38 protein-coding genes and 2 pseudogenes are annotated in these 45,025 nt (G+C 59.0%); 22 read left to right on the forward strand and 18 right to left on the reverse strand.

Annotation, left to right across the window (positions count from 1 at the left end; all coding sequences use genetic code 11):
• Positions 1 to 380: 380 nt before the first annotated feature.
• Positions 381 to 899, reverse strand: coding sequence for a MarR family winged helix-turn-helix transcriptional regulator (locus ACIQWP_RS30420; RefSeq protein ID WP_402795862.1), 519 nt, complete (start codon positions 897 to 899; stop codon positions 381 to 383).
• 177 nt (positions 900 to 1,076) lie between these two features.
• Between ACIQWP_RS30420 and ACIQWP_RS30425 the strand changes: the two genes are divergently transcribed.
• The gene (locus tag ACIQWP_RS30425) at positions 1,077 to 1,907 is read left to right on the forward strand and encodes a p-hydroxycinnamoyl CoA hydratase/lyase (protein ID WP_402795864.1); all 831 of its coding nucleotides are present in this window, start codon (positions 1,077 to 1,079) and stop codon (positions 1,905 to 1,907) included.
• A gap of 74 nt (positions 1,908 to 1,981) precedes the next feature.
• On the forward strand, positions 1,982 to 3,445 hold the full coding sequence (locus tag ACIQWP_RS30430; protein ID WP_402795866.1) for an AMP-binding protein: 1,464 nt from the start codon (positions 1,982 to 1,984) through the stop codon (positions 3,443 to 3,445).
• Between the two features lie 122 nt (positions 3,446 to 3,567).
• Here the strand turns inward: ACIQWP_RS30430 and fahA are convergent, their stop codons facing one another.
• From fahA to ACIQWP_RS30465, 7 genes are read right to left on the reverse strand one after another with little or no spacing between them, the layout of a single operon-like run.
• Positions 3,568 to 4,869: a fumarylacetoacetase gene (fahA, locus tag ACIQWP_RS30435; protein WP_402795868.1), complete on the reverse strand. Its 1,302-nt coding sequence runs from the start codon at positions 4,867 to 4,869 to the stop codon at positions 3,568 to 3,570.
• Positions 4,870 to 4,903: 34 nt separating this feature from the next.
• Entirely contained in the window at positions 4,904 to 5,707 is an 804-nt protein-coding gene (locus tag ACIQWP_RS30440) for a cyclase family protein (RefSeq protein ID WP_402795871.1), read from the reverse strand.
• 7 nt (positions 5,708 to 5,714) lie between these two features.
• On the reverse strand, positions 5,715 to 6,464 hold the full coding sequence (locus ACIQWP_RS30445) for an ABC transporter permease (protein ID WP_402795873.1): 750 nt from the start codon (positions 6,462 to 6,464) through the stop codon (positions 5,715 to 5,717).
• On the reverse strand, positions 6,461 to 7,207 hold the full coding sequence (locus ACIQWP_RS30450) for an ABC transporter permease (RefSeq protein WP_402795876.1): 747 nt from the start codon (positions 7,205 to 7,207) through the stop codon (positions 6,461 to 6,463). Before ACIQWP_RS30450 ends, ACIQWP_RS30445 begins: the two co-directional genes overlap by 4 nt.
• Complete coding sequence (locus tag ACIQWP_RS30455; RefSeq protein ID WP_402795879.1) at positions 7,204 to 8,016, reverse strand: ABC transporter ATP-binding protein; 813 nt, start codon at positions 8,014 to 8,016, stop codon at positions 7,204 to 7,206. Before ACIQWP_RS30455 ends, ACIQWP_RS30450 begins: the two co-directional genes overlap by 4 nt.
• 11 nt (positions 8,017 to 8,027) lie before the next feature.
• Positions 8,028 to 8,990: an ABC transporter substrate-binding protein gene (locus tag ACIQWP_RS30460; RefSeq protein ID WP_402795882.1), complete on the reverse strand. Its 963-nt coding sequence runs from the start codon at positions 8,988 to 8,990 to the stop codon at positions 8,028 to 8,030.
• Positions 8,991 to 9,021: 31 nt separating this feature from the next.
• Positions 9,022 to 9,726: a TetR/AcrR family transcriptional regulator gene (locus ACIQWP_RS30465; protein ID WP_402795885.1), complete on the reverse strand. Its 705-nt coding sequence runs from the start codon at positions 9,724 to 9,726 to the stop codon at positions 9,022 to 9,024.
• A gap of 152 nt (positions 9,727 to 9,878) precedes the next feature.
• Here ACIQWP_RS30465 and ACIQWP_RS30470 point away from each other — a divergent pair, with 152 nt between their 5' ends.
• The 8 genes from ACIQWP_RS30470 to ACIQWP_RS30505 all read left to right on the forward strand — a co-directional run bounded on the left by ACIQWP_RS30470 (position 9,879) and on the right by ACIQWP_RS30505 (position 21,538).
• Complete coding sequence (locus ACIQWP_RS30470) at positions 9,879 to 11,513, forward strand: thiamine pyrophosphate-dependent enzyme (protein ID WP_402795888.1); 1,635 nt, start codon at positions 9,879 to 9,881, stop codon at positions 11,511 to 11,513.
• Positions 11,514 to 11,584: 71 nt separating this feature from the next.
• On the forward strand, positions 11,585 to 11,989 hold the full coding sequence (locus ACIQWP_RS30475) for a 5-carboxymethyl-2-hydroxymuconate Delta-isomerase (RefSeq protein ID WP_402795891.1): 405 nt from the start codon (positions 11,585 to 11,587) through the stop codon (positions 11,987 to 11,989).
• A gap of 156 nt (positions 11,990 to 12,145) precedes the next feature.
• Positions 12,146 to 13,852: a dihydroxy-acid dehydratase gene (ilvD, locus tag ACIQWP_RS30480; RefSeq protein ID WP_402795894.1), complete on the forward strand. Its 1,707-nt coding sequence runs from the start codon at positions 12,146 to 12,148 to the stop codon at positions 13,850 to 13,852.
• Between the two features lie 698 nt (positions 13,853 to 14,550).
• Positions 14,551 to 15,072, forward strand: coding sequence for a hypothetical protein (locus ACIQWP_RS30485; RefSeq protein WP_402795897.1), 522 nt, complete (start codon positions 14,551 to 14,553; stop codon positions 15,070 to 15,072).
• Positions 14,979 to 16,484, forward strand: a complete 1,506-nt coding sequence (locus tag ACIQWP_RS30490; protein ID WP_402795900.1) for an MFS transporter — start codon at positions 14,979 to 14,981, stop codon at positions 16,482 to 16,484. The genes ACIQWP_RS30485 and ACIQWP_RS30490 overlap by 94 nt, the downstream gene beginning before the upstream one ends.
• An 11-nt stretch (positions 16,485 to 16,495) precedes the next feature.
• Entirely contained in the window at positions 16,496 to 17,071 is a 576-nt protein-coding gene (locus tag ACIQWP_RS30495; RefSeq protein ID WP_402795903.1) for an isochorismatase family protein, read from the forward strand.
• 133 nt (positions 17,072 to 17,204) lie between these two features.
• Positions 17,205 to 18,404, forward strand: a complete 1,200-nt coding sequence (locus ACIQWP_RS30500; protein WP_402795905.1) for an efflux RND transporter periplasmic adaptor subunit — start codon at positions 17,205 to 17,207, stop codon at positions 18,402 to 18,404.
• Positions 18,401 to 21,538, forward strand: coding sequence for an efflux RND transporter permease subunit (locus ACIQWP_RS30505; RefSeq protein ID WP_402795908.1), 3,138 nt, complete (start codon positions 18,401 to 18,403; stop codon positions 21,536 to 21,538). Before ACIQWP_RS30500 ends, ACIQWP_RS30505 begins: the two co-directional genes overlap by 4 nt.
• A 351-nt stretch (positions 21,539 to 21,889) precedes the next feature.
• On the opposite strand, the gene ACIQWP_RS30510 is transcribed toward ACIQWP_RS30505, so the two are convergent.
• The 6 genes from ACIQWP_RS30510 to ACIQWP_RS30535 all read right to left on the reverse strand — a co-directional run bounded on the left by ACIQWP_RS30510 (position 21,890) and on the right by ACIQWP_RS30535 (position 28,444).
• Complete coding sequence (locus tag ACIQWP_RS30510; RefSeq protein WP_402795910.1) at positions 21,890 to 22,891, reverse strand: ABC transporter ATP-binding protein; 1,002 nt, start codon at positions 22,889 to 22,891, stop codon at positions 21,890 to 21,892.
• Positions 22,892 to 22,908: 17 nt separating this feature from the next.
• The gene (locus ACIQWP_RS30515) at positions 22,909 to 23,739 is read right to left on the reverse strand and encodes a carbohydrate ABC transporter permease (protein ID WP_402795912.1); all 831 of its coding nucleotides are present in this window, start codon (positions 23,737 to 23,739) and stop codon (positions 22,909 to 22,911) included.
• 2 nt (positions 23,740 to 23,741) lie between these two features.
• Complete coding sequence (locus ACIQWP_RS30520) at positions 23,742 to 24,614, reverse strand: carbohydrate ABC transporter permease (protein WP_402795915.1); 873 nt, start codon at positions 24,612 to 24,614, stop codon at positions 23,742 to 23,744.
• 109 nt (positions 24,615 to 24,723) lie between these two features.
• Positions 24,724 to 26,028: an ABC transporter substrate-binding protein gene (locus tag ACIQWP_RS30525; protein WP_402795917.1), complete on the reverse strand. Its 1,305-nt coding sequence runs from the start codon at positions 26,026 to 26,028 to the stop codon at positions 24,724 to 24,726.
• Between the two features lie 81 nt (positions 26,029 to 26,109).
• Positions 26,110 to 26,868, reverse strand: coding sequence for an SDR family NAD(P)-dependent oxidoreductase (locus ACIQWP_RS30530; RefSeq protein ID WP_402795919.1), 759 nt, complete (start codon positions 26,866 to 26,868; stop codon positions 26,110 to 26,112).
• Positions 26,869 to 27,007: 139 nt separating this feature from the next.
• Positions 27,008 to 28,444 carry an ROK family protein gene (locus tag ACIQWP_RS30535; RefSeq protein WP_402795922.1) on the reverse strand — a complete coding sequence of 479 codons (1,437 nt, stop codon included), beginning with the start codon at positions 28,442 to 28,444 and terminating at the stop codon, positions 27,008 to 27,010.
• Positions 28,445 to 28,526: 82 nt separating this feature from the next.
• Between ACIQWP_RS30535 and ACIQWP_RS30540 the strand changes: the two genes are divergently transcribed.
• The 5 genes from ACIQWP_RS30540 to ACIQWP_RS30560 are packed head-to-tail and all read left to right on the forward strand — an operon-like array spanning position 28,527 to position 32,918.
• Positions 28,527 to 29,603: a Gfo/Idh/MocA family protein gene (locus ACIQWP_RS30540; RefSeq protein WP_402795925.1), complete on the forward strand. Its 1,077-nt coding sequence runs from the start codon at positions 28,527 to 28,529 to the stop codon at positions 29,601 to 29,603.
• Positions 29,603 to 30,439 carry a sugar phosphate isomerase/epimerase family protein gene (locus ACIQWP_RS30545; RefSeq protein WP_402795927.1) on the forward strand — a complete coding sequence of 279 codons (837 nt, stop codon included), beginning with the start codon at positions 29,603 to 29,605 and terminating at the stop codon, positions 30,437 to 30,439. The genes ACIQWP_RS30540 and ACIQWP_RS30545 overlap by 1 nt, the downstream gene beginning before the upstream one ends.
• Positions 30,436 to 31,260 (forward strand): alpha/beta fold hydrolase, encoded by an 825-nt coding sequence (locus tag ACIQWP_RS30550; RefSeq protein WP_402795929.1) that lies wholly within the window; start codon positions 30,436 to 30,438, stop codon positions 31,258 to 31,260. The genes ACIQWP_RS30545 and ACIQWP_RS30550 overlap by 4 nt, the downstream gene beginning before the upstream one ends.
• A complete protein-coding gene (locus ACIQWP_RS30555) occupies positions 31,253 to 31,954 on the forward strand; it encodes a ribulose-phosphate 3-epimerase (protein ID WP_402795932.1) in 702 nt (233 codons plus the stop codon). Before ACIQWP_RS30550 ends, ACIQWP_RS30555 begins: the two co-directional genes overlap by 8 nt.
• 13 nt (positions 31,955 to 31,967) lie before the next feature.
• Positions 31,968 to 32,918: an ROK family protein gene (locus ACIQWP_RS30560; RefSeq protein ID WP_402795933.1), complete on the forward strand. Its 951-nt coding sequence runs from the start codon at positions 31,968 to 31,970 to the stop codon at positions 32,916 to 32,918.
• A 142-nt stretch (positions 32,919 to 33,060) separates the two neighbouring features.
• On the opposite strand, the gene ACIQWP_RS30565 is transcribed toward ACIQWP_RS30560, so the two are convergent.
• Together ACIQWP_RS30565 and ACIQWP_RS30570 are read right to left on the reverse strand one after the other, a co-directional pair.
• Entirely contained in the window at positions 33,061 to 33,492 is a 432-nt protein-coding gene (locus ACIQWP_RS30565; RefSeq protein WP_402795955.1) for a MarR family winged helix-turn-helix transcriptional regulator, read from the reverse strand.
• Positions 33,493 to 33,695: 203 nt separating this feature from the next.
• The gene (locus ACIQWP_RS30570; protein ID WP_402795936.1) at positions 33,696 to 34,259 is read right to left on the reverse strand and encodes a glucose-6-phosphate isomerase family protein; all 564 of its coding nucleotides are present in this window, start codon (positions 34,257 to 34,259) and stop codon (positions 33,696 to 33,698) included.
• 373 nt (positions 34,260 to 34,632) lie between these two features.
• Between ACIQWP_RS30570 and ACIQWP_RS30575 the strand changes: the two genes are divergently transcribed.
• The 7 genes from ACIQWP_RS30575 (at position 34,633) to xylB (ending at position 44,046) form a co-directional block, all read left to right on the forward strand.
• Positions 34,633 to 35,703: a LacI family DNA-binding transcriptional regulator gene (locus tag ACIQWP_RS30575; RefSeq protein ID WP_402795938.1), complete on the forward strand. Its 1,071-nt coding sequence runs from the start codon at positions 34,633 to 34,635 to the stop codon at positions 35,701 to 35,703.
• A gap of 171 nt (positions 35,704 to 35,874) precedes the next feature.
• Entirely contained in the window at positions 35,875 to 36,843 is a 969-nt protein-coding gene (locus ACIQWP_RS30580; RefSeq protein ID WP_402795940.1) for an ABC transporter substrate-binding protein, read from the forward strand.
• Positions 36,819 to 38,393 carry a mannitol dehydrogenase family protein gene (locus tag ACIQWP_RS30585; RefSeq protein ID WP_402795943.1) on the forward strand — a complete coding sequence of 525 codons (1,575 nt, stop codon included), beginning with the start codon at positions 36,819 to 36,821 and terminating at the stop codon, positions 38,391 to 38,393. Before ACIQWP_RS30580 ends, ACIQWP_RS30585 begins: the two co-directional genes overlap by 25 nt.
• A 10-nt stretch (positions 38,394 to 38,403) precedes the next feature.
• The gene (locus ACIQWP_RS30590; protein ID WP_402795945.1) at positions 38,404 to 39,936 is read left to right on the forward strand and encodes a sugar ABC transporter ATP-binding protein; all 1,533 of its coding nucleotides are present in this window, start codon (positions 38,404 to 38,406) and stop codon (positions 39,934 to 39,936) included.
• Positions 39,937 to 39,986: 50 nt separating this feature from the next.
• Positions 39,987 to 41,012: a ribose ABC transporter permease gene (locus ACIQWP_RS30595; RefSeq protein WP_402795947.1), complete on the forward strand. Its 1,026-nt coding sequence runs from the start codon at positions 39,987 to 39,989 to the stop codon at positions 41,010 to 41,012.
• 64 nt (positions 41,013 to 41,076) lie between these two features.
• The gene (locus ACIQWP_RS30600; RefSeq protein WP_402795950.1) at positions 41,077 to 42,555 is read left to right on the forward strand and encodes a mannitol dehydrogenase family protein; all 1,479 of its coding nucleotides are present in this window, start codon (positions 41,077 to 41,079) and stop codon (positions 42,553 to 42,555) included.
• Positions 42,556 to 42,582: 27 nt separating this feature from the next.
• Positions 42,583 to 44,046: a xylulokinase gene (gene xylB, locus ACIQWP_RS30605; RefSeq protein WP_402795953.1), complete on the forward strand. Its 1,464-nt coding sequence runs from the start codon at positions 42,583 to 42,585 to the stop codon at positions 44,044 to 44,046.
• A 46-nt stretch (positions 44,047 to 44,092) separates the two neighbouring features.
• On the opposite strand, the pseudogene ACIQWP_RS30610 reads toward xylB, so the two are convergent.
• Positions 44,093 to 44,603 (reverse strand): annotated as a pseudogene (locus ACIQWP_RS30610) (IS6 family transposase).
• Positions 44,604 to 44,910: 307 nt separating this feature from the next.
• A pseudogene (locus ACIQWP_RS30615) lies at positions 44,911 to 45,025 on the reverse strand (IS6 family transposase); the annotation flags it as partial.

Below are 45,025 nucleotides of genomic sequence, written 5' to 3' on the forward strand. Positions count from 1 at the left end.
GCGCAATGGCGCATTGGAAAGTCGTGACCGGCGCAACTGCATAAATTCATCGGCAAACGCCTTATCGGGGATTAAGCGAACAACGTGACATCGCCGGATTGACGGTATCTTTGAATTTTCCGGAATATTGATATCGGAGCCGGGCGGGTTCTAATCCCATCAAGAGCAAGCTCAGCTCAACTTTTGTCTCAGAGCTCTAGTTCGAATGAGATCGATCAGGTCTATTTTGAACCAAAATTGTAGCGGGTGCCATGAACAGCGCGTAATCTCGGCGAGCAGCACTTTTGCCGGAATGCCGCTCTCAACGACATGTCCCCGAGCGGGCGCCTCCGTGACATCGCCTTCGCCATTGAGGGCACATTTTAGAAAATGAACGACGATTACCTGGAATTTCGGGGCGATGGGCGTTGCCAAACGAGCGAGAGCAGACGACGCAGCTCGGATCGCTCGCCAGCATCAAGCCGGCCCAACAATCGGTCCTCGTGTTCGGCAAGGAGGGCGAGACATCGCGCTGTCATTTCACCACCAAGATTGGTTGGATACAGCCTTTGAATCCGCTGGTCGCTCTCATCCGTTTCTCGCAGGAGAAGGGACTTTTCCTCAAGATCGGCGAGGACAGACACAATATTAGCGCGTTGCATCCCAAGGACGCGGCAGATGTCGGCCGCGGTGACGCCGGGCTTTTCGACGATATTGCACAAGACACTCAAGGATACAGGGCGCAGCCCTGCTCCCTCCAGCGCTGCGGTGGCGCCTTGCAGATCGACGACCGATGCCCGCCGCAGATGGTATCCGGCAAGATGTTCAAGCGAATGCGCTTGCATCGGATCTTTCGGAGCGTTGCGCTCACGTTTCATCGGCATTCGCGACCCCATGATGATTTCACTTGATTTCTTCATATTGCTATGTGAAATAGCAGTCAATTGCTATGTAGTATAGCGATATGAGGAGAGGTCGGCCAATATTTGGCAGCGCGACGCAAGCGAGGTCGAGAGGGGCGGTTCGCCGGCTCTTCTGCCGAGCCCGCCGCGCACAGCGAAAATTCAAAGTTCAAATTGGTAACGCAGGAGATCGAGATGGCCAACGATATCGATACCGTCGCCTACGAAGTGTCGGAAGGAATTGCCTGGTTGCGGTTCAACCGCCCTGAAAAGCGCAACGCCATGAGTCCAAGGCTCAATCGAGCAATGATGGCCGCGCTGGACGAACTTGAGTTTCGAGACGACGTTGGCGTTCTGGTTTTAGGCGGTGAAGGTGCCGCCTGGACCGCCGGCATGGACCTCAAGGAGTATTTCCGCGAAACCGAAGCCGATGGGATGAAGGGAATCCGCAAATCGCAACGAGAGAGCTATGGCTGGTGGCGCCGGCTGCGCTGGTATCAAAAGCCAACGATCGCGATGGTCAACGGTTGGTGCTTCGGCGGCGGATACGGACCTCTATTTGCCTGCGACCTCGCTTTCGCCGCCGACGAGGCGAAGTTCGGTCTTTCCGAAATCAACTGGGGTATCCTCCCAGGCGGTGGCGCGACCAAGGTTGCCGTCGAGTTGTTGCCGTTTCGCAAGGCCATGTACCACGCGATGCTTGGAGAGCCCGTCGACGGCAAGACAGCGGCGGAATGGGGGCTGGTCAATGAAAGCGTTCCGCTTGCGAAGCTAAAGGAACGTGTCACCGACGTCGCAAGGATCTTGCTTGCCAAGAATCCGGTGGCGCTGAAGGCCACCAAGGATGCCGTACGTCGCGTGGCCACGATGACCTACGACGAAGCGGAAGACTATCTCGTGCGGGCGCAGGAAGCGGCAAACTCGTTCGATAGCCAAGGCCGCAAGGAAGGCATTCGCCAGTTCATCGACGAGAAATCCTACAAGCCGGGCCTTGGGGCATATGACAAGGAAAGAGGCGCCAGCTGAGGACTTGTGGAGGAGGGGGAGGTTTCAAAATGCTGGATTTGATATCGGCTGATCCAATTTGGCTGCATGCGCGCATGCGGCCAACATCCATCGCCGCGGTCGACTTGGCTACGGGACGACGCTGGACCTACCGGGAATTTGACATCGATATCCAGCGAGCCGTCGCCTTTCTGGAGGCGGAGGGTGTCGATCGGGGCGCAAGGGTCGCCGTCCTTGCGCAAAACAGCGTGTACCAGATCGTCTTGCAGCAGGCGGCGATGAGATTGGGTGCGATTTTCGTTCCGATGAACTATCGGCTGGCACTAGCGGAGATTGCGCTGTTGCTGCAGGATTGTACCCCTATTCTGCTCGTCAGCGAGACTTTGGCGCCGGTACTTCCTTCCGGCTGCCGGAAAATCAGCATGGCAACCTTCGTCGACGCTCTCGCCGATGTCGAACCCAGCTCAATGCGTTCGACAGGGATCACCGATCGCGAGACCTGTATCATCCTCTATACGTCCGGTACGTCTGGCACGCCGAAGGGCGCGATGCTTGGCCCCCGATTTCTGCTGGCTACGGCCATAAATTTCAGCATTCTGGGTGAGGTGGACACCGATTGCGTATTTCTCTGCGACAGCCCCATGTTTCATGTGATTGGGATCGTCACTCAAATCTGGCCACCATTGCTGAGGGGAGGCACGATCATTGTTTCGCCTGGCTTCGATCCCGAGTTGACAAATGCGCGCCTTGGCGATGCCTCGATGGCGGTAACGCATTATTTCTGCGTCCCGCAGATGGCAGAGGCATTGCGGCATGCCGCAAACTTCGACCCCTCGCAGTGGACACGTCTCAAGGCCCTGTTCACAGGCGGCGCTCCGAACCCACCGGCCCGTATTCGCTGGTGGCTCGATCGGAACGTCCTCATGGTCGATGGCTACGGCATGACGGAAACGGGCACGACGCTCGGCATGCCTCTCAACAGGGAGATCCTGTACCGGAAAGCAGGAGCGGTCGGTCTCCCTGGACCGCTCACCGCAATCCGCCTGGTCGATGAAGCCGACGAGGACGTTGCGGCTGGAGTGCCGGGTGAGATCCTCGTATTCGGACCCAATGTCACCCACGGCTATTGGAACCGTCCCGAGGAGCGGGAGCGTACCTTTGCCGCAGATGGGTGGATTCGCACCGGTGACATCGGAAAGCGGGACGAGGATGGCTTCATTTCGATCGTCGACCGCCGCAAGGACATGTTCATCTCGGGTGGCGAAAATGTCTATCCGGTCGAGGTGGAGGCCGTACTGGTTGCGCATCCGCAGGTGCGCGAGGCATCGGTCATCGGCATTCCGGACGAACGATGGGGAGAGGTCGGAAGGGCCTACATTGTCGCGTTTTCGGGGCAAACGCTCGACGAAAGCGCCCTCGTCGATCACTGCCGGTCGTCGATTGCCCGCTACAAGGTTCCCAAGGAATTCTGCTTTGTGAAGGAACTGCCGCGAACCAGTTCGGGCAAGGTCATGAAACACATCCTTCGTTCCGGTGAGTGGCCGCCGCCTACGCGTTGATCCGTGTGAGAATCGAGATGCAACGCGACGGAGCCGACTAACAAAATGGACTGGTGAATGTGTCACCGCATTGGAAGCGCTGGTCGGAGCCACTGCCATTGGAGCGCTCCCGCTCATCCTGCCTATGCGCCGGCGGCCGGAAGAATCGTCCCGCTGCATTCGCCAAAGCCGATGCCGACGAACCCCTCGCGGATGCAGCGCCCCTTGAAGATGATCGTATCGCCGTCCTCCAGAAAGGTGCGTGTTTCCCCATCGGCAAGCATGAGCGGCCTTTTTGCGCCCTGGCTGATCTCAAGCATGGAGCCCCATTCGTCGCTGCCTTCACCGGATTGCGTTCCGGTGCCCAGAAGATCTCCTGGCCGAAGATTGCAGCCATTGGAGGTGTGATGTGTGACCAGATGCGCCGGCGCCCAATAGGCGGTGCCATAGTTGCAGTGGCTGATCCGCACCGGCCTTCCAACGCTCTTCTTCGTTTCGATCATTGCCTCAAGCGCGATATCGAGACCGCTGACGGGGAACCGGATACCGCGCAGATAGGAGAACGGCTCGGGGTCATCAGGTAATCGCGACAGGGGTGCGCGGAACGGCGCCAAAGCCTCCATGGTGACAATCCACGGCGACAGGGTGGTCAGAAAGCTCTTGGCGAGGAATGGTCCAAGCGGCATTGATTCCCATGCCTGGATGTCGCGAGCCGACCAATCGTTAAGCAGGCACAGCCCGAACAGGTGATCCTCGGCCTCGTCGATCGGAATGGGCTGGCCAAGATCGTTGCCGGGACCAACGAAAATGCCAAGTTCCAGCTCGTGATCAAGCCAGCGGGATGGACCGAATACGATCTCATTTTGACCGGGAATCCGTGTTTGGCCCGAGGGTCTGCGAAGCGGCGTGCCACTGATCACGACGGACGAAGAGCGGCTATGATAGCCCAGCGGCAGGGATTTGAAATTGGGCAGCGGCGGATTGCCGGGAGCAAAAACCTTCCCCCCATTGATCATATGGTCCCAGGAGGTGAAGAAATCAGTGAAGTCGCCAATCTCAGCCGGCACGGCGTGTTCCGCATCAGCCTGAGGTACGAGGAACCGGCGCATTTTATCAGCCTGCGGCGAGCCCCGCCGCAACATGCGGGACAGAGCCAGGCGCAACGCCGACCACGCTCCAGGGCCCGCAGCCATCAGCTCATTCAGCTTTTGCGCGCCGGCAAGTTCGGCTGCATGCTGAGCCGCGCCCGCGAAGAGCCCCGTCGTGCTCGCGGCCGCCATGTCGAGAATATGGTCTCCGATCGCGATCCCGCCTCGATAGGCCTCTCTGCTGCCGCGTCTGCGAAAGATTCCGTGGGGCAGGTTCTGGATCGGAAAGTCCCCATCCGGGGCATTTGCGGATTCGACCCAGCTTCTAAGCAGAGGATCATGAGTTTCGTTCAACATAGCCATGCTCACAGTCACTTGGAGAGGGTGGGGTTTAAGCCTTGCGGCTGGCGGCCAGGAGGCTGTCGTCGAAAATCGCGACGGCGCGCGTCCATGCAGCCGATGCGCTGCGGATCTTGACGGGGAAGCAACTGACGAAGAAGCCGGTCCCAGGCAACAGGTCCAGATTGTGCAGCTTCTCTATGTGGCAGTATCCGATCTCGCGGCCGACCTTGTGGCCTTCCCAGATGAGGGAGGGATCACCCGTCTCTGCGTAGCGGCGGGCCGTATGAATGAAGGGAGCGTCCCAGCTCCATCCATCGGTACCGGTAAGCCGCACCCCGCGATCAAGGAGGTACCTCGTGGCTGCGCGGCCCATGCCACAGCCCGCATGGATGTAGCCGGGTGTCCCGAATGCTTCGCCAGCGCGGGTATTGACGATGACAATCTCCAGCGGCTTCAATTTGTGGCCGATGCGTTCGAGTTCGGCCTCGATATCCTCCGGCTGGACCACATAGCCGTCCGGGAGGTTGCGAAAGTCGAGTTTGACGCCCGGTTGGAAACACCAATCGAGATCGACCTCGTCGATGGTGATCGCGCGCGCTCCACCGTTCATGGTCGAGGCAAAATGATATGGCGCATCGAGATGGGTTCCATTGTGCGTGTTCAATTGAACTTCCTCGACGGCCCAAGCTTCGCCGTCGGGCAAGTCTGCCCGCTGAATTCCGGGAAAGGACGCGGCCAGACCCGGAAAGCCCGCTTGGTGATCGATGTATTCGATCTTCGGCCCACGTCCCGGTGGGTCGGACGGCACATCATTTTCGAGCGGAACGGAGATATCGACCAAACGACGAGACATGGGGTCCTCAGCGGGTTTGCTGCCAGGCGAGCGCACGACGTTCGATGGCGGCCAGCAGCGCGTTGCAAGAAAATCCGATCAGGCCGAGCACCATCACCCCGGCGAAAAGATCGGCCGATTTGAACGAGCGTGCGGCAAAGAGAATGGCCCGCCCCAAGCCAGGCTGTGCCGTCAGCATCTCGCCGACAACGGCGAGGATCAGCGAAACGGTCAAGGCGAGACGCATGCCGGCCAGCGCATCGGGTAGCGCGCTCGGGAGGCCGATCTTGAAAATGAAGGCGGCGCGCGACAGTCCCAGCAGACGGCCGACTTCGACCAGGCGCGGCTCGATATTGGCAAAGCCATGCATCGTCGAGAGCAGCACCGGCCAGAGTGCTCCAAACGCGATGACTGCCAGGATCATATGCGGCGTGAAGCCGAGCAACCCGATGAAGACCGGCATCATCGCCGAGGCTGGAAGCGGTCTCAGCACTTCCAGCGTGGGATTGAGCCAGCCCCGGAGGGCCGGGGATATCCCGATGACGGCACCAAGAACCATGCCGATTGCGCAGGCGAGGACCCAGCCGTTGAACATTCGCCCGATGGTGCTGAGCGTCCACCCTGTCAGGGTTCCGTGCGAGAGCCCGGCGACCAGCGATTGCGCGGACGCGATCGGGGACGGAAGGAAGACGGGCGAAACCCATCGCATTTCGGCGGAGAGTTGCCAAAGGCCGAGCCAGATCGCGACAACCACCAGCGCCAGGAAACTCTGTTTCATCGGATAGCTCCATAATGGGCGAAGAGCCGTTTTTCCAAACTGTGCAAACCGGTGCTCAAGCCCCAGCCGAGCAGGCCCGTCCAGCCGAGCAATGCGAACATGTCGGCGGGACGAAACGTCTGCTGGGCCAGGATCATTCCGTAGCCGAGACCTTGCGGATTGGCGGCGACTTCAACCGTGACAGCGACGATAAGCGCGACGCCGACGCTCAGTCGAAAGGCGACGAAGAGCCGTGGCACCACGGCGGGAATGACCAGTTTCAGCACACGCCGGATCGGCGAAAGGCCTAGAACCTGACCGACTTCGATAAGCCGTGGCTCGACCTGCGAGACTGCGGCCTGCCCGTAAATCAGCATCGGCCATACGCAGCTAAAGGCGACCACCGAGACCTCCATGCGCCAGCCGAAGCCAAAGATCAGAAGAACAACGGGGATCAGCGCGACAGAGGGGATCGGTCGCAATAGCTCGACGCTGAGCGAGCCTGCAAAGGCCGCGCTGCGGACCAGGCCAAACCAGAGACCAAGTACCAGCCCCAATCCACCGCCGAGAATGACCCCGGAAAGTGCGGCTCCAAGTGTCTCCGCGGTCGGTCGCCAGAGTTGGCCATCCGACGCGAGCGTCACGAATGCCTTCAGTGCCTCGCTGGGAGATGCAAGCGCATAGCTTTGAACGCCATGCATTGCCATCTCAGCAGCGGCGAGTAGCGCAAGAGGCACTGCCCAGCCGCGCCACCATTTGCTCATGATCCGGCCCCCTCGATAAATTCGAACGCCGCGCGCCGAAGCTCCAGAAAATGCGGATCTTCCCGCGTTGCGAGCTGGCTGCGCGGCCGCGGCAGCTTGACGTCAAACATATGCGCTATGCTCGGCTGATCGGGGCCTGGAGATGCGCGCAGCGCGGTAATGCGATCGCCGAGGTATATCGCTTCTTCAAGGTCATGCGTTATGAAGAGGACGCTCGTGCCGGTCTCGGCGACGAGCCGCAGCATCTCGTCCTGCAAGCCCTGGCGCGTCATTGCGTCGAGTGCGCCAAAGGGCTCGTCCATCAACAGCAATGCTGGTTCCTGGGCAAATGCTCTGGCGATCTGGACGCGCTGCTGCATGCCGCCGGACAATTGTCCGGGGAATTTCTCTGCGTGTTCGGCAAGTCCGACTCTCTGTAAAAGAGCATCGATACGCGAACGGCTTTGCTTGCGAGGGATGCCTTGTGCTTCGAACGCAAGACCAACGTTCCCCGCGACTGTCCGCCAGGGCAGCAAAGCCTTGCCGTAGTCCTGAAAGACAAGCGCGACGTCACGGGACGCCCCGTCGACCGGCGCGCCTTTGCGTAGAACTTGCCCTTCGGAGGGAAGGATCAAGCCTGTGAGAAGTCGCAGCAATGTCGTCTTGCCGCAGCCCGACGGACCGATCACACAGACAAGTTCGCGTTGGCCGATTTCGAAGCTCAGGCGGTTCAGAATTCGTCGTGAACCAAAGTTGAGGCCAACGTCAGCGAAGCTCGCCAGCACGGGCGCGTGGTCGCTATTGGTGGCAATGTTGAGTGCGATTGACATGTGCACGACCCTCAGGCGATCAGCCTGCCCAAATCCGGGGTGTTCTTGAGATAGCCTTGCCGCACGAGTGCATCGGCCCAGAATTTAAGCTGCGCCGGCGTGAGGGTCGACTGAAGGTCGGGAAACGGCATGGAGTCGAGAATCTCTTTCGGAGCCTTGAAATAGACCCCGATCGCATCGCGCGCTGCGGCCTGGTTGCTCTTGGCAAATGCGACCGCATCCGCAAGGGCGGCCCTAAATGAATTGATCGCGTCCGGGTTGGCGTCCGCCCAGCTCCGATTGCAGGCATAGACGTCCGCTGCGATGCCGTCGGGGAAGCTTTCAGCGAAACCCGAAATGGCGATGCCAGTGCCGTCTGCCACCATCGACTTCACAAATGCGCGTATCGTGACGATGGCGTCGACGTCGCCCTTGGCAAGAACCGCTGGCAATTGAGGGAAGGGGACCTCCACGAAATCCACGCTGGATGCGTCGACCCCGTGCGCGTCGAGCCAGGCAACCACCATGATATGAAGCGCACCCGTCAAACCCGGGACCGCGAACTTCTTGCCGGCAAGGCCCTTGGCATCGTTGATTCCCGACTTTGCGCCAACGACGACGCCGATGGACTCGTCGGCGCCGCGATGTCCGGCCGTCGCCGCAATGCCGACAAGGTCGAGGCCGTTTTCGACGGCCGTCAGAAATACCGGCGGCGTCGTTCCGCCGATCTGCAGTGATTCCGACACAAGCGTCGCCGGCACATTGGACGTCAGCGCGATCGTCTGAAGGGAGACATCAAGGCCATGCTTTGCAAAGAAGCCCTTCTCCTTTGCAATGTAGGCGGCGCCGAATTCAGGGCCGGCGGTATAACCGATCTTAATCGGTGTCATGGCCTGTGCGCGAAAGGCGGGCATTATCGTCGCGCCCGCTATGATTCCGACATAGCCGAGAAATCGCCTGCGGCTGACGGCAGGACGGGTAGCATCACTTGTCATTTCTTTCTCCTCCCAAATCAGTCATATTTGTCTAGCTAAGGACACTCCGAAAGCCGGCCACGATAAAGCGCAGGAGCAGTCTCTCCGCCGCCGGATCTCCGACAGGGATCTCGCCTTTCGACAAGAGCTCGGCGCGGGGCCCCGAAAGAAGAAAGTGAAACATCGCGCCTACGGCAAACTGGTAGCACCAAGCGATTTGACCACGACTTGCGGCAGGATCGGTGGCAGCCAATGCGTCGATGAAGGCATGCGCCATCGGGTCGAAATGCTGTGCTTGCAGACTGTCTCGATCCGGCGCCGGCGAAGAGAGATCGCGTGCAGCCATCAGAGCGAAATACTGACCCTCGGGGCTGGCATGCATCAAGAGGACCGGGTTGACGAAGGCCTCGACAATCCGTTCGACCGCATCGGGTGCGCTGGGATCGGCGACGGCCGCGCGCAGCAATTTCAGGCGCTGATCGATCGATCCCTGCCAGGATTCGAAGATCGCGGCATAGAGCTCGCTCTTCGAGCCATAGTGATAGCCGATCAGGGCGAGGGGGACTTGTGCCTCGGCTGCGATGTCGCGGATCGAGACGGCGTGATACCCATTCATTGCGAAGAGCTTCTCCGCGGCAAGCAGGATGTTGGTGCGACGATCGAGCTGCGGCTTGCGCCGGGTCGATTTGCCTGCTGGGACCCGGCGAATGAGAGCCGCAGTTTGTTCCGTGTCAGCTTCGATGCTCGCGTTTTTCATAGCAGTCTCATCTTGGAATTTCAGGGCCGATCGCCAAAACTGTACGAACGATCAAGTTTTTTTTGACATACGTTCGATCATCTGTCAAGTTGCCGCCATCGGCAAAGAGTGAATGCGGTCTGACTGTGAAGCGTTTGGGAGGCGGAGAGGACATGGGCACGCGGGCGACAACCGGCCAATTGATTGCGCAATCCTTGATCGATCATGGTGTGGATACGGTGTTCGGCATTCCCGGTGCCCACACCTATGATTTTATCGACGCCCTTTATGAGCAACGGTCCAAGCTTCGGTTCATTCACCCGCGCCACGAGCAAGCCGCCGGCTACATGGCCTATGGCTACGCCAAGTCGTCCGGCAGGCCAGGCGTCTATACTGTCGTGCCAGGCCCTGGCGTGCTCAATTCCGGGGCCGCGCTTTCCGCTGCCTATGGCGCCAATACGCCGGTGTTTTGCGTCACCGCCAATATCATGTCCCATCTCATAGGTCGCGGCAGGGGGCAGTTGCATGAGCTGCCTGACCAGTTGGCGACACTCAGGGGCCTGACAAAGGCTGCAGCTCGCATCAACCATCCGGGCGAAACCATGTCTGTAATGGCGCATCTGTTTCAATCTATGTTGTCAGGACGGCAAGGACCTGTTGCGGTAGAAGCGCCCTGGGACGTGCTCGGACAGCTGGGGACCGCAGGCGAGTTGCCGCCGGGTGTCGCGGCCGCCCCACCAGAGCCAGACTTCGAGGCGATCGAGGCGGCGGCAAGCTTGATTGCCGCCGCGAAAAATCCCCTGATTATGGTCGGCGGCGGCGCGGTTGATGCGGGCGCTGAGATTGCGGAGCTCGCTGCCCGACTTCAAGTCCCTGTCACAGCTCACAGATCTGGCAAAGGCATCCTCCCCGACGACGATCCCTACGCTCTCGATTTCGTGGCAGCGCGCGAGCACTGGGGCAATTGTGATCTCCTGATCGGGATCGGCAGTCGCTTGGAGCTGCAGTACCTGCGTTGGCGCTGGTTCCCGCGCGGCGTCAGAGTCGTGCGTATCGATATCGATCCGACCGAAATGGTCCGCCTCAAACCCGACGTCGGGATCGTCGCCGACGCAAAGATAGGTACCCGCCGTCTTCTCGACATGCTTCCGCGTCTGCAGCGATCTTCCCGGCGAGATGAGTTCTCGACCCTGAAGGCAAAATCGCGCTTGGCCTTCTCCGCCGTGCAGCCGCAAATCGGCTATCTCGACGCCATACGGGCGGCATTGCCGCGCGACGGGTATTTTGTCGAAGAGATCAGCCAGATGGGTTTTACGGCGCGTTTCGCCTTTCCGGTCTATGAGCCGCGCCAGTATGTGACCTGCGGCTACCAGGACAATCTCGGCTTCGGTTACAATACCGCGCTCGGCGTGAAGGTCGCGCATCCCGACAAGGCGGTGGTGTCGATCTCCGGCGACGGCGGCTTCTTGTTTGGCGCGCAGGAGATGGCCACCGCCGTCCATCACAAGATCAACGTCGTTGCGATCGTTTTCAACAATTCGGCGTATGGCAATGTGCTTCGAGATCAACGGCAGACCTATCACGGCCACGAGATCGGCGCCGATCTGACGAACCCCAACTTCGTTCAGATGGCAGAAAGCTTCGGATTGCGAGGCTACCGGGCCACCACGCCCGAGGCGCTGAAGCGGACCCTTGACGCGGCACTTGCCCTTGGTGCGCCCGCTCTTATCGAGGTCCCGATCGTGAAGGGCTCGGAGGCAAGTCCGTGGCCATTCATTCATCCCCCGCCACCGGCGGTCGACTCCTAGCCGCTGGTTAAGATCGCTCGCGGAAGAAACGCCGCCGCGACCTTCACAAGATTCAGTCTCCCGGAGGTTCCATGCCGCATGTCGTGATAGAATACAGCGCCAATCTGGAATCTGAGGTCTCCCCAGTCAGGATGGTAGAGACCGTCCATCGGGCCATAGCCGAAAATCCCGTCTTCCAGATCGCTGCCATCCGAACACGCGCCGTGAAATACGATCACTTTCTCGTCGCCGACGGCAATCCCGAGAACGGCTTCATCGCGGTCACCATACGCATCGCGCCAGGACGCGATCCGGCGACCCGGAAAGCGACGTCGGATTCCGTCCTGTCAGCGCTGTCGCGTCTCGTCGGCGACACCTTTGACCGGCACGGCCTCGCTCTTTCGGTCGAGGTCACCGAGCTCGATGATGTCGGCATGAGCCGCGAGAACCGCTTCCACGCCCAGCAGTCGGCCGAGCCGACAAGCCCGGCGCCCTGACCCCGAGCAGAAAGAGTTTCGAATGACGCAACATACCAAAGTTGACGACAGGCTGACCGGAAATTGTCAACGGGCTGCGGGGTCTCTCTCGTGTAGCCAGGTTTATCGCATACGAGCTTGCCCGCTCTATGTGCAGCTTTCCTTGGAGGGATGTCGATGACCAGCAAACGCTTCCGCTCGGCAGTCATTCGTGAAGGCGTGGTGCGCACCACAAGCCGGAGCTTTCTTTACGCCCTTGGTCAGGATGATGATGATGTCGAACGGCCGCATGTGGCGATCATTCACACCGGCGGCGAAATGAGCCCTTGCAACACCACTCTGCGAGATCAAGCGCAGCACGCCAGGGCCGGTATCTATGCGCATGGCGGGACGCCTCACGAATGTCCGGTCGTTTCGGTCTCGGATGGGCTGTCGATGGCTCACTCGGGCATGCGCTTCTCCCTCATATCGCGGGAATTGATTGCGGACAGTGTCGAAGCGACCGTTCGAGGCCATCAATGGGATGGAATTTTCGGCATTGGCGGCTGCGACAAGAATATGCCCGGCCTGATGATGGGCATGGTTCGCTGCAACACGCCGTCCATCTTCTTGTACGGAGGCTCCGCTCTTCCGGGGCAGCTTCATGGCCGCGACGTCAACATCGTCGACACCTATGAAACCATCGGAAAGGTCCTTGCCGGCGACGCTTCCATCGAGGATCTGGAGGCGATCAGCCGATCTTGCCTGCCAACAGCAGGGGCCTGCGCAGGGCAATATACCGCCAACACCATGGGCATGGTTTCGGAAACGATCGGCCTTGCCTTGCTAGGCTCATCGATGGTTCCGGCCGTTTTCGCCGCCCGCGCGCCGCTTGCGCGCCGGGCTGGACGGGTGTTGATGGCTGCAGTCATGGGCGATGGACCGTTGCCGCGTGATATCGTCACCCGAAAGTCCCTGGAGAACGCCTGTGCGATCGTCGCGGCGACGGGCGGCTCGACGAATGCGCCGCTTCACATTCCAGCCATTGCTCACGAGGCGGGAATCCGCTTCGATCTCGACGATGTCGCGGCGGTTTTCGACCGCACGCCGCTCATCGCGGATCTGAAGCCGGGAGGCCGCTTCCTGGCGCGAGACGTCTTCTATATCGGCGGAGCGCCGATCATCCTCAAATCCTTGCTCGATGGCGGCTTCCTTCATGGCGATTGCCTGACGATAACCGGCCGCTCGCTGGCGGCTGAACTGGCGGAATTCGGCAGCCCGGATGGCGAGATCGTCAAAAGCACGGCAACGCCGCTGGCGACCAGCGGCGGCGTGGCGGTGTTGAAGGGCAACCTCGCACCCGACGGGGCACTCGTGAAGGTGGCCGGACTGAAGCGCCTGCAACACCGCGGACCTGCCCGCGTATTCAACTCCGAGGAAGAATGCCTCGAGGCAGTTCGGGCATTGGCCTACAGGCCCGGCGACGTCATCGTCATCCGCCACGAAGGGCCGCGTGGCGGTCCAGGCATGCGCGAGATGCTGGGCATCACGGCCCTTATCTACGGTCAAGGTCATGGTGAGAACGTTGCGCTTATCACCGACGGACGATTTTCCGGTGCGACACGCGGCTTCTGCATAGGATATGTCAGTCCGGAGGCGGCGTCCGGGGGGCCTATCGGTCTTGTTCGCGACGGAGATATTATCGAAATCGATGCGCGTCCGGATCGACGGTCGCTTGCCATTGATCTGGACGATGCCGAGCTTGCTGCCCGGCGTGCCGCAGTCGCGCCACAGGCGCTGAGACGACTTGGGGGCCTTCTTGAGAAATATGCCGCGACCGTCGGGTCCGCGCATCAGGGTGCGGTGACGCACAGCGGCGGTGTGATGTGGGAGCCCGACTTGTGAGTCTTGGCTCGGGTAGGAAGTTACTGTACGCGGCGTCCGTGGACGGATCAACACGCAGACATAATTAGACTTTTGACGACGTTGGGCATTGTTGCCGTCGGCGTAGCCCTATAGCGGACGGATTTGGGACCTACCTGCAGGCGAGCATTCGCTGAAGGTTGGCAAGGCCTATGGCAGCCTCTGCCGGTTGAGCGGGGAATGATTCGGGTCGCAAACGCCGCCCGGCGATACGCTACATCTACATATCCACGCTTCCTCGTTTCAACCAAAGCCCACTTGCCATAGACGATCGAGGCTCGCCGTTTCAGCAACTTCTCCCCTTGTCAAAAGCAGAACGCGGATGGCCGCGCGATGGATTGGCTTGACGAGCCGCTATGGGGTCGCCGTCACAAACCGATAGAGGTCGTCGGTCATCCTTGACCTTGGGCCCGCTCATCGATCGGGGAACTTGGAGGCCGGCGACGAACATCTGCAGCCTGTTGTCGTCGCCGGCAAATTGGGCGTTCGAACAATTGCTGCCGCCCTCTCTGCGTGCCGGAACCGGTCGGGCGAAGCTGGCTGTCTGCCAGTCAGCGCCAGCGACGCTCCGCTCGACGCGATATCCGACAGTAGGTGCCTTGGCGAAGCTTGCTAAAATTAGAAGATAAACTGTTAAATATAACTTGCAAGTCTTCCTTCTGAGTTATAGGCTTGCTACCATGATTGGAGCAAAAGACATCGAAGCAGCCATTGCGGATTTGTTGCCAGTGATGAGCCGGATGTTGCGCAATCTGCGGTCCATCACCGGCACTCGCGAGCTTACCTGGTCGCAGGTGGCGATCTTGAGCCGGTTGAGACGAGGCGAGGCTATGACGCTTGCCGCTCTTACAAGGGCGGAAGATGCGAAGCTCCAGCCGCTGGAAAGCGTGCTCGTCGAATTGGAGGAAAAGGGATTGGTCAGACGCCGATCCTTCTCCGCGTATAGGCGACAGGATTCCTTCGTGCTGACCGCCGAAGGATGCAGGACACGCTTTGAAGTCCGGCTCGCCAAGCACGGATCGATTATGGACGCTTGTGCCGAGCTCACGACCGCCGAGCTGGAAACCCTCATTTCAGCCACAACTCTGATCGGGCTTGCCAAGCACGAATGGTTGAGGGCCGCTCTCGCCAAGCTGACATCGGCCGAACAGGAGACGCTGATTTCGGCGGTCGATCTGATCCGGCACCTGGAGAACTCATGAGTGAAGAATTGACACTGCAGACACCCCCACGCATCGAGAAAGGGCAGTCACATTTCGGATTCCGTTTCGTGGCGCCGCTTGCGCTTGGTTCAACGCTCAATCCGGTGAACTCAACGATGATTTCGACGGCGCTGGTGCCGATCGCCGCGGACTTCAATGCGTCCGTAGCTGAGACGGGCTGGTTGATCGCCGGCCTCTATCTCGCGAGCGCGATCGCCCAACCGACAATGGGCCGGCTAGCCGACCTGTTCGGCCCTAGGCGGGTTTATATCGTTTCGCTGATCTTGATCGCGCTTGCCGGCGTGCTGGGCGACCTTGCGACATCATTGAGCGGATTGGTGGCGGTTCGCGTATTGCTCGGCGTTGGAACGTCCGGCGCCTATCCGTCGGCTATGCGCATCTTCCGCATCCGCGCGGACAAACTTGGTTGCGAGCCACCACGGACCGCCATGGGCGTGCTCTCTATGAGCAGCCTCTCGATGTCTGCGCTCGGCCCGTTTGTTGGTGGCGTCCTGACATCCGCCTTCGGGTGGCACTCCATCTTCACCGTCAATGTCCCACTGGCGCTCGGGACGATGATACTGGTCATCCTTTGGACTCCGAAGGACGAACGCCCAATAGAGAATCTCGGCCGTCTACTCGACGAGGTGGATCTGCTAGGCATCGGTCTGTTCATAGGTTTTCTGTTGAGCCTCATGATCTTCATGATGAACCTTGAACATCCCGTCTGGCTCGCCCTGCCGGTGTCGATCGTCTTCTGTGTTGGCCTCGTAATGCACTCGAAGAGACGTAAAAAGCCCTTCATCGATGTGCGGATGCTCGCGAGAAACCGGGCGCTGGCAATAACCTACCTTCGTGCCGGTCTAATGTTAATGATGGTCTATTGTGTCCTTTACGGCTTTGCGCAATGGCTGGAGAGCGGAGCCGGCTTCACCGAGAAGGAGGCTGGGCTAATTACAGTTCCAATGTCTATCGTTGCTGCCGTCACCTCATTGATCGGCACTCGCACCAAAGGCATACGAGCTCCCTTCCTCATCAGTTTCGGTTCCGCGCTTCTCGGATGCGTTTCCTTGTTGCTTCTGAGCAGCTCGACGCCCGCCTGGCTCATCGCGATCGCCGTCGTCTTTTTCGCCGCTCCGCAGGGCATGTTTTCGACTGCGACACAGGCGGCCGTCTACATGCAGGCGCCAGCAGAGGAGATCGGAACAGCGGCTGGTCTGCAAAGAACAGCGCAGTATATCGGCGCCATTGCCGCAACCAGTCTTCTTGCCTTCGTCTACGGCCAGCATGCCACCGACCACGGACTGCACAGCCTTGCAATTGTCATGGCCGTGCTCAGCGCCGTGCTTTTCGTTTGGACGATCTTTGATCGAACCATCTCGGGTCCGGCCAAGCCGGCACCTTCACACTGAAAGGAACAACAATGCCTCTTACAAAACTTGACGAAACCCCAGCGCTGCTGGTCATCGATATTCAAAAGGGTACTCTAGGTCTGCCAACAGTTCATCCCGCTGACGAGATCGCCGCTCGTAACGCACGGCTGGCGCGCGCCTTCCGCAGCCATGGCCTACCCGTTGTGTTGGTGAATGTTGGCGGTGTGGCCCCAGGCCGCATCGAGCGTAACCACAGTTTCGAGCTTCCGGCAGATTGGGCCGATCTGGCACCGGAGCTGGAAGAGCATCCTGACGATCACAAGGTGACAAAGCTGCAATGGGGCGCATTCCACGGTACATCCCTTGATCATCATCTGAGGCGCCGCGGTGTGACCCAGGTCGTCCTCAGTGGCATCTCCACGAGCATAGGCGTAGAATCGACCGCTCGCAATGCGCATGACCATGGCTATCACGTCGCGCTTGTCGTCGATGCCATGACCGATCTGGATCTAGCTGCCCATCACAACAGCGTAGAGCGGATCTTCCCTCGACTTGGCGAAACGACCACTACTGCAGAGGTGCTTGCGCTGCTGGAGCAGGGCGCCGCTCGGGGCAATGTGAGCTAATAAGGTCTGCAGGCTGAAAACAGATTGTGGCCTTCCGTCTCTGGATCAGCGCTCCTCGTGCCGGCGATAAAGGCACCCCATTGCGGCACTTCGAACCCCACGGCGCAAAAAATAGGCGTCGGGAAGTGCCGCAATGCATCTTGCTATTGCGTCGTATTTTCTCTCGGAGGCTCATTTGCGCTACTTCGGTTGTCTCACCGTCAGTTTCCTGGTGCTTTCTGGCGCCTCAGTCGTTGCACAGCAGGCACCGCCGCCAGCTGTCGGTATCGCGCCGGTGGAGATGCGGCCGATCACGGAGAGCACGGAGTATCTTGGGCGCGTGCAGGCAATGCAGCGCGTGGCAATCCAGCCGCGTGTGACTGCCTTCCTGACCGAGCGTCGGTTCAAGGAAGGCGCTGAAGTCAAGAAAGGCGACCTACTTTATCTCCTGGAACAAGATTCCTTCAAGGCGGATGTCCAAGCCAAGCAGGCCGCGGTCGATCAGGTGCAGGCCCAACTCAAGAACGCGAATCTTGCTCTCGATCGAGCCCAGCAACTTCTCAAATCGGCGGGAACTGAGGCTGCTTACGATGACGCAAAGGCCGCACAGGAGTCCCAGCAAGCGCAACTACTGTCTGCGATGGCGCAATTGCGTCAGTCCCAAATCGACCTAGCCTATACCGAAATCTATTCTCCCATTGACGGCAAGATCGGCCTGACAGCGGTCACCGAAGGGAATGTCGTCAGCCCCGCATCCGGATCGCTGACGACCGTCGTCAGCCAGGACCCCATGTATGTGACTTTCTCAGTGCCAGTTCGAAGCGCCCTGGAAATTCAGGAGAAGGTCGCACGGGCTGGTGGTTTTGATGCGTTGCGTGTGCTTATTCGACTGCCGAACGGCGAAATCTACGACCAGACCGGGAGACTGGACTTTCAGAACAACAGCGTGAGTTCCAGTACTGACACGCTCACTCTACGCGCCGTCATTCCAAATCCGGCCGATCTGGCCAGCCACACGGGCGAGGCTCCTTGGCGGGAACTGCTCGATTCGGAACTGGTAACGGTCTTGCTGCAAGGGTCCGAACCTGTGGAGAAGCTCACGGTACCGCGCACGGCAGTCCTGGCTGACCAGGGCGGCGATTACGTTTTCGTCGTCGATGAAAACAACAAAGCGCAGCGCCGGGACGTCAAGCTCGAGCAGGCGCCGTTCCCGACGCTTGCCGTCATTTCCTCCGGTCTCAAGGAGGGCGAACACGTCATTGCCGAAGGCGTTCAGCGCGTCCGAGCAGGTCAACCGGTGTCGCCGGCACCGCTCGTAACGGACACCACTCCAACCAGCGTGAAGAAATCATGATCTCCTCGGTTTTCGTCGATCGCCCGCGCCTGGCGATTGTGATCGCGCTCGTGATGACGATCGCCGGCGCACTGGCGTTACTGCGCATGCCGGTTGCGCAATTCCCCGATATCGTCCCGCCGCAGGTGCAGGTCACCGCCACCTATCCCGGTGCATCCGCGGATGTGGTGGAAAGTAGTGTCGCCCAGCCACTTGAAGCGCAGATTATCGGCGCCGACAAAATGCTCTACATGAAATCCACCAGCGCCAATGACGGGACGTATAATCTGACCATCAGCTTCGCGCTTGGTACAAATCCCGACATTGATACGGTCAACGTCAACAACCGTGTCCAGACGGCGCTGCCGCAGCTTCCCCAGGAAATCCAGCGCCAGGGCATCACGGTCAAGAAGCGCTCGAATGCCATTCTTCAATTTATCGCATTCTCGAGCAAAAAGCATGATACGCTTTTTATAGCGAACTATGTCACCCTCAACGTTCTTGACGAAATCTCCCGCATCCCCGGAGTCGGTGAAGCCAAGCTCTTTGCACGCCTGAAATATTCGATGCGCGTCTGGTTCGACGTTCAGCGGCTGATCAGCCTCAACCTGACGCCTTCCGATGTGGTCAAGGCCATTCAGGCACAGAACGTACAGGCGCCGACGGGTCGGATCGGCGCGCCACCTGTCGCGAACGATCAACAAATTCAGATGAACGTTCAGACCCAAGGACAGCTGACGACTCCCGAGCAATTCGGCGATATTGTTCTGCGTGCCAATCCCGATGGCTCGCTGCTGCATGTGCGCGACGTTGCTCGGGTTGAGATCGGCGCACAGAACGAAGACATCGACAGCCGCCTCAATGGCAACCCGACGGTTGCAGCGGCAATTTACCTTGCGCCCGATGCGAATGCGGTGAAAACGGCCGCACAAGTCAACGAGACTATCGCACGTCTGAGCAAGCGCTTCCCTGAGGGCATGACATCTCACGTGGTTCACGACTCCACGACCTTCGTCCAGGACACCATCAGCGAAGTGATTTCCACGCTGCTTGAGGCATTTGTGCTGGTGGTGATTGTCGTGTTCCTATTCTTGGGCAACCTCCGCGCAACCATCATTCCAGCGATTGCCGTTCCGGTCAGCCTGATATGTTCGTTTGTCATTCTGCTGGCGCTCGGATACTCCGCAAATACGGTCTCGATGCTGGCGATGGTCCTTGCTATCGGCATTGTGGTCGATGACGCCATTGTCGTCGTCGAGAATGTCGAACGGGTCATGGAAGAAGAGCCGGATCTGGGACCGGCGGAAGCGACGAAAAAGGCAATGAGGCAGATCACCGCGCCGATCATTGCGATTACGCTCGTGCTCTTGTCTGTCTTCGTTCCCATCGCTTTTGTCCCGGGCCTTTCTGGACAGTTGTTTCGGCAGTTTGCGGTCACAATTAGTGCCGCCATGCTGATCTCCGCGATCAACGCGCTCACTTTGTCTCCCGCCCTATGCGCGGTCTTCTTACGCCGCGGCGGACATAGACGCGGCGTCATGGCCCATGTACTGGGCGGGATTGAACGGGTCCAGAACCGGTATTCCGCGATAGTCCAGCGGCTTGTTCGTGTCTCGATCCTTTCAATTGTCTTGGTTATCGGATGTGGCATCGGCATTTTCGGCCTCGCCAAGATCACGCCGACCAGTTTCCTTCCTGAGGAGGATCAAGGCGCGTTCTTCATTTCGGTTCAACTCCCCGACGGTGCGTCGCTTCAACGGACTAGTGAAGCTGTCAGGGAGGTCGAGAAGCTCGTCGGCGGTATGCCACAGGTCAAGGACGTGTTTACCGTGCTTGGCTATTCACTTCTCGATTCTGCGGGCGAATCCAACTCTGCCTTCATGGTCGTCAAACTAAAGCCCTTTGAGGATCGTCCTCGCGTAGAGGACTCAGTGCAATCACTGATCCGCAAGGTCTTTGCAGAAGGCACCCAGATCCGTCAGGCCAATGTGCTCCCCTTCAATCTGCCAGCCATTATTGGTCTGTCTACAAGCGGCGGCTTTGAGTATGAGCTTGAAGCTCTTGAAGGACAGGACCCTGTTGCGATGGGCCGCACACTGCATGGCTTGATCGCAGCCGCGAACGGCGACACACGGATGGCGCGCGTCTTTTCGACTTACACGACAGAAAATCCATCCCTCTATCTGAATATCGACCGCAAAAAGGCACAGGCGCTCGGCCTCGATATGAACGACATCTTTACGGCACTGCAAGCGACGCTGGGCGGCCTTTACACCAACAACTTCAACAAGTTCGGTCGCACATGGCAGGTCAACATCGAGGGCGAAGCAAACGATCGTCGTGATGTCGAGGCACTATGGCAAATTCAGATCCGCAACAAGGACGGAGAAATGGTGCCGCTTCGTGCCATAGCTGAGGTCAGCACGGTGCTCGGCCCCCAGGTAATCTCCCGCTACAACAATTATCGTTCGGTTTCCCTAAATGGTAGCCCAGGCGGAGGCGCATCGTCCGGCACTGCCCTGAAGGCCATGGAAGAGGTATCTTCGACAACACTGCCGGCCTCTTATTCTTACGAATGGACCGGGTCGGCCTATCAGGAGCGCCAGGCGTCCGGTCAGACCGGTGTAATTCTTGCGATGGCGCTTCTCTTCGCCTTCCTTTTCCTCGTCGCCCTCTATGAAAGCTGGATCATCCCGGTTCCAGTTCTGTTGTCGGTGGCTGTCGCTGTGCTATCGGCTTTTTGGGGCATTCTTCTAGCGGGACTGACACTCGATCTCTACGCCCAGATTGGGCTAGTAGTCTTGATCGCACTGGCGGCGAAGAATGCGATTCTGATCATCGAGTTTGCCAAGGAGCAGCGCGAGGCCGGTATGGGGGTCGAGGACGCGGCTGTGCTGGGCGCGCGGATGCGTTTCCGCGCTGTCATGATGACCTCCATTGCCTTCATCCTTGGACTGGCCCCGCTGGTTGTCGCGCATGGCGCGGCACAGATCAGCCGGCGAGGTGTGGGAACGTCCGTATTCGCGGGAATGATCGGCGCGAGCTTGATCGGCATTTTCATAATTCCAATGCTGTATGTTGTCTTCCAGCGCTTGCGGGAAGGGCGTTTCGCACTCGGCCGATCTCCAACGGAAAGGCGCGAGAATCTGCAATAACAACTCAGCTTCCTCTCGCTCCCCACCGCGAGAGGCAGATGGCGATCGTCTACCAGCCGCAAGCGATCGCCGGGGACACGCCTCGCGTCAAGGCGTGTCCCATTTCTTGCCGAAAGCCCACGGACGCGGTCAAGTTCGCTGGAGAGGATCGGATTGACAGACGACAATCGGGTTCGGTGGTGTCTGATTTCTTCCGATGCACAAAAAAGCGATGGCCGAAATTGTCGAACAGGAGTATCCGTCGTCGTCCGGGCAGCGATAGTCGTTTCGTCAGAGACGACGAGAGCGGAATGGCAGTTTGGAGGAATTGAAGGACGCTGCGTGTACCACCGAGTACCGGCGATCGAGATCTCAGTCCACGGCATCGCCCATTTGATCGAATTTGTGAATTCGATCCTTTTGCGGCGTGAGATAGACGAAGTCCTCGGCCTTCACCGGCATGTTGCCATCACAGCGCGCGACAATCTGGCCGATCCCCTCAACGTTGACGTGAAGCATTGTATCGGCACCGAGGTGTTCCGCAACGGTGACTTGACCCCTCCAGTCGCCAGCATCGATCGAGACCAGCATATGCTCTGGCCTCACGCCGATCGTATGCGCTGTAAAGCGGGCGGCATACCGCCCAGCAATGAAGTTCATCCTCGGCGAGCCGATGAAACCGGCGACGAACAGATTGCGGGGCTTGTGGTAGAGCTCCAAAGGCGAGCCGACCTGTTCGATGTTGCCCCGATTGAGGACGACGATCTTGTCGGCCATGGTCATGGCCTCGACCTGATCGTGGGTGACGTAGATCATCGTTGTCTTCAGCTTGTAATGCAGCTCGCTGATTTCAAGCCGCATATTGACGCGCAGCGCCGCATCGAGGTTCGACAACGGTTCATCGAAGAGGAAGGCACTGGGCTGACGCACAATGGCGCGGCCGATGGCCACGCGCTGGCGCTGACCGCCGGAAAGCTGGCGCGGCTTGCGATCAAGATAGTCTGTCAGATTGAGAATTTGAGCGACATCGCCGATCTTGCGGGCGATTTCGGCCCTGTCGACGCCTGCCATCTTCAACGGAAAGGCGATGTTGTTGCGGACAGTCATATGCGGATAAAGCGCATAGGACTGAAACACCATGGCGAGCCCACGTTCGGACGGCTTCAGGTTCGTACCGTCCTTGCCGTCGATCAGGATCGTTCCGGATGTGACGTCTTCCAGTCCGGCGATGAGGCGCAGAAGCGTGGACTTACCACATCCCGATGGCCCGACGAAGACGACGAACTCGCCGTCCTGAATATCAAGATCAATGGCGGGAATGACGTTGACTTCGCCAAATGCCTTGGAGACTTTCTGCAGGGAAATGCTGCCCATCTATGACGTCCTTCTTGTCATTTAACCGCGCCGAAGGTGAGGCCGCGCACGAGTTGCTTCTGGCTGAACCAGCCGAGAATGAGGATGGGGGCGATCGCCATCGTTGATGCCGCCGACAGCTTGGCGTAGAACAGACCCTCCGGGCTGGAATACGAGGCGATGAATGCGGTGAGGGGCGCCGCCTGGGACGCCGTGAGATTGAGGGTCCAGAACGCCTCATTCCAGGAGAGAATGACATTGAGAAGCAAGGTCGAGGCAATGCCCGGTACGGCCATCGGCGCCAGTACGTAAATGATTTCTTTCGATAGCGAGGCGCCGTCCATGCGTGCCGCCTCCAGAATTTCTCCCGAGATTTCCTTGAAATAGGTAAAAAGCATCCAGACGATGATCGGCAGGTTGATCAGCATCAGCACGACAACAAGCCCGATGCGGTTGTCGAGCATTCCGGTGTTGCGAAACAGCAGGTAGATCGGAACGAGCGCTCCAACGGGGGGCATCATCTTCGTGGACAGCATCCACATCAGAATATCTTTGGTTCGCCTTGTCGGCGAAAACGCCATGGCCCAGGCAGCCGGAACCGCGATCAGCAGTCCGATCAAGGTTGATCCCACAGAGATGAGTACGGAATTGCCAAAATGCAGGAAGTAATCCGACCGAGACTGGACTTCGAAATAGTTTTCCAATGTCCAGTGGAACATCAGGAAATGCGGAGGCGATGCGACGGCCTCGCCTTCGGTCTTGAAGCTTGTGAGAAATGTCCAAAGAATCGGGAAAAACATCACCAGCGCTATCAGCCATGCAACGACCGATACGATGATTTTCTGTCGAGTTGAGACCCGTCTCGCCATCGTCAAGCCTCCAGATTCTTGCCGGTGATCCGCACTAGGAACACGGCGACGATATTGGCGAGTATCACGGCAATGATGCCACCGGCCGAAGCGCCGCCAACATCGAACTGCAGCAGCGCGCGCCCATAGATCAGGTAGGTCAGATTTGTACTGCTCGTTCCCGGCCCGCCATTGGTGGTTACGAGGATCTCCGCGAAGATGGACAGAAGGAAGATGGTCTCTATCAGGATAACAATCGTAATTGCGCGCGCCATATGCGGCAGGACGATGTAGATCAGTTGTGAGAGATAGCCGGCTCCATCCATTTCTGCAGCCTCCTTCTGCTCCTGAGACAGCGACTGCAGTGCGGTCAGCAGAATGAGGGTAGCAAAGGGGAGCCACTGCCAGGCCACGACCAATATGATCGAAAAGAGAGGCAGTTGCGCCAGCCAGTCGATTGGTGCAAATCCGAATGCCTTCGCTAGGTAGGCAAACAGGCCGTTCTCCGGATTCATGAACATGTTTTTCCAGACGAGCGCGGCGACCGTCGGCATGATGAAAAACGGCGCGATCATCAGCACGCGCACCAGCCCTTGCCCATACATCGGTCGATCAAGGAGGAGCGCCAATGCGATCCCTCCAGCGACCGTGATCACGATAACGCTGACGACCAGAAAGATTGTATTCAACACCGCGTCGAGGAATGCCGGGTCGGTGACAAAGTACTCATAGTTCAACCAGCCTATGAAGCGGTTGTCACTGGGGATCAGCAAATTGTAGTCGATGAATGAGAAGTAGATCGTCATACAAAGTGGGACGATCATCCAAGCAAACAAGAGCAAGACCGAAGGCGCCATCATCAGGCGCGCGGCGGTGCGTGTATGGGTCGTTGCCATTTTCGATCGCCCTCATGACTGAATGTCGCAGATCTCAGTTCCTCCCATCGGTAGGGCGATGGGAGGAGCCGCTGCAGGGAGACCAGATGGCCTCCGCCTCTGAGAGAGGTTATTTCTGGTAGCCGGCCTTCGCCATTTCGCGGTCGGTTACCTGCTGAGCCTGCTTGAGCGCAGCCTCGACGGTCATGTTGCCTGAGACAGCTCCCGAGACGAGCTGGCCGACGGCGGTGCCGACGCCCTGATATTCAGGCAGGATCAGATACTGCCAGTAGCTGTACTGGGCCTTGGGCTTGTTTTCTCCGGCCGATAGCATCGCATCGAGGGTCATCTTCGCGAAGGGTGCCTCTTTCAGATATTCCGGGTTCTTGTAGAGCGACTGGCGGGTGCCAGGAGGAACATTCGCCCACCCCTCCTTCTGTGCCACCAGCTCGATGTAATGTTTGCCGGTCGCCCATGCGATGAACTTCTTGGCGGCTTCAACCTTCTGCGAGCCGGTCGGGATCGCAAGGTTCCATGCCCAAAGCCAATTGCCGTGGTCGCCAGAGCCGGCCTGGTCTGGAGCAATGGCGAAGCCGACCTTGTCCGCCACCTTCGATTGCTTGGGGTCCGAGATGAAGGAAGCCGCAACAGACGCATCGACCCACATCGCGCATTTTCCCTGCTGGAACAAGGCAAGCGATTCATTGAAGCCGTTCGATGACACGCCGACCGGGCCTGCGTCCTTCATTAGCTTGACATAAAACTCCAGCACGTCGTGCCAGCCTTTCGTGCCGAACTGCGATTTATATTTCTCGTCAAACCACTTCACGCCGAACGAGTTGGCCAGCGAGTTGATGATGGCCATGTTCTCGCCCCAGCCGGCCTTGCCGCGAAGGCAGATGCCGCTGATGTCGGCGCTGCGATCGGTAAGCTTGCGGGCAGCGGATGCGACGAAGTCCCAATCCGGCTTCTCGGGCATCTTCAGGCCCGCCTTGTCGAACAGGTCCTTGCGATACATCAGCAGCGAGGACTCACCGTAGAACGGGGACGCGTACAGCTTGCCTTCGTAGCTCGTGGCGGTGCGGATTGCCGGAATGAGGTCGTCGATGTCATAGTCTGCGCCGAGATCATCGAGTGAAACCAGCCAGCCTTGCTTGGCCCAGAGCGGAACCTCGTAAGTTCCAATCGTCAGAATGTCGTATTGGCCCGCTTTGGTCGCAATGTCGACCGTAACCTTCTGGCGAAGAATGTTTTCTTCGAGCGTAACCCAATTGAGCGTGATGTCCGGGTTGGCCTTGGTGAAGTCATCCGTCAGCTTCTGCATGCGGATCATATCGCCATTGTTCACCGTGGCGATCGTCAACGTTTCTGCCGATGCGGAGCTCGCTAGAACCGCAGCAGCCATTGCCATTGTGGATACAAGTACATTCTTCATTTTATCCTCCTCCTTTAAATGAAGCTCTCTGATCTGTATGCTGTTACGAGCGCCGCCGTTTGGGCGGCTGCATCGCGTTTGCTACCAAGCCGTGTACCCGCCGTCGGCAGTGACGATGCTTCCGGTCAACAGGCTGGAAGCATCCGACGCCAGAAACAGGACCACCGATGCGACCTCATCCGTTCTGCCGATGCGTCCGGACGGCGTGTTTGAAAGCCAGATGGCCGTGGTGGCCGTGTCGCTCCTGAGGGCATAGGAATTCATGGGAGTTTCGACGAAACCCGGCGCGACGGCATTGACGCGTACGCCGTATTCCCCCCATTCGGCGGCAAGTGACCGCGTGATGTGGTGAACGCCTGCCTTGGAGGCGTTGTAGTGCACGTTCTTTTGGGGGCGTGTGACGATATCGCCGGACATCGAACCGATATTGACGATCGATCCCCTCCTGCTTTGGATCATGTGTCGTCCGAACGCTTGGGCGCACCAAAAGACAGCATTCAGATTGACGTCGATCACCTTGTTCCATTCGTCGGCGGAGATTTCCTCGGCCGGTGCCTGCCGGCCGATGCCGGCATTGTTGACAAGAATATCCAGGGCACCGAGACGATCGGCCAGCGAATTGACCGCTGCGCGGTCGGTAACGTCCAACTGCTCGAATGTCACAGATCGACCGTGAAGTCTGTCCGAGGCTGAGCGAAGGTTCTCGGGATTGACGTCGGCGATGACCACGCTGGCACCGGCCTCGAGCAAAGCATCGACGCAGGACGCGCCAATTCCCGCGGCGCCCCCGGTGACGATTGCTCGCTTGCCGTGTAAATCCAGCTTGTTCAAATAGCTCATCTTAATGCTCCTCCTGGACTTAGACGTCACACCCGATCCCAGCGGGCGTTCATCTCGTATGACACGACAAAAACGAAGCTGCAATATTTATTTTCTAAAAAAAAATAACGAGAACGAAAGAGTTGCAGGAATTTTTGGCTTACCGGGCACCAATTACGCCAACCCGTGAGATGTCGAACGTATGATGATGTGCGATCGAAGCGGCGCCGATCGCGCCCTCGAAAGCGTCGAGAGCGGAGAACATCAAAGTTGGGGCAGGGATGCCGCTGACGACGCCGTCGCGCACGCGCTGCGAAATCCTGTCGACAGCCGCTTGCGCGAGTTTCGCCACCGGGCCACCCAAGAAAATGATGCTCGGATTGTAGAGATTGACGAGCGAGACCAGGCCTAGAGCGAGCCAATGAGTGAATGAATCCATCGTCTCCAAGGCCCGGATGTCGCCGTTGCGGGCAGCTTCGACGATCCTCTCGGGCAGGTGCGCCAGCTCGATGTTGGAGAGATCATGCACCCCCAGGAATTGCCGCGCTATGGCGCCAAGCCCGATTTTGCTTTCCAGGCAGCCTCGGTTTCCGCATCCGCACAATGGGCCGTCATCCGAAAGTCTTAGGTGGCCAAATTCACCCGCTGTACCGTTTGCTCCTCTCAGCAGCCTGCCGTCGACGATAGCGGCTCCGCCGCAACCCACGTCGAGCTTCAGAAAGAGGTTGCACGCATTGGGCAGTGAAGGATCGTTGTAGACGCAGCCGAAGGCTCCGGCGTTGGCATCGTTCTCGATGAAGAACGGTAGGTCGATGTGCTGAGAGAGAAGGTTGGGAAAATCGACGTTGCGCCATCCGACGAGAGGCAAGTTCACAACAAAGCCGTCAGATCGGACGATGCCGGGAAAAGCTATGCCGACACCCTTGAGATTATCACTATAGATCGGGTTCTTTTTGAGTTTGTTGACTTGCCGGCCAATCTCGCTTGCGACCCGTTCGGGAGACATCTGATTGTGGAACGGCCTCTCTATTGTTTGGACCACATTGGCGGCCAGATCGACGAGCGCAAAGCGAATTATCTCTACACCGACTTCTACGCCGAAGAAGAACGCACCGGCGGCATTCAGGGCGACATTGGTCGCCGGCCTACCTGGTTCTCTGGCGGTCTGGCGATCTGCATTGGCCAACTCGACATCTTGGACAAGCCCTCGCTCGATGAGGTTGTTGACCAATCGGGTGATGGTGGCGGGCGTGACGGAGAGGTGGCGCGCGATTTCGATCCGGCTGGCCTGTCCCTGAACCCGCAGCATGGTCAAGATAGTCAACTCGTTGAGATATTTCGCAATCGTCTGGTCTGCCACGGTCTCACCATCAATTTCAAAATTGCCGCAAGCTATATCAGCACATGATATCATCATGCGACAAAAAAGATTTTGTTTTTTTTGTAAAAAAAATGTTAGAAAGCCACGGCGCTGTGTTAACCGCAGGTGAGGAGCCGCCAGCATGCCGAAGCGAAGCCACGTAGAGCGAAAGCGCGGCGCGAACGTTGGTGCCCAAGCATTTTGCCGTAGGGTAACAGCGGCTGCCTTGATGTTCACTGCCTGCACGGGATCTGGCGAGACGATCTATCCGAATCATTGATGAGCATAGCTGAATAAACTGAAGGTGAAGGAGTTATCGATGCCAGCCAAGAATGAACGACGTCTTCGCATCGGCGTGCTCGGCGCGGGCCAGATTGCCCAGGCGGCGCATTTTGAAAGTTGCACCAAGGCTGTCAACGCAGACCTCTACGCCATTTGCGATGTCGCCGACGATCTGCGCGAGAGGATGGCGATCACCCATGGGGCCGAAAAGACCTACGCCGATTACGACCGGATGCTGGCCGATCCGGATATTGACGCCGTCATCATCGCGACGGCGGATGCCTTCCACGTGCCCGCCTCGATCAAGGCGCTGGAAGCCGGCAAGCATGTGCTTTGCGAAAAGCCGGTCGGGGTGACGGTCGAAGAGTGCCTGGAACTGAAGGCTGCCGTTGAGCGATCGGGCAAGACCTTCCAGGTCGGCCATATGAAGCGGTTCGATGCCGGGCTGCAGGCGGCCAAGGGCTTCATCCGCGAGGAGATGGGCGAGATGGTCGCGCTCAAGGCCTGGTATTGCGACAGCACCCATCGCTACCCGATGACCGACGCCGTGCAGCCATTGATCGTCACCAGCGCCAACGCACGTAAGCCGTCAACCAATCCGAAGGCGGATCTGCGTCGCTACTACATGCTGGCGCATGGCTGCCACCTGATCGACACGGCCCGCTATTTCGCCGGCGACATCGTCTCGGTGCATGCCCGCCTGTCGGAGCGCGCCGGCATCTGGTGCTGGTTCGTCGATGTCGAATTCGCCTCCGGCACGCTCGGTCATCTCGATCTCACCGTGCAGGTGCGGATGGACTGGCACGAAGGCTTCCAGATCTACGGCAAAAACGGCAGCATCCTCGGCAAGACCTATAATCCCTGGTACTACAAGACGAGTGAGGTCGACATCTTCCGCGAGGCCGACGGCATGACGCATCGTGTGCTCGGCGCCGACGGCCATTTCTATCGCCGGCAGGTGGAGGGCTTTGCCCGCACCATTCTCGACGGCGCGGCGATGGAAGGCGCCGATATTGATGACGGTCTCGCCTCGGTGCAGGCGATGGTCGCCATCGCCCGCTCCGTCGAACGCGGCAAGGCCGTCGCACTGGCCGACGTGACGGGCGGTGTGTGATGAAGCTCGGCATCTTCGCCAAGACCTTCGATGGATCAGACCCCGCAGCCGTCCTCAGATCCGTTGCCGATGCAGGCTTCGCCTCAGCGCAATACAACATGGCTTGCTCCGGTCTGGCGCCGATGCCCGATACGATCGGCGCAGAGCAGGCGGCCGCAGTCGCCGCCGGTGCCAAGGGAGCCGGGGTCGAGATCGTCGCCGTCTCCGGCACCTATAACATGATCCATCCCGATATCGCCGTGCGCGAGGCCGGACATCTCAGGCTGGAAGAGCTTGCCAAGCATTGCGCCACGATGTCGACGGGGCTGATCACGCTATGCACCGGCACGCGCGACCCCCTTGATCAATGGCGGGCGCATTCCGGCAACGATCTGCCCGATGCGTGGCGGGATCTGCTTGAAGCCATGGAAATCGCCATCGAGATCGCCGAGCGATACGATGTCGATCTCGGCATCGAGCCGGAATTGGCCAATGTCATCAACTCCGCGCAAAAGGCACATCGCCTGATTGCCGAACTCAAGAGCCCGAGACTGAAGGTCGTGATCGATCCGGCCAATCTCTTCGAGGTTGCCCCGTTGGACGAGCAGCGCAGCATCGTATCATCAGCCATCGATCTCCTGGCCGATCACATCGTCATGGCCCATGCGAAGGATCGCAATCCGGATGGCAGTTTTGCAACCGCCGGCAAGGGCGTTCTCGATTATCCCCACTATCTCGGCAGGCTAAAAGCTGTTGGTTTCGATGGCAGTCTGGTGACCCATGGTCTCGCGGCGGCAGAAGCGGCCGGTGTGGCAGCCTTTCTACAGGGCATCGTTGCGACAGGAGAAAAGCGATGAGTGAGATAGCAATGTTTCGGACGAGCGACGGCACCCTTATGAATGTCGAAATGTCCGGGGAGGGTCCGCCAGTAGTCTTCCACCATGGCTTGTTGGGTGATGCGAACCAAGCAGCGGAAGAAGCCTTTCCGGCCGACACTGGCTTTCGCCGCATATCAATCGAGGCAAGAGGCCATGGCCGATCCGAGGCCGGCGACCCGGGTTGTTTCTCTATCGCCACCTTTGCTGACGATGTAGCATCCTACATCGAGAAGCAGATCGCCGCGCCGGTCGTGCTCGGTGGCATCTCCATGGGCGCAGCAATCTCACTGCGTCTGGCAGTCACGCGCCCAAATCTGGTGCGTGCGCTCATCCTTTCCCGGCCAGCATGGCTGACCCAATCCGCCCCGGAGAATATGGCTCCCAATGCGGAGGTCGGGCGTCTCTTGCGCGAGATGCCGCTGGAGGAGGGCAAAGAGGCGTTCCTTGGCGGCAGCATCGGTCGGCGGCTGGCTATCGAAGGCCCTGACAATCTTAACTCGCTGCTCGGCTTTTTTTCGCGCCCCCCCCACAATATCACGGCAGCGCTTTTGACGGCGATTTCCAATGACGGGCCCGGTGTCACTGATGCTGAGGTGCGCCAGATATCGATGCCGACACTGATCATCGGAAATGATCGCGATCCCATCCATCCGATAGCCTATGCCGAGGGTCTCGCGGAAAGAATTTCAGGCGCGCGCTTCGTGAAAATTACATCCAAGGCTGAAAGCCGTTCCCAACATCAGGCCGATTTTCGCAGGGCGATGGGCGCTTTTCTCAAGGACCTAAAAGCTAATGACTGATCCTTCCAAGAACTGGATTGCCGATCTTCCCCGCGATCGACTGATCGGAGAATTCTCCGTCTGGTCAGCCGATCTGGTCCACTTGGCCGATGATCTCGCGCGCGTCGATCCCCATGTCGATGTCCTTCATATCGATGTCGCCGATGGTCACTTCGCTCCGGCCATGTTGTTCTTCCCCGATCTGGTCGCCGGCGTGAGAAAGGTCTCCAAGCGCCCGATCCATGTTCACCTCATGGTGGCCGACGATATCCTTCTGCCGCAGATCGAACAGTTTGCCGATGCGGGCAGCGATCTGATCAGCATCCATCTCGAAAACGAGGCCGTCGCGGATGCCGCGCTGGATCTGCTGGATCGGCGCGGCATTGCTACCGGCATAGTGCTCAAGGTCGAAACGCCCGTCTCTCGGGTGGAGAAATACGTCGCGCGCCTCGATTTCCTGACGCTTCTCGGAACGGCGATCGGTGTCAAGGGGCAGGGGCTGGACGAGCGGGCAGGCGAGCGGCTGCAGCAGGCCAAGCGACTCATCGATGGCTGCAGTGCTAGGCACAGGATCGTTCTCGCCGCAGATGGCGGTATCCGCGAACATACGGTTCCGCTCCTTCGCCAGGCCGGTGCCGAGACTGTTGTCCTCGGCTCGCTGGCCTTCAACGCCCCCTCGCTGCAGCAGAGGATGGCGTGGCTTCATGCGCTTTGATATGAGGTAACGAGTGAGCCGGTTCGCGATCGGAATTGATTTGGGTGGGACGCAGGTCCGCGCCGCCTTGGTGGATGAGCGCGGCAACATCTATCAACGTTCGGAGGAGCGTACCGACGCAGAAGCTGGTCCCGATCGGGTGCTCGACCAAATACGCGTGCTTGCGGACAAATTTCTTTCGGTCTGCGATCCCGCGGCCATAGTTGGAATCGGCGTATCAGCACCTGGCCCGCTTGATACAAACACGGGAACCGCACTCGACATACCGACATTGCGCGGCTTCTCGAACTATCCCTTGCAGGAGGAGTTGCAGAAGCGTCTCCGACTCCCCGTCAAACTTGAAAATGACGGAATCGCTGCGGCAATCGGCGAGTGGCAGTTCGGCGCCGGTCGTGGCGTGGCAAACCTTGTCTATGTCACCGTCAGCACGGGCATTGGTGGGGGTGCAATCGCGGATGGCCGCGTCGTGCGTGGCCGCAAGGGAATGGCCGGCCATGTCGGTCATATGTCCATCGTGCCGGATGGAGAACTCTGCCCTTGCGGCAACAAGGGCTGTTTCGAAGCTTATGCCTCGGGCACGGCCTTTGCCAAACGGGCGCGAGCAAGGGTTGTGGAATATAGCAAAACCTCGCTATCGATAGATGGCGAAACCCTCGATAGCCGTAGCGTCTTTGCCGCCGCAGCCACTGGCGACCCGCTTGCCAATAGGCTTGTTGATGAGGAGGCCGAAATCCTCGGCCGTGGCTTTACCAATCTGCTTCATATCTTCAGCCCGGAGATCGTCATCATGGGTGGTGGCCTGTCCCATCAGTTCGAGCGTTTGCGGCCGGGTATTCAAGCCTACATGGCGCGATGGGCAATGCCTGCGTTTCGCGACGTAAAGGTCGTGCGTTCCGCACTTGGGCAAAACTCTGGTTTGGTCGGTGCGGCCGCACTAGCGTTTCTCGCGCAGCGTTCGACGTAAACGTGGATGGAACTCCGATCTGTTTTGTCCCGCGGGCTGCGGAGTCCGGGCGATTGAGCGGCACGAGCAATGCGTTTTCGCGTGCCCGCAAACTAGTTGTCGGCCATGTCACCGCCTGACTCCACGGCAAAGTCAAGCTGGTTTACAAACTTTCGAGGCGGCGCAGGAGGTCAACTGCTGCAACCAAGGTCTCTTGCTCCGATTGGGACAACTTTGCGACTGCAGCCACCAGCCATTCGTGTTTTGCGAGCTTGACCTGTTTGCGAGTATCCAGGCCCTCCTCGGTCAACCCAAAGAGAATCTGGCGCCCGTCATTGGGATCCGGCCGACGTTCGACCAACCCTTCTTCCTCCATCGCGGCCAACGTCATCCCCATTGACTGAGGTTTGACGGCTTCGGCGCGCGCGAGGTCAGCAATCGTCATCGCGCCGACCTGCTCGAGGCGTCCCATTATCGCAACCTGTGTCCATGACAATTCGCGCGTGTTCGAAACAGCCCGTAAACGCCGTTGAAACTGACCTACAACAGGCAATAGCTCTGCCACAGCCGTCTCTACATCTGCTTTTCGACTCATCCCGGGACCATATAAGCTGTTCAAAAAAGTTGCACTTATCCTTTAGACTCGCACAGCTTGTCTGCCAAGTGAAGGCAATTGTCGACCGTCTCGACTAGCGCCGTATCGCTGCGGGCGTCGGCGTCAAAAGCCAATTTTCGGGGGGTACGCCCAATAAGGGGAAGTGAATATTAGTTTGTGTCTTTAGCAAACCCTCTGCGGGCTCACGCAAAGCGCAGATTGTCGATGATCTCTTCCTGTCCGTCTCTGCGGATCACGAGCTTCCGCATGCCGCGTTCGAGAATATCCCCATAGTCATGGCCTGCTTCGACGTTGCAGGCCCAAACAAAGACGAGCTTTTCCACGCCGGTATTGATGGAGCGATGCGCCCAATCGGGTGGGATGAAGGCGCAGACACCTGGATCCATGCGCACGATCTCGCTTTGTCCGTCTCTCGATTCCAGCAGGAGCACACCGTGGCCGCTCTGGGTGTAGTAGATCTCGCCCATGTCGCGCCTCTCATGAAAGTGGCCCCGGGTCATGAAGAATTCCTCGCCGACCGTTCCGGGCTCCATCGTGGTGGTGCCGAAGAAGAGGTCGCCGCCGTCCTTCTTGTACTCGACAACTTCGTAGACGACCGGATCGTTGCGCTCGGACACGATCGTCTCCAACGCGGCCCGATCCTGAAAGATCTGCCGCAGGTCGCTCAAACGCTTCGTGTAACGGCCGGTCTCCGGCGAAACGCTTCCGGTTTGACCATTGATGAGCACTCCTTCGGGCAAAAGCATCTGCAATTCCTTGAAATCTTGGCCTAAGACTAAGCCCTGAATGACAATCTTTTGCCGGCAGGAGTCGAATGTGTTCGGTTGACTTTGCTGCAGGAGAAGAAATGCACTCCAACATTTAGCCTGCGAACGGTCTCTCCGGCGCTAGATAAATCTTGCTGAGATCGGTCTCATAGTCAATGTTGTTGTCGAAGAATCGTTTTGTTCAACGATGTTCGGCGAGGCATAATCGGCGAGCAAAAACCGCTCTACCACGCTTCGTCCTCTCGGTGATGAGCTCGTTCATTGCCTCCAAGCGCCCACTGGCGGGCTCCGTATTAAACGGTTAGAACCGGTGCAGGAATGCAGCTTTTGGGTCGTAATGGTGTCGGATAGCGTGGAAAAAAACGGAAAAACTGGTGGAGATAGGCCCGCCCGCCTTATCGATGTCGCGCGGCGTGCCGAGGTTTCGCGCGCCACCGCTGCCCGTGCTCTCGGCGGGTACGGCCTTGTCAATGAGGAGACGAGAGAGCGGGTTGCCGCCGCTGCCCGTGAGCTGAACTACAGCGCCAACGTTGTCGCCCGCGCCATGCGGGCGGGCAGCACGCGGACAATCGGTATCGTCGTCGCCGATATCAGCAACTCGTTCTTCAGCTATGCCACGAGGGCCATCATAGATACGGCCGGCCAGGCTGGCTATCAGACCCTGGTCCTCAATACCGATGACGATCTCACCAAGGAAATCGATGCAGTCCGAGTGTTGTTGGAAAAGCGCGTAGACGGGCTCATCGTCGTTCCGTCGTCGCGGACCAAGTATGACCACCTCGTACTCGAATCGGATCTGGCAAAGCCTCTCGTGCTGCTTGATCGTCGCGTAGAAGGCTTCGACGCAGTCACTGCCTGCACTGACGACCGTTCCGGTGCGAGGGCGGCTGTGGATCTCTTCCTCGAGCGTGGCCATGTGCATATCGGGCTTCTGTTCGCGACTGCCGCTGCACATGGAACCGAAACGGCACAGCCGAAGGGCGTCGTATCCACAGTGCTTGATCGCGTCGCCGGCGCATTGGATGCGGTCTCCGGGAAGGCGGTCCCAGCGCCTGTCATCCGGTATAGTCGCAGCGAATTGGGGGCTAGCCGTGAAGCGGCCCTGGAGCTTCTCGCTCAACGCCCGCGCCCGACGGCCATTCTTGCCACCAACGAAGAGATGGCCTTGGGCGTTTTGGCAGCCTGCGGGGAGCTCGGTCTTTCGATTGGCAGCGATGTCTCATTGGTCAGTTTCGACGATACGCCATGGGCAAAGGTTATAGCACCTGCCGTCTCAGTGATCCGGCGCCCGGTGTACGAACTCGGATATGCCGCAGTCACGGCTCTCATTCGTGAAATGAAAGGCGACGGCAAGCCAGCAAGCATCGAGCTGCCGACTCAACTAATCGACCGCTTCTCGGTTGCCAACCTTTTGAAAAAATAGATTTCTTCCGCCCACTATCGCCGAAATGCCGAGGCGAAATCCGATCTTGATCGGATGCGTCTTTGGGTTCGGTCGCCTCGCAAATCCCAAAAAGAGATCGATCTCTATTGACACAGACGCCTGTTTGAGTCATTTTCGCCTAGTGAGATCGATCTCACTAGGGAGGATACTATGATTTTGATGAGAACGAAGCGTCTCCTGGCCGGAGCCGTGTTTGCTGGCGTTGCCCTTGCATTGGGAGCAGCAGCTCCAGCAGCAGCCAAAGAGGTTAAGAGCGTCGGCATCTCCGTTGGATCGCTTGGCAACCCGGGTTTTGTCATTATTTCCAACACGGCGACGCGGCTGATCAAGAAGGCCAATCCAAACGCGCAGGTGACGACGGTCGGCTACGACTACGACCTCGGCAAGCAGGTCAACCAGATCGACAACTTCATTGCGGCTGGCGTCGACTTCATTCTGCTGAACCCGGGCGATCCGAAGGCGATTTCGCCGGCGATCAAGAAGGCACAGGCCGCCGGTATTCCGGTTGTGGCCTTCGACACGACGGCTGAGGGCGCCGATGCGTCCATCACGACCGACAACGTCATGGCTGGCCGGGTCGCTTGCCAATACATCGTTGACAAGTTGCAGGGCAAAGGCAACGTCATCATCCAGAATGGGCCACAGGTCTCGTCCGTGATCGATCGCGTCAATGGATGCAAGGAAGCACTCGGAAAGGCTGCTGGCATCAAGATCCTGTCCGACGATCAGGACGGCAAGGGCTCGCGCGACGGCGGCATGGCCGTAGCGCAGGGCTACCTGACCCGCTTCCCGAAGATCGATGCCGTGTTCACGATCAACGATCCGCAGGCGATCGGCACGGCGCTGGCCGCCAAACAGGCTGGTCGCAGCGACTTCTTCATCACCTCGGTCGACGGCTCGCCTGACATCGAAGCTGCCCTGAAGGATCCGAACTTTGACATGATCAAGGCTTCGGCAAGCCAGGACTTTTATGCTATTCCGAAGGTGTCGGTCGAAACGGCCCTTGACCTCATCAACGGCAAGAAGCCCGCCAAGCCGGTCATCCTGATCCCGTCGACCTTGGTTACTCGCGAGAATGTCGGCGAGTACAAGGGATGGAACTTCAAGCACGAAGATTGAGCCTTCTCAAATCACGAGCAGAACCCTCCCCGGTCGCCGGGGAGGGCACCTTCAATATTGGAAAAGATCTGGACATGACGAAGCTCAGCCAAGCAACCCTGCGGTCTCTCGGCCCGAATGTGACAACGCCAGGCTATGATCGTAGCCTTCTGCGGACCGGTATTGTTCACTTTGGCGTCGGAAACTTTCATCGCGTTCATCAGGCACTTGCGATCGAGGCGTGCCTGCATCATCCCGGCAATGAGGGATGGGCAATAACGGGTGTTGGTTTGACGGACGGGTTGGCGGCTTCGGCGAAGGCCGACGCTTATCGCCAGCAGGACAATCTTTATACCGTTACCGAGTTGACTTCGCCCAACCCGCGTCAGACGCAGGTTGTCGGTGCAATGATCGAGTACCTCCATGCTCCCAATTCCCCCGAAACGGTTCTGGCGCGTCTCGTTGATCCTGCGACGCGTATCGTCTCGCTTACCATCACCGAAGGCGGCTACAACATCGACGAGGCGACCGGCAATTTCCGCGTCGATGCACCTGAGGTGCGTGAGGAGCTGGCCGGCGGTCCCCCTAAGACCGTGTTTGGCTACATCGTCGCCGCCCTGGCGCGCCGCCGAAGTGATGGGCTGCTGCCCTTCACCGTTCTCTCCTGCGATAACCTTCCGCGCAACGGCGATACGACTCGGCTTGGCGTCGTGACCTTCGCAAAGGCCGTTGATGAGGACCTTGCCGCCTGGATCGACCAACATGGCGCTTTTCCGAATTCGATGGTCGACCGGATCGCGCCGCAGGTGCCGGAGGTCGAGCGCTTGCGCCTGGCTGAACTGACCGGTGTCGACGATCTGGTGCCGGCAACCTGCGAAACTTACACGAGTTGGGTTGTCGAGGATCGATTCTGCGCCGGGCGACCACCGCTCGAGCTTGCGGGCGTTGTCTTTAGCGACGAAGTCGCGGCCTATGTCGCCGTCAAGGGCAGACTATCCAACGCCGCCCATATGCTGATGTGCTATCCTTCCTTGTTAATGGGATCGCGCTTTGTTGACGAGGGGATGCTGCAACCGAATATCGTCGAACTGCTCCAGGCCTTCTGGGATCGCGACGCGAGCGATCTCGTTGTTCCTCCTTCGGGTTATTCCATCCCCGCCTTTACCGGTAAAGTGATCGAACGCTTTGCCAACCCAGCGATCAAGGATCAGTTGCTGCGGGTTTGCGGCGACGGCGCCTCAAAGATTGTCGTTTTCCATGGCAAGACAATCACGCAGTTGATCGCGAACGGCAGCGATCTTGCCCGCGAGGCTTTTCTTATCGCATGCTTTGGTCGCTACCTGCGCGGGATCGACGATCGTGGCGAGCGTTATGAAATTTTCGAGCCCCATATCAGCAAGAGTGACTGGGCGCTTTTGCGCTCGGAGGATCCGACGGGAGTCCTCGACATCGAAGCTTTCCGCGGATTGCAGCTACGGCAAAGCGGTCGCTTCGTAAATGCCTTCCAAACCATATCGGATCAGCTTCTGTTGATGGGAACGACTGCGACACTCAAGCAGCTATTGGCTTAGGACGAGAGAGATGAGCAACACATCGACAGCACCTTTTCTGGAAATGCGGAACGTTTCCAAAAGCTTCGGCCAGAACCGGGCGCTGACGAACGTGACGCTTGATTTCAAGCTCGGCGAAATTCATGCGCTGATGGGCGAGAATGGAGCTGGCAAATCCACCTTGATGAAGATCCTGGCGGGCGCCTACATCCCGGATGCGGGCTCGGAAATCCTGATCGACGGCAAGAAAGTTGCAATCGCCGGGCCGATGGCGGCCAAGCAGCTGGGCATTTCGATCATCTATCAGGAGCTCGCGCTGGCCCCCAACCTCACGGTTGCGGAAAATATCTATCTGGGGCGCGAGGCTTCGCGTGCCGCCCTCATCAACAGAGAGATGATGTTTTCAGGCGCCGAAACTGTGCTGCGGCGTCTCGGCGCGAGCTTCACCGCCAGGGACAAGGTCTCAATCCTGTCAATCGCCGAGCGGCAGCTGGTGGAGATTGCGCGTGCCGTCCATGCCCGCTCGCGCATCCTGATCATGGACGAGCCGACGACGACCCTGTCGGAGCGGGAGACCGAGCGGTTGTTCGCCCTCGTTCGCCAGCTCCGGCAGGAAGGCCTTGCGATCGTCTACATCAGCCACCGCATGAAGGAAGTCTATGAGCTTTCCGACCGGGTCTCCGTGCTGCGCGATGGCAATTACGTCGGCACGCTGACGCATGATGCCATCACGCCGGAGGCCGTGGTGCGCATGATGGTCGGCCGCGATCTCTCATCCTTCTACAAGAAGGAACACGACGCTCATGGCAGCCGTGGCCGGCCCATCCTGTCGGTCAAGGACATCAGCGATGGTAGCCGCGTCAAACCTTGCTCCTTCGACATTCATGAAGGCGAGGTTCTCGGCATTGCCGGTCTCGTCGGCGCCGGCCGAACCGAACTGGCGCGACTGATCTACGGCGCGGACGCCAAGGTGTCGGGAACGGTCGCTGTCGATGGCCGCGAGGTCGTTATCCGTACACCGCTCGATGCCGTCAACGCCGGGATTGCCTACCTGACGGAGGATCGGAAAGCCCTCGGCCTGATGCTCGACATGTCGGTGTCGGAGAACATCAATCTCGGTGTGATCTCACGGGACGCGCGACTGCTCGGTTTTCTCAATCGTAACAGGGGGCGCCAGCGGACGTCGGCGGCAATCCAGGCAACCGGCATTCGCACCTCGTCGCCGGACGCATCGGTCGGCGGGCTTTCCGGCGGGAACCAGCAAAAGGTCCTGCTCTCGCGCCTGCTGGAAACGAAGCCTCGCATCCTGATTCTCGATGAGCCTACCCGCGGCGTCGATATCGGCGCAAAATCGGAAATCTACCGCCTGATCGACAAGCTCGCTCGGGAGGGCGTGGGCGTGGCGGTGATTTCTTCGGAACTGCCGGAGATCATAGGGATCTGCGATCGCGTCATCGTCATGCGCGAAGGTCACGTCGCCGGCGAAGTCGGCGGAACAGCCGGTGAAATCACCCAGGAAAACATCATGGCCATTGCGACTTCAGCAGAACAGCAAGCGGCATAGAAACCTGCGGCGCCCGACCAGGGCGCGCATTGCAAAGTGAGGAGGATGCCATGACATCGACCAACCCTTCCGCCGCTGAGGCGCAAGCCCGCAAGCTGTCTCTAAGCGCGACGCTGCGCGCCCTCGGCATGTTGCCGGCGCTTGTGCTGATCGCCATTCTGTTTCAGCTTCTGTCCGGATATGTGGAGACCGGCACACTGACCTGGAGCGACGGTCGGTTCATGGCCTGGAACAACCTGTCGATCGTGGCCCAGCAGGCGTCGATCAATACGGTTCTCGCGGCCGGCATGACCTTCGTCATCCTGACCGGCGGTATCGACCTGTCGGTTGGTGCGGTGCTTGCCGCAGCAGCCATGCTGGCGATGCTGGCGTCCCTCATCCCGGGCATGGGCATGATTGGTATCGTCGTGGCGCTCGTTGCCGGCATCGTGCTTGGGCTTATCAATGGCGCGTTGATTGCATTCATGCGTCTGCCGCCCTTCATCGTCACGCTCGGCACCATGACATCCGTCCGCGGCCTTGCACGACTGTTCGGCAACGATAACACGGTTTTCAACTCAAACCTTCCGTTTGCCTTCATCGGCAATGGTACGTTCCTTGGCATTCCGTGGCTGATCATTATCGCTCTGGCGACGGTTGTGATCTCCTGGCTGATCTTGCGCCGTACCGTTCTAGGCATGCGGATCTATGCCGTCGGCGGTAATCCGGAGGCGTCACGCCTTGCCGGCATCAAGGTCTGGCTCATCACGCTCTTCGTTTATGGCATGTCGGGTCTGCTCGCCGGTCTCGGCGGCGCCATGTCGGCAGCAAAGCTCTATGCGGCAAACGGCCTGCAGCTCGGCCAGTCCTATGAGCTCGACGCCATCGCGGCGGTTATCCTCGGTGGGACCAGCTTTGTCGGTGGCGTAGGTTCGATCTGGGGGACGCTGATCGGCGCGCTCATCATCGCGGTGCTTTCGAACGGCCTCATCCTCACCGGCGTTTCCGATATCTGGCAATTCATCATCAAGGGGCTGGTCATTATCGGTGCCGTCGCGCTCGACCGCCTGCGCATGTCGGGCAACGCCCGGACCTAATTCAACAACGCGTGCAGGCGGCGCGCGTTTGCCAACTTATGAAACGTGGCAGAAGGAACGACAAATGGCCACCTCACTCTCTCTTGCCAATCTGGCTGTCATTTCGACGCGGGTGCCAGTGCCGACTTATTTGCGGGAGAACCTTACAGCCGGGATCGTGCATTTCGGCGTCGGCAATTTTCATCGTTCGCACCAGGCCGTCTATCTCGACGCATTGTTGAACGCCGGACACGCCCACGATTGGGCGATTATCGGCGCCGGGGTTACCGCCCATGACAGTGCGATGCGGGAGAAGCTGAGGGCGCAGGACTATCTGACCACAGTGGTCGAGCAGGATGTCGGCAGGACCGCAGCGCATGTCACTGGCGTCATGATCGACTTCCTGACCAATAGCGACCGTGTCAGGCTTATCGATACGCTTGCCGACCCGGCGATCCGTATCGTCTCGCTGACGATCACCGAAGGAGGCTATTTCATCAACCCGGCATCGGGGAGCTTCGATAAGGATCATCCTGCCATTCGCGCCGACGCGCTGCAGCCTGGCGATCCGAAGACCGTGTTCGGGATCATTCTTGCCGGGCTGAGGCGCCGTCGAGCCGCGGGCATTTTACCCTTCACCATTCTGTCTTGCGACAATATCCCGGGTAACGGTCATGTCGCCATGAACTCCGTTGCCGGCCTTGCGCGTCTCTCCGACGGCGAGTTTGCCGACTGGATAGAGGCAAACGTCGCCTTTCCGAACGCGATGGTCGATCGCATCACGCCGGCGACGAGCCCTCGGGAAGTGGAGCATTGCCGGGACACATTCGGGATCGATGATCAATGGCCGGTCTATTGCGAGGAGTTCAAGCAATGGGTGCTCGAGGACAAGTTCCCCGCCGGCAGGCCGGCGCTCGAGAAGGTGGGCGTGACCTTCGTGTCGGATGTCGCGCCCTATGAACTGATGAAGCTTCGCATCCTCAATGGCGGTCATGCCTCGATCGCCTATCCCGGCGAGCTGCTCGATATCCAATTCGTGCACGAGGCCATGGAGGACCCGCAGATTGGGGCCTTCCTGGCGAAACTCGAACGGGATGAGATCATCCCGACCGTGCCGCCGGTGCCGAACACCGATCTCTATTCCTACGCAGATCGCGTTCAGCAACGCTTTCATAATCCAAAGGTTGCCGATACGATTGCACGCCTCGCCTATGACGGCTCCAATCGGCAACCGAAGTTCATCATCCCGGTCATCGCCGATCGTATTCGCGCCGGCGGAAGCGTCGATGGGCTGGCCCTGGTTTCGGCCCTCTGGTGCCGCTACTGCTTTGGAGCCACGGATTCCGGCAGGCGGCTCACGCCGAGCGATCCCAAATGGGACATCCTGCAGTCGGCCTCCAGGGCGGCGAGAACAAACCCGCTCGCATGGATCTCGCAATCCGACATATACGGCGACCTGGCACAGTCCGGCTCCTTCGCCGAAGCTTTTGGCAAGAACCTGCGATCGCTTTGGCGCATCGGGACGCGCCTGACGCTGAGCCACTACGCGAATGGCAGCCTGTAAGCGCGGATCGCACTTCGGAGTATTTCCATGCATTGCTATCTCGGGATCGACATCGGCACCACCGCGGTGAAAGCCGCGGCAATCGGCCTGGACGGATCTCTTATCAAGTCGTCAGAGGTGATGATTGAAACGATCAGGCCAAGGGCAGGGTGGTCCGAGCAGGACCCGGATGCCTGGGTCGAGGCCGCGCATTTCTGCATCGCCAAGATCGCCGAGGGACTCCCCGCCAGATTGAGCAACGTTCTCGCGATCGGCTTTTCCGGACAGATGCATGGTCTGATCGCTCTTGGTGAGGACAACCGCCCGCTCCGAAATGCCATTCTTTGGAACGACGACCGGGCGTCGGCCGAGGCCGTATATTTGAATGGGGCAGCTCCCGATCTGGGGACTTCCCTTGGCGTTCCCGCGACGCCAAGTTTCCTTGCTCCGAAATGGCTCTGGTTGGCAAAGAACGAACCGGACGTCGCAGCGCGTGCGCGCAAGATTCTGTTTCCCAAAGACTATGTGCGAATGGCGTTCACCGGCGACATATCGACCGACGTCGTCGATGCGTCCGGCGGATGGCTATTGGATCAGGTGGCGCGATCATGGTCCGACCGAGCACTTGGCCTGTGCAATCTCTCCGCGGATCTGTTGCCGAAGCTCTGCGAAAGCGCGACGGTCGTCGGCGCGGTATCTCCCTCCGCGTCTGCGCGCTTCGGTCTGCCGCAAGGGGTGCCGGTGGTGGTGGGTGCGGGCGACGCGGCAGCAGGATGCGTGGGTTTGCGCATGGTCCGGCCGGGTCAAGGCTTCATCAATCTGGGCACGTCGGCGCAAATCTTCATCACCAGCGATCGGCACGAGCCCTCTCCCGCTGAGATGATCCATAGCTTCAGCCACGCACTGCCGAGCCGATGGTTCCGCATGGCTGCCCTGTTGAACGGTGCGAGCGCGCTTGGATGGCTTGCAAGGATATTCTCCGAAACGCCGGCGAAGTTGGCATCGGAAGCGGCAAGGGCCTGGTCGGCCGATACGCCGCTATTTTTACCCTATTTGGCTGGTGAAAGAACCCCGCACAATGACCCGCATGCGCGGGGAGTATTTTCCGGTCTTGCCTCAGCAAATGAACGCGCGGATCTTGCTGCGGCCACTCTGGATGGTGTTGCTCTGGCACTGCGCGCTGCTTTCGATGCACTCGCCCGCAGCGGTTCGGTCTCATCTGTCCTCGGCGCAACCGGTGGCGGCACGCGCGACAGGTTCTGGCTGCGCCTGATCGCGTCTTCGCTAAACCTCCCGATCGAAGTTTACGGCGGCGCAGCCAGCGGCGCTGCCGTTGGGGCAGCTCTATTGGCGCGGGCAGTCTCGTTCCCGCTAGAGGATTTGCCACCGTTGTCTGTATCGGATCACATTGAGCCAAACCGGGAAATGTCGGAAATACTCGATGACCGATATTCTCGCTTTACAAAGCTGTATGTGACAGCCGTGGCGAATAGGGCAAGCGGTGTGGCCTAAACCCTCCTGGCGGGGCTAAGATCTGAAAGGGTGCTCTTCTGCAAATTCAGTTAGTTGCATCCGTCACGGCTTTCCACTGCGCCATTGCCCGGATCCGATGAATGTGGGTGGCCAGGGCTGGGTGTTTCTGACGCGATGCGAGGAAGAGATTTCGAGCTGCTGAAAAGACTGAGATCAAGCGTTGCAGGCCACCGAAAGAACGAAACCCCTGCATCATTCGTTCTCGCTATTGAGGTGGTAGGTGCGGATTCGCCGCACGATTGTTCAAGTCCTTGTGGCATCGATGCTGGAGATGGAAATCACGACCTCATCCAAACGCCAGACATCCTTTTGCGAAGGCTTCCTTCTGCGCAACTGCTTTGCGTAAGCTGCCCCGAAATTGCGGCCCCGCGGCCGGTTCGCTTTTCACAAGGCGCGACAATGCCACGCTCCAGCAACATTTGATCGACCAGCCGCATGCTAGGCGGGAGCCGAAAGTACAGCCAGACCGCACGGGCGATGATCTGAAGTGGAAAACGATGGTTCTTGTAACTGATTGTCGGCGAGCTCAACCGCAGTCTCCTTGAGCGAAATTACGTGGGGACGATCGGGCTCGACCGTTGCTCCAGCACGTTTCTATTGGCACGATCGAAACGTTGAAAGTGGAGCCTGAACATGCGCCTATCCGCCCCGCTGATTTCCAAAGCACGCCTTGAGCAACTACTGATTGGTACTTTGCCGGACCCCAAACAGGCTGGAACTGACAATGATGGGCGATCCCAGGAGGGCGCAAAAGCGATACATAAAGAAGGTTCGCCTGACAGCTCTAGTTCGGGCGATGTCACGTTGTTCGCTTAATCCCCGATAAGGCGTTTGCCGATGAATTTATGCAGTTGCGCCGGTCGCGACTTTCCAATGCGCCATTGCGCGGATGCGATGAATGTGGGTGGCCAGGGCTGAGCGTTTCTGATGTGGCGGCACGAAGAGATTTCTGACCGCT

The sequence above is a fragment of the Rhizobium sp. NPDC090279 genome (genome assembly GCF_044769665.1).
Taxonomy (GTDB): Bacteria; Pseudomonadota; Alphaproteobacteria; order Rhizobiales; family Rhizobiaceae; genus Rhizobium.

What these genes read in the sequence shown, in the direction of transcription:
- ACIQWP_RS30585 (WP_402795943.1), top strand. Translation starts at nt 36,819, where the DNA reads ATGGAACTTCAAGCACGAAGATTGAGCCTTCTCAAATCACGAGCAGAA.
- ilvD (WP_402795894.1), top strand. Translation starts at nt 12,146, where the DNA reads ATGACCAGCAAACGCTTCCGCTCGGCAGTCATTCGTGAAGGCGTGGTG.
- ACIQWP_RS30495 (WP_402795903.1), top strand. Translation starts at nt 16,496, where the DNA reads ATGCCTCTTACAAAACTTGACGAAACCCCAGCGCTGCTGGTCATCGAT.
- ACIQWP_RS30490 (WP_402795900.1), top strand. Translation starts at nt 14,979, where the DNA reads ATGGTTGAGGGCCGCTCTCGCCAAGCTGACATCGGCCGAACAGGAGAC.
- ACIQWP_RS30520 (WP_402795915.1), bottom strand. Translation starts at nt 24,614, where the DNA reads ATGGCAACGACCCATACACGCACCGCCGCGCGCCTGATGATGGCGCCT.
- ACIQWP_RS30460 (WP_402795882.1), bottom strand. Translation starts at nt 8,990, where the DNA reads ATGACAAGTGATGCTACCCGTCCTGCCGTCAGCCGCAGGCGATTTCTC.
- ACIQWP_RS30565 (WP_402795955.1), bottom strand. Translation starts at nt 33,492, where the DNA reads ATGAGTCGAAAAGCAGATGTAGAGACGGCTGTGGCAGAGCTATTGCCT.
- fahA (WP_402795868.1), bottom strand. Translation starts at nt 4,869, where the DNA reads ATGTTGAACGAAACTCATGATCCTCTGCTTAGAAGCTGGGTCGAATCC.
- ACIQWP_RS30440 (WP_402795871.1), bottom strand. Translation starts at nt 5,707, where the DNA reads ATGTCTCGTCGTTTGGTCGATATCTCCGTTCCGCTCGAAAATGATGTG.
- ACIQWP_RS30420 (WP_402795862.1), bottom strand. Translation starts at nt 899, where the DNA reads ATGAAGAAATCAAGTGAAATCATCATGGGGTCGCGAATGCCGATGAAA.
- ACIQWP_RS30500 (WP_402795905.1), top strand. Translation starts at nt 17,205, where the DNA reads ATGCATCTTGCTATTGCGTCGTATTTTCTCTCGGAGGCTCATTTGCGC.
- ACIQWP_RS30470 (WP_402795888.1), top strand. Translation starts at nt 9,879, where the DNA reads ATGGGCACGCGGGCGACAACCGGCCAATTGATTGCGCAATCCTTGATC.
- ACIQWP_RS30550 (WP_402795929.1), top strand. Translation starts at nt 30,436, where the DNA reads ATGAGTGAGATAGCAATGTTTCGGACGAGCGACGGCACCCTTATGAAT.
- ACIQWP_RS30450 (WP_402795876.1), bottom strand. Translation starts at nt 7,207, where the DNA reads ATGAGCAAATGGTGGCGCGGCTGGGCAGTGCCTCTTGCGCTACTCGCC.
- ACIQWP_RS30580 (WP_402795940.1), top strand. Translation starts at nt 35,875, where the DNA reads ATGATTTTGATGAGAACGAAGCGTCTCCTGGCCGGAGCCGTGTTTGCT.
- ACIQWP_RS30475 (WP_402795891.1), top strand. Translation starts at nt 11,585, where the DNA reads ATGCCGCATGTCGTGATAGAATACAGCGCCAATCTGGAATCTGAGGTC.
- ACIQWP_RS30515 (WP_402795912.1), bottom strand. Translation starts at nt 23,739, where the DNA reads ATGGCGAGACGGGTCTCAACTCGACAGAAAATCATCGTATCGGTCGTT.
- ACIQWP_RS30525 (WP_402795917.1), bottom strand. Translation starts at nt 26,028, where the DNA reads ATGAAGAATGTACTTGTATCCACAATGGCAATGGCTGCTGCGGTTCTA.
- ACIQWP_RS30530 (WP_402795919.1), bottom strand. Translation starts at nt 26,868, where the DNA reads ATGAGCTATTTGAACAAGCTGGATTTACACGGCAAGCGAGCAATCGTC.
- ACIQWP_RS30600 (WP_402795950.1), top strand. Translation starts at nt 41,077, where the DNA reads ATGGCCACCTCACTCTCTCTTGCCAATCTGGCTGTCATTTCGACGCGG.
- ACIQWP_RS30425 (WP_402795864.1), top strand. Translation starts at nt 1,077, where the DNA reads ATGGCCAACGATATCGATACCGTCGCCTACGAAGTGTCGGAAGGAATT.
- xylB (WP_402795953.1), top strand. Translation starts at nt 42,583, where the DNA reads ATGCATTGCTATCTCGGGATCGACATCGGCACCACCGCGGTGAAAGCC.
- ACIQWP_RS30595 (WP_402795947.1), top strand. Translation starts at nt 39,987, where the DNA reads ATGACATCGACCAACCCTTCCGCCGCTGAGGCGCAAGCCCGCAAGCTG.
- ACIQWP_RS30540 (WP_402795925.1), top strand. Translation starts at nt 28,527, where the DNA reads ATGCCAGCCAAGAATGAACGACGTCTTCGCATCGGCGTGCTCGGCGCG.
- ACIQWP_RS30465 (WP_402795885.1), bottom strand. Translation starts at nt 9,726, where the DNA reads ATGAAAAACGCGAGCATCGAAGCTGACACGGAACAAACTGCGGCTCTC.
- ACIQWP_RS30590 (WP_402795945.1), top strand. Translation starts at nt 38,404, where the DNA reads ATGAGCAACACATCGACAGCACCTTTTCTGGAAATGCGGAACGTTTCC.
- ACIQWP_RS30445 (WP_402795873.1), bottom strand. Translation starts at nt 6,464, where the DNA reads ATGAAACAGAGTTTCCTGGCGCTGGTGGTTGTCGCGATCTGGCTCGGC.
- ACIQWP_RS30570 (WP_402795936.1), bottom strand. Translation starts at nt 34,259, where the DNA reads ATGCTTTTGCCCGAAGGAGTGCTCATCAATGGTCAAACCGGAAGCGTT.
- ACIQWP_RS30555 (WP_402795932.1), top strand. Translation starts at nt 31,253, where the DNA reads ATGACTGATCCTTCCAAGAACTGGATTGCCGATCTTCCCCGCGATCGA.
- ACIQWP_RS30455 (WP_402795879.1), bottom strand. Translation starts at nt 8,016, where the DNA reads ATGTCAATCGCACTCAACATTGCCACCAATAGCGACCACGCGCCCGTG.
- ACIQWP_RS30545 (WP_402795927.1), top strand. Translation starts at nt 29,603, where the DNA reads ATGAAGCTCGGCATCTTCGCCAAGACCTTCGATGGATCAGACCCCGCA.
- ACIQWP_RS30510 (WP_402795910.1), bottom strand. Translation starts at nt 22,891, where the DNA reads ATGGGCAGCATTTCCCTGCAGAAAGTCTCCAAGGCATTTGGCGAAGTC.
- ACIQWP_RS30485 (WP_402795897.1), top strand. Translation starts at nt 14,551, where the DNA reads ATGATTGGAGCAAAAGACATCGAAGCAGCCATTGCGGATTTGTTGCCA.
- ACIQWP_RS30430 (WP_402795866.1), top strand. Translation starts at nt 1,982, where the DNA reads ATGCGGCCAACATCCATCGCCGCGGTCGACTTGGCTACGGGACGACGC.
- ACIQWP_RS30505 (WP_402795908.1), top strand. Translation starts at nt 18,401, where the DNA reads ATGATCTCCTCGGTTTTCGTCGATCGCCCGCGCCTGGCGATTGTGATC.